Raw genomic sequence first — 55,613 nt, 5'->3', positions numbered from 1 at the left:
GTCGCGAAATTCGGATCGACCGCGACACCTTGCAGACCTTCCTCGTCGTGCGTGTAGACACTCAGCTTCCCGGCCAGCGACGTCGCGCCGTTCACGTCGGTGATCCGCACCGAGCCGTCGCGGGCGGTGTGGATCACCGACCGGTTCGGCAGCACGGCGAGCGACATCGGCTCGCCGAGCTCGTTCGCGCCGCTGGCCAGCGAGATCTGCTGGTAGTCACCGGGCGGGATCGTGGAACCGGCGACCGCCGTGGAGGCGGTCAGGCCGAGTGTCGCGGTCAGCACGGCGGAGATCAGCAAGGAGATCCGCCGGACACCTTTCCTGGTCATATGGCTTGCTCCTTCAGTTGTTGATCAGGTCGAACTGTTCCCAGGGGCCGATCGCCGTTCGGTTGGCGATCAGGGCGGCCGCGCCGGCGTTCTCGGCGCAGACCAGGTTGTTGTTGACTTGTGCGCGGAAGCTGACCGTGCCGTCGCCGTTGCGGATCAGCTGGAAGGTCTCCCAGGAGCCGACGGCCGCGTTCTTCGCGAGCAGCGGAGCTGCCCCGGCGTCGTCGGCGGCGACGTACAGGCCGTTGGCCTTGGCTTTCAGCGAGACGTTGCCGTTGCCGAGGTCGGTCAGCTCGAACTGCTGCGAGGTACCGATCGTGGTGCTGTTCGCGATCAGCGGCGTCCCGGTGCCGGCCGTCACGTACTTGCCGTTGGCGCGGGCGCGCAGGCTGATCGTGCCGTTGCCCGGTGTTGCCTTGGGCAACCCGATCGAGACCCGGTCGTAGCGCCGGGCGACAGTGGCCGGCGTCCCGGTGAGAGCCTCGAACGGCTGGACTGCGGATCCGGTCTTCTCCACCAGGTAGGACCGGCCGGCTTGCGCCGGAATCGTGAACGTAGCGCTGGACTGCGCCGGGACGACGACCGCGCGGGTGCGGCCGTCGAGGACGGTCACGCTCTGCCCGGGCCATGGACTCCGGACGGCGAGCTGTTGGTCGGCCCCGGAGCTGATCGCCACCGTGGTCGGCGCCCCGCCGCTGACTTGGACGTGCACCTTCGACTTGTGGCCGATGGCAACCGTCCCTTCACCGGTCCAGTCGCTCGGCCAGGCGGGTGCGATCCGCAACAGGCCGTCGTAGTCCTGCGCCAGTGCCTCCGGTACGGCGATCGCGAGGACGCCGGAGTGTTCGATGTACGGCTCCGATGCCTGTTGGGCGGTGAAGCTCGCCATCCCGGACGGGTAGACCTGGAACTGCCGGATCGCGGCCAGTAGCGCGGTCTTCACGTCGTTTGCCAGCCCGAGCCGGGCCGCGTGCAGCGCGTCGTAGCTCCAGGTGTGGCTGTTGACGTAGCTGCGTGCGGTGTACGTACGGCGTCCGAGGGCCGAGTTGTCACCGATCAGGTTGAACGGCCAGACCGCTTCCAGACCGATGTTCTCAAAGTTGCGGCGTTGCGCGGCCGGTTGGGTGGACGGGCCGATCATCGTCGTCCCGTTGGCGTCGTCCGCCGGGGTCAGCAGCTGTTGCTGGGTTGCCGTGTCGGTGCGCGGCAACGTCTGCAGCTTCGGGATCGCGGCGTTGAGCTGGTTGACCAGCGCCGCGTCGACGTTGAGCAGTTGCGCGGCCCGGACGGCGACCGGGAAGAACGACTGCATCGCCGCGACATCCGTCGCCGGGTTGGTGACGTCCCACTGGGTCTCGTGGGCGTTCGACCGGGTGTGAAGCTTGCCGTCGGCACCTGTCGTCGCATGCGACAGCAGGAACTGCGCCGCGCCCTTGATCAGCGGGTAGTGCGCCTGCAGGAAGGACCGGTCGTCGGTCATCCGGTAGTGCTCCCAGACCCACAGGCCGACCTCGGCGCCGGTGGTGACGTTCAGGGAGTTCCACATCGGCGGGATGGTCGAGTCGCAGGACGCGTTGTCGTTGCCGCCGTTGTAGGTACCGTTGCCGTTGAAGCGCATCGTCTCCGGGACGCAAAGCCCTTGTTTGCCGGGCATGTGCGCGCTGGTCCAGGCGGCGATCGCGTCCAGGTTGTCGAGGTAGAGCCGGAACATCGGGTCGTTCAGCGCCGGCAGTCCGGCGGCCAGGTTGGCCGCGACCTGCATCCGCAGGTTCCAGAACCAATAGCCGGCCGGGTACCAGTCCCGTTTGTCCTGCGAGAACGTGAACAGATCCGCGACCCCGGCCTGGGAGCCGGGCAGGACGCCGCGACTCTGCGCCGCGCTCGCGTACAGGAAGATCGTCCGCAGGTTCTCGACGTAGTCGCCGGTCCCGTCGGGTGAGCTGATCTTGATCAGCCCCGCCGAGCTCCAGTAGTTGTGCCACCACTGCAGATGGGCAGCGCGGACCTCGCCCTGCGTGGCGCCGTTCAGGACGTTGTTCGTGGTGGCGATCGAGTCGCCGCCGGTCCAGGCCGGCGCCGCGACGACGACCCGGAACGAGCCGTTGGCGTTCGGTTGGAAGCTGACCTGTGCGGTCAGGTTGTTGGGGGTGGAGGCAACGACATTGCGGCCGCCGGCGCTGATGCCGGCGAGCGAGCCGAAGGTACGGCCGGACGCGCCGGCGCCGTTGTTGTCGACCCATATTTCCGCGAGCGCCGCCGTACTGCCGACGGCTCGGGCCTGTGGCGCCCGTCCGGACCAGAGCTTCACCTGAGCGATCTGGGTGCTGTTCGGGTCGGCGCCGGTGACGTCGACGACGAGCTGCTGGGTGTCGGCCCGGATGAACGCGGTCGCGGTCATGCCGCCGCCGGACTGCCGCAGCATCCCGTCGTACAGATCGAGTCTCGCGCTGAAGTCGGCCGCGCCGGTGAGCCGGGACAGGCCCGGAATCACCAAGTGGCCAAGGGATTTGCGGTCCGGGAAGGTGTCGGTGCGGTTGAGTTGGGCGGTGAACCCGTCGGCGGCCCAGACGGCCGCGCCGAGGGCGCCGTTGCCCAGCGGGAGCGAGTCGGCCGGCGCCGGGTTGGGTCGCTGCAGGACGACGTCCGAGCGCCGGACGACGTTCGGGGTGTCGACGGCGAACGCGCCGTCGCGCCAGGCCGTGGTGCCGGGCGCCGCCTGAGCCGACGGTGCGGGCAGGACGGCGGCGATCAGGGCCAGACAGAGCAGGATGCGGAGTTTCGGCCGGATTTTGGGCAGGCGTGAGCGCACTGGGAAGTGCATCGGACCTCACTGATGGTGCGGGGCGGACCCATCGGCCGGGTGCGGGCGAACCCTGGGTGCTATCGGATGTTTCCTGCCCCGGAGCGTCACGTCAAGACTTCGTTGGGCGACCATCCGAAGTAACTTGTTCTAATCTGTGCCCATGGCGACGATCTTTCACCTCGCGCTCCCCGACCAGTGGGCGGCGGCCCAGGCGGCCGGCTGCTACCGCTGGTCGACGCGCGGCAAGTCCCTCGACGACGGCGCGACCTTCATCCACGCCGCCCGGCACGACCAGGTCGCGCTGGTGGCGAATTTCGTCTACGCCGATGTCGAGGGCGCCCTCGACCTGCTGGTGATCGACACCGAGCGCCTCGTCTCGGCCCTGTGCGACGAGGACCTGGACGGGATCGGCATCAGCTTCCCGCACATCTACGGCCCGCTGAACCTGGACGCCGTCGTCGACGTCCGCCGCTACGAGCGCGCCGCCGACGGCCGATGGCCGGACGTCAGCCCGCAAGCCGTATCCTGATCCCGGAACGGGTCGGTCGGGCGATCGCGTCGGTCACGCGAGTGGCCGCCGAGGAAAGTCCGGACTCCACAGGGCAGCGTGGTGGGTAACGCCCACCCGGGGCAACCCGCGGGACAGTGCCACAGAGAACAGACCGCCAGCGGCCTGGATGAACCCCGTGGTTCATCCAGGTGCGGGTAAGGGTGAAACGGTGGTGTAAGAGACCACCAGCTCCCCAGGTGACTGGGGAGGCTCGGTAAACCCCACGTGGAGCAAGGCCAAGAAGGACGCCGGGCAACCGTCGTCCGCGCGAGCGTTCGAGGGCTGCCCGCCCGAGCTCGCGGGTAGGCTGCTGGAGGCGCCTGGCAACAGCCGCCGTAGATGGATGATCGCCGATCACAGAATCCGGCTTACAGACCGACCCGTTCCCAACTCCCGGCTCAGAAGGTGTGCTCGTCTCCCGGGAAGGCGCCCGACGCGACATCGGCGACGTACGCCGTGACGGCCCCGGTGAGGATGCCGCGCAGATCGGCGTACTGCTTGACGAACCGCGGCATCGCGCCGGAGCGCAGGCCGGCCATGTCCTGCCAGACCAGGACCTGGGCGTCGGTGTCGCGGCCGGCGCCGATGCCGATGGTGGGGATGGGGACGCGTTTGGTGATCTCGGCGGCGACGTCGCCGGGGACCATCTCGAGGACGAGGGAGAAGGCGCCGGCTTCGGCGAGGGCGACGGCGTCGTCGATCAGGCCGGCGGCCTGGTCGCCGCGGCCCTGGACGCGGTAGCCGCCGATGCTGTGCTCGCTCTGCGGGGTGAAGCCGATGTGCGCCATCACCGGGATACCGGACTGCGTCAGCTTCTCGACCATTGGGACGACGGTCCGCCCGCCTTCGAGTTTGACGGCGTGGACGCCGGCCTCCTTCATGAACCGCACGGCGGTGTGGAAGGCCTGCTCGGGGGAGGCCTGGTAGGAGCCGAACGGGAGGTCGGCGACGACGAGCGCGCGGTCGGCGGCGTTCGCGACGGCGCGCGCCAGCGGGATCAGCTCGTCGACGGTGACCCGGAGCGTGGTGTCGTAGCCGAAGACGTTGTTGGCCGCCGAGTCGCCGACGAGCAGCACCGGGATGCCGGCCTGGTCGAAGATCTCCGCGGTGTACTGGTCGTACGCCGTCAGCATCGCCCACTTCTCGCCGCGGTTCTTCATGTCCCGCAGGTGGTGGACGCGGTACCGGCGCGGGGTCCCGCTGGCCGGGCCGTCACCGGAACCGCCGCCCTCGGCGGGCCGGTTCGCGGCCGGACGGCCCTCGGCGGGCGTGGCCGGTGCGCTCTCGGACGCCGTACTCGCGGCGGGCTGGGCCCGGCGCGCGGCGCGGTGCGAGGCGACGTGGTCGAGCGCGACCTGGCTCGGTGCGTCCTGCTGGACGTCGGCACGGCGGCGGGCGCCGACGCGCCGCTCACTCGTGGGCTCGCTGACCGGAGTGTCGCTCTCGTACTCCGCGCTAGGGTCGGACAGATAGCTGTTGTCCGAACCCGCCGGAGCCGGAGCCGGGTTCTGCGCAGGCTGCGGTGCCGGCTGAGCCGTGGGCGGCTGCGGACTCGGCTGCGCCACCTGCGGCTGGACCAACTGCTGGGGCTGCGCCGGCGGCTGCGGCGGTCGCTGCTGGACCGGCTGCTGCGGCGGCTCAATCGGCTGCTGGGACGGCGGCTGCGGCGGAATGATCGGCTGCACACCCGTCAGCGCGCTCGGCTGATGCGCCGGCGGGTGAGTGGCCGGCTGGGCCGGCGGCTGGCCGTAGCTCGTCGGCGGCTGCTGGCTCAGGCCGTTCGTCTGGGCCGAGCCGTTCTGCATCGGGGTCGGAGCCGGGCTGCTCCAATTGGCCGACCCGTTGGACGCCGGTGGCGCGGGCGGGCGCGGTGCCGACTGCTGCTGCGGCGGCGGACCGCTCGGCGCCTGCCGGTTCGGCGGGACGCCGTTGCTCCCGTTCGTCGGGGCGAACGGGCTGGCCTGCCGGTTCTGCGGCGGCTGTTGCGGCTGGGCCGGCGGCTGCTGCGGCCGGAACGGGTTCTGCTCCTGCTGCTGGTACGGCGGCTGGCCGTAGCCCTGCGGCTCCTCGGCGTACCGCTGCTGCTGCGGCGGCTGGGCCGGGGGAGAGCCGGGCAGGTACGGCGGCTTCGGCACGTACGGCTGCTGCGGCACCGGGCCGCGCTCGAACTGGCGGGGTGCGTTCGGCAGCGACGGCGACGGGTCGAGACCCAGGCCACTCGGCCGGTCCCGCCACGGGTCGCTGTCGTAGTCCGAGCGGCGCTGTTCTTCGGTTGTCCGGTTCGACGGTCCGGTCCCGTACGGCGAGGGCATCTCCTCGTCGTCCTGGGTACCGGCCGACAGGAAGTTGTCAACCATGCCCTCATCGTCCCACCGATGCGGAGGGTAAGCGCCACCGCCCGTGGGTGAGTGGTCCGTCACGTCGTCGCCGGACAGGCCGGAATACCCGCGGGAGTCCTCGCTCGGTTCCACGGGCGAGCCCCACGGGGTGTCTTCGGATGGGCGGTACCGCCAGGAGTCGCTCAGTGCTCGGCTGCCTTCCTTGCGTCCTCACGCCATGCATTGGTGATCGGCAACCGGCGGTCCCGGCCGAAGGCCTTGTGGGTGATCTTCGGGCCCGGTGGGAACTGCCGGCGCTTGTACTCCGCGCGGTCGACCAGCTGGATCACCTTGCTCACCAGCTCGGTCTCGAAACCCGCGGCAACCAGCTCGGCGCTGCCGCGGTCCTGCTCGACGTAATCGTCGAGCATGTCGTCCAACAGGTCGTACGGCGGCAGCGAGTCGGTGTCCTGCTGACCGGGCCGCAGTTCCGCGGACGGGGGTTTGGCGATCGAGTTCTCCGGAATGGGCGGCTGCTGGCCGCGTTCCTTGGCGTCGGCGTTCCGCCACTTGGCCAGCCGCCAGACGACGGTCTTCGGCACGTCCTTCAGCGGGGCGTACCCGCCGACCGCGTCACCGTAGATCGTCGAGTAGCCGACGGACAGCTCGGATTTGTTGCCGCAGGCAAGTACCAGGTGGCCGTCGGCGTTCGACAGACCCATCCAGACCACGGCCCGGACCCGGGCCTGCAGGTTCTCCTCGGCCAGGCCGGTCAGGCCGAGCGTGTCCAGGAACGGCTGCACCATCGGCTGGATCGGGATCACCCGGTAGTTCAGCCCGGTGCGCGCGGCGAGCTCGGCGGCGTCGTCCTTGGAGTGCTCGCTGGAGTAGACGCTCGGGTTCGAGACGCCGAAGACGTGCTCGGCGCCGATCGCGTCACAGGCGATCGCCGCGACCAGTGACGAGTCGATCCCGCCGGACAGGCCGAGCAGGACGGACTTGAAGCCGTTCTTCTGGACGTAGTCGCGCAGGCCGGTCACGATCGCGCCGTACATCTCGGCCTCGTCGGACAGCCGCGGCGCGACGGCGGCGGCGATCGGCTCGTACGCCGGCAGCGGCTCGTCGTGGATGACGCTGTGCACGATGTCGATACCTTCGTGCGACCCGGACGGCGTACCGGTCGCGGCGGGCAGCTCGAGGTCGACGACCATGCTGCCCTGCTCGAACTGCGGCGCCCGGGCGAAGATGTTGCCCTCGGCGTCGGCGATCAGCGAGTCGCCGTCGAAGACCAGCTCGTCCTGGCCGCCGACCAGGTTCACGTACGCGAGGGCGCAGCCGGCCTCGCGGGCACGGCGTGTGACCAGCTCCCCGCGGACGTCGTCCTTGTTCGCCTCGTACGGCGAGCTGTTGACCACCAGCAGCAGACCGGCGCCGGCCGCCTTCGCCACCGCGACCGGGCCGCCGTCCTGCCAGAGGTCCTCGCAGATGGCGATCGCGACGTCGACGCCGTGGATCCGCACCACCTGCAGCGTGTTCCCCGGGACGAAGTGCCGGAACTCGTCGAAGACGCCGTAGTTCGGCAGGTGGTGCTTGACCGCGCTGGTCAGCACCCGGCCCTGATGGATCACCGCGGCCGCGTTCGTCGGCGAGCCCTTCGGCCGGCCCAGCCGGTCCACGCCCATCGCCGTCCCGCTCGCGCGGTCCAGGTAGCCGCAGACCACCACGATGTCGCCGAGCCCGTCGGCCGCGAGCCGTTCGGCCAGCCGCCGGATCTTCACCTGCGAAGCATCCACGAACGACGCCCGCAGCGCCAGGTCCTCCACCGGATAACCGGTCAGCGCCAGCTCCGGGAACGCGACCACGTGCGCGCCGCGCTCGACCGCGTTCCGCACCCAGGCGACGATCTTCTCGGTGTTCCCGTCCACATCACCGACAGTCACATTCAACTGAGCAAGAGCCACCCGAACCTGAGCCACGAAAGGCACCCTACTGTCTCGATGGGCTGAATCAGTACGAAGGTTCGCCCGGGTGGGAACTTTCGTCGGACGACGGCGGCCGCGGAAAGCGGTTGAGTGAGCGGTATGACTGCAGTGGGCGGACCGACCGGGATCGCGGAACGGGCGCTGGGCCCGGATCTGGCCCGGGGCTTCATGTTGTTGTTCATCGCGCTGGCGAACTCGCACTATTTCGTCGGCGGCACGCGCTGGTTCGGCGGGTTCCCGGCCGATGGGAACGTGGTCGACCGGGGCGTCGGGTTCCTGATCTCGACCTTCGTGGACGGGCGGGCGTTCCCGATGTTCGGCGTGCTGTTCGGGTACGGCGTGGCGCAGATCGTCCGGCGGCAGCGGGAGAGCGGCCGGGCGTGGTGGCCGATCCGCAAGCTGTTGTGGCGGCGCAGCCTGGTGCTCGTCGTCGTGGGCTTCGCACATGCGATGTTGCTGTACGTCGGTGACATCTTGGGCGCGTACGGCGTGCTGCTGTTCCTCGGCGTCTGGGCGCTGCGCTGGAAGGACATCTGGCTGTTCATCGTGGCCGGTCTGGTCTTGGTGCTCACCGCGTTGCCCAGCGGCGACTCGTTCTCGACGATGACCGAAGGCCCGGATCCGGCCATGGTGCCGCCCGAGTTGCTCGGCCAGTTCGCCGATCGGCTGGGCGCGCATGCGTTCATCGCCTTACTGGGCTGGATCGGATTCGTGGCTCCGTTCCTGATCGGCCTCTGGGCCGGCCGGCGCCGCATCCTCGAGCGTCCGGCCGAACACCTGACCCTGTTGCGGACGACGGCGCTGGTCGGCCTGACGATCACGATCCTCGGCGCGCTGCCGGTCTCGCTCGTGGTCGGCGGCGTCATCCAGCAGCCGGGTAACGAAACGCTCAGCTATCTCGGGCCGTTGCACGACGCAACCGGTGTCTTCGGCGGTTTCGGGTACGCCGCGCTGATCGTGCTGATCGCCCGCCGGCTCACCCGCGGCCCCTTCGTCACCGCGATCGCCGCGGTCGGCCAGCGGTCGATGACCTGCTACCTGAGCCAGTCGGTGGTCTGGACGATCGTCTTCACGCCGTATCTGCTGGACCTGTCGAACACACTGACCACGACGACTACGGCCCTGCTCGCGATCGCGACCTGGCTGGCGACGGTCGGCCTGGCCGAATGGATGCGGCGCAAGGGCTATCGAGGGCCGTTCGAGGCGCTCATCCGCCGGTTCACCTACCGGGCGAAAACCGCTGTGGTGGTCTAATACGTCGGGTGACGAACGGTGATCGCCGGCTGGGACGGGCCGGCAAGACAATCCGGGTGGCCGTCGCGGTGATCGGGATCGGGCTGCTGATCAACGGCTCGGCCCGGGCCTCCGACGACGCCTGGCCGTTCGGCCCGATGTCGCAGTACGCCGGCAGTGTCGCGGACGACGCCGAGGTCACGTTCACCCGGATCACGGCGCAGACCGACGCCGGTACGTCGGTCGACGTACCGCTCAACATCGAGGGCGCGGGCGTCGCCCGGGCCGAGATCGAGGCCCGGACCGGCGAGATCGTGAAGAACCCCGCGCTGCTGCAGCAGGTCGCCGACGGCTGGGCGAAGAAACATCCCGACCAGCCGAAGTACCTGAAGCTCGAACTGATCCGCGACACCACCAAGCTGGTCGGCGGCCGGGTCGTCGGCCCGCCCACTCCCGAGGTCCTCGCCACCTGGCAGGTCCGCCGATGAGCCGTGGCGCGCGGATCGCGGGCTGGTTCACCCCGTCGATCGCGCTGGCCCGGATCGCCTGGCTGCGGACGATCCTCTATCTGTTCGTCATCCTCGACATGCACGCGTTCGTCCGCGACACGCGGCTCAAGGGCGAGCATCCCGATCTCTACCAGCCGCTGCTGCTGGCCCGCATCTTCCACCTGCCCGTCCCGTCGGTCGCCAACACGACGGCCCTGTACGTCGTCCTGATCGTGGCCTGCCTGGTCGGCGCGACGAACTTCTTCCCGCGGGTCGCCGGCTGGATCGTCGCACCGGCGTTCACCTGGTGGGTCCTGATCGGCATGAGCGACGGCAAGGTCGACCACGACCACCTCGCCCTGGTCGTCGCGCTGTGGGTGCTCCCGACCGTGTCGGGGGCCCGGCGCGGGGCGGCGGCGTACGGCGATCAGACCCGGTCCGAGGCGGCCGGGTGGGCGGTCCGTTGTGTGCAGATCAGCGTGATCGCGACGTACTTCCTGTCCTGGGTCGCGAAGGTCCGCAGTCCGGGGTGGAAGCTGCTGTCCTGGCCGAACAGCGCGATTCTGACCTGGGCGATCGTCCGGCGGCCGCATCCGGTCGGGGAGTGGCTGCTGCTGCACCCGTGGATGCTGCAGGTGATGCAGTGGGTCGGGTTCGTCGCCGAGTTCCTGTCGCCGGTGATCCTCTGGCTGAAGGGCCGCTGGCAGCTGCTGGGCGCGCTGTTCTTCATCGGCTTCCACGCGGCGAACACGGCGATCCTGCTGATCCACTTCCTGCCGACCGTCGTCTGCTGGCTGGCCTTCGCGCCGCTGGAGCGGATCGTGCCGTTCGTCCGGCGGAAGCTACACCGCGATGCCGGACAGCCCGAAGACCAGGCCGAAGATCGCGGGCAGGCCGAGCAGCAGGCCGGCGCGTAGCCGGAAGCGGCGTCCACCGGGCCCCGGCGTCCGGACGACGCGGGACAACACGGCCCCGGCGTACCCGAAGACGAACGCGGCCAGCAGGATCTGCCGGGTCGGCAGGCCGTCGGCGTCGTGGTGGGTCAGCCCGAGCGCGACCAGCCCCGGGCAGCAGAACGCGCACATCCCGAACCCGATCTCGGGCAGCGGCAGCCAGCGGCGTCCGAGGACGTCCCGCTCGGCCGGCCGGCGCTTGCGCAGTGACTGGACGAAGCGCGCCGTCGCCAGCAGCAGATCGCTCAGGCAGAGGATCCCCGCGACCACGAGAGCGACCCGAAACGTCGTTTGCACGGGGACACGGTATGACCTGACCCGTCAGATGTCTCGGCCAGCACGTAACGTCTGCTTAACAGAGGCGGGGCACACTGTGTGAGGGCCGCACAACCTGACGAGCGAGGTGGACCGGAATGGACAAGCAGCAGGAGTTCGTACTGCGCGCACTCGAGGAGCGCGACGTACGCTTCGTGCGGCTCTGGTTCACCGACGTACTCGGGTTCCTGAAGTCGGTGGCGGTGGCCCCGGCCGAGCTGGAGGGCGCGTTCTCCGAGGGGCTCGGGTTCGACGGGTCGGCGATCGAGGGGTTCGCCCGGGTGACCGAGGCCGACATGCTCGCCAAACCGGACCCGTCGACGTTCCAGATCCTGCCCTGGCGCGGCGAGACGATGGGCACCGCGCGGATGTTCTGCGATATCAACATGCCGGACGGGTCCGCCTCGTTCGCCGACCCGCGGCACGTGCTGAAGCGGACGCTGTCGAAGGCCGCCGATCTCGGCTTCACCTTCTACACCCATCCCGAGATCGAGTTCTACCTGTTCAAGTCGCTGGCCGGCGCCCCCGGGACGACGCCGGAGCCGGTCGACTCGTCGGGCTACTTCGACCACACCCCGCAGGGGATCGGCAACGACTTCCGCCGCGAGGCGATCACGATGCTGGAGTCGATGGGGATCTCGGTCGAGTTCAGCCACCACGAGGGCGGCCCGGGGCAGCAGGAGATCGACCTGCGGTACGCCGACGCCCTGAGCACCGCCGACAACATCATGACGTTCCGCGTCGTGGTCAAGGAGGTCGCGCTCAGCCAGGGCATCTACGCCTCGTTCATGCCGAAGCCGCTGAGCGACCAGCCCGGCTCCGGAATGCACACCCACATGTCGCTGTTCGAGGGCGACCGGAACGCGTTCTTCGAGGGCGGCGCGCAGTACCAGCTGTCCAAGACCGGGCGCGCGTTCATCGCCGGCCTGCTGCACCACGCCGCCGAGATCACCGCCGTCACCAACCAGTGGGTGAACTCCTACAAGCGGCTCGCGGTCGGCGACGAGGCGCCGTCGTTCGTCTCCTGGGGGCACAACAACCGCTCCGCGCTGGTCCGGGTGCCGATGTACAAACCGCACAAGGGCCAGTCGTCGCGGGTCGAGTTCCGCTCGCTGGACTCGGCGGCCAACCCGTACCTCGCGTTCGCGCTGATGCTCGCCGCCGGGCTGAAGGGCATCGAGGAGGGCTACGAGCTGCCGCGCGAGGTCGAGGAGGACGTCTGGTCGCTGACGCCGCGCGAGCGTAAGGCGCTCGGTATCAAGCCGCTGCCGGGCAGCCTGGCCGAGGCCATCCACGCGATGGAGGAGAGCGAGCTGGTCGCCGAGACCCTCGGCGAGCACGTCTTCGACTTCTTCCTGCGGAACAAGCGCGCCGAGTGGCAGGACTACCGCCGCCAGGTGACGCCCTTCGAGCTGAACAAGCTGCTGCCTGTTCTCTAACCGATCCGGACTTCGCTGATCCGGACCGGACGGTCCGGCTCGGCGGCGATCTGGTCGAGCAGGACGAGACCGTTGCTCACGGCGCCGATGATCGTGGAGCCGGCCGGGGCGCCGTGCACGTCGTGCACGACGAAGAAGTCGCCGCCGTTCCTGGCGCCGTCATTGCTGACGGCAACCACACCCCGGCGGTAATGCTCCTCGCCGGTGAGCTCGGTGGCGTAGGTGAAGCCGGCCCGGCCCGTGCCGCACTCGAGGATCGCCCGGGTGCGGCACGGAGTCCCGTGGTAGTAGCGGTTCAGCGCGAGGTGCGTGAAGCTGTGCACCGCGCAGGGCGCGTTCTTCCGGTCGAGGCGGAGCTCCAGCGTGCCCCGATCGGTGACGACCGTGACCTTCACCGTGCCGAGCAGCGGCGCCAGCGAGTACGGCGGCCGGACGTCGCCGCCGTCGGTCCGCGTGTAGGTGCAGTTCTTGAACATCGCCGGCGAGGCGTGCGCGACCCAGCTCTCCAGGACCAGGACAACTGCGGCGACCAGGACGACGGCTACTGCTCGCTTCCAGAGACGCATACGCACGACCGTAACACTCAGTACATGACTCGCAACAGAGTGTGTTCAGAGTGAAGTGGCGGCCTTGAGCAGCTCGTCGGGGGCGGGCTCGGCCGTGAGAGGTTCGGCCGGGACCGTGTCGGAGCCGTGGGTCGACGTCCAGCGCGCGGCGGCCGTCGAGTGCCGGTACGGCGGTTCGACCGGATCGTCGTCGACCGGCACCGCGTCGACCGGCACCGGCTCGACCGGCTCGAGGACCGGTTCGGCGGCCGGCTTCGGCGGGACGACCGGCGTCCCGTCGGGAGCCATCGCGTGCACCTCCTCGACGGTCAGGAAGCCGACCGGCCGGGTGCCTTCGGTGATCACCACCACCGAACCCGGGACGAGCTGCTGGGCCTTGGCCCCCTGGCCGGGCACGAGAATGCCGTCGGCCTGGGTGCGCCAGGCGCTCGGCGCGAAACCGCGTAACGCGATCCCGGCCTGCCCGTCGTCCGCGGTCCGTGGTGGCAGGAACGCGGTGGCTGTGTAGTCGTAGTCGTAGTCCGGCTCGGGCGGCCCGGACACTCGCCCGCCCTGCTGGGGCGTCAGCCAGACCACCATGCCCCGAACGGCGAGCGACCCCGTCATCATGACCATGACGCCTCATCATGCCGATTACTGCCCGAATACGCCAGGCAACTCCGTGTGTTGACCGCAATCCCCTTTAGATGTCCCTGCAACCGGCTCGCGTTACTGCCGAGATTCTGTCACGGGACCCGTCCGGACCCGGATAACCTGACCGTCGTGGCGGAGGCGCAAAGAGGGTCCGGAGAAGGCCGGCTGGTCCGGTTGGGGTTCGGCGACCCGCAGGGCGCGACCGCGCTGCTGCGGCAGCTGGACGCCCTCGATCCGCACGGCCCGATCGCGACCGAGCAGCTGATCACGACGCTGTCGGAGTCCGCCGACCCGGATCTCGCCCTGCACGGCCTGCTCGGGATGGCCGAGGCGCTGCACCGTAACGACTACGACCTCGGCGCGTTCACCCGCATGCTCGAGATGGACGACGACTTCCGCCGCCGGCTCGTCTACGTGCTCGGCGCCAGTGAGGCCTTTGGCCGGCACCTCAGTGTGCACCCGCGGCACTGGTACGACCTGGCCGATCCGTCGCTGACCGGGTCCCGGCCCTCGATCGAGGACGTCGCCGCCAAGCTGGCCACCGCGGTCGACGCGGACAAGCCGGTCGACGCGTTGCGGGTCGAGTACCGGCGGCTGCTGCTGCGGCTGGCCGCTCGGGATCTGGCCGAAGGGCTACTGGTCGACGAGGTCGCCGCCGTCCTGGCCGATCTGGCCGGCGGCGCGTTGGAGACCGCGCTGCGGATCGCGCGCAACGACTACTTCGCCGCTCATCCCGGCGCGGCCGACTGCCGGCTCGCGATCATTGCCATGGGCAAGTGTGGTGGCCGGGAGCTCAACTACGTCAGCGATGTGGACGTGCTGTTCGTCGCGGAGCCGCTGGACGGCGAGCCCGAGCTGCCGGCGCTGAAGACGGCGTCCCAGCTGGCCGCGGCCGCGATGCGGATCTGCTCCGACCACACCGGCGAAGGCACGCTGTGGCCGGTCGATGCCGCGCTCCGGCCGGAGGGGAAGTCGGGCCCGCTGGTCCGCACGCTCGACAGTCATCTCGCGTACTACGGGCGTTGGGCGAAGACCTGGGAGTTCCAGGCGCTGCTCAAGGCGCGCCCGGTGGCCGGCGACGCGGAGCTCGGCCGCGAGTACCTCGAGCGGATCGGCAAGCTGGTCTGGTCGGCGGCCGATCGGGAGGGGTTCGTCACCGACGTCCAGGCGATGCGCCGCCGCGTCGTCGACCACATTCCCGCGGCCGATGTGGATCGTCAGCTCAAGCTCGGCCCCGGCGGACTGCGCGACGTCGAGTTCGCCGTCCAGCTGCTGCAGCTCGTGCACGGGCGCAGTGACGAGGCGGTCCGTAGCGGGACGACGCTGGTCGCGTTGGAGTCGCTGACGACGAGTGGGTACGTCGGCCGGACGGACGGCGCCGTCCTCGCGGACGCGTATCGGTTCCTGCGGTCGATGGAGCATCGCATTCAGCTGTACCGGCTTCGGCGTACGCATCAGGTGCCGGACGACGACGCGGACCTGCGGCGGCTCGGGCGTTCGCTGGGCTTCACGAAGAACCCGGTGGCGGATCTGACGGCCGCGTGGAAGAAGCACGCGCTGGAGGTCCGGCGGCTGCACGAGAAGCTCTTCTACCGGCCGCTGCTCGCGGCCGTCGCACGGATTCCGGGTGGTGAGGTCCGGCTGACGCCGGAGGCGGCGCGCCAGCGGCTGACCGCGCTCGGGTACACCGATCCGGCGTCCGCGCTGCGGCACATCGAGGCGCTGTCGGAGGGAGTGTCCCGGCGGTCCTCGATCCAGAAGGCGTTGCTCCCGGCGATGCTCGGCTGGTTCGCCGAGTCGCCTGATCCGGACGCCGGGTTGCTCGCGTTCCGCACGATCTCGGACAGCCTCGGCTCGACGCCGTGGTACCTGCGCCAGTTGCGCGACGAGGGTGCGTCGGCCGAGCGGCTGGCGCACCTGCTCGCGAGCGGGCGGTACGCCGTCGATCTGCTGCAGCGCGCGCCGGAGGCGACCGCGATGCTCGCCGACGAGCGCGAGCTGGTCCCGCGGACGCCGGAGGGTCTGCTGACCGAGATGTCCGCGGCCGCGGGCCGCCAGGAGCAGCCGGAGGCGGCCGTCGCCGCGATCCGCGCCGTCCGCCGCCGGGAGCTGTTCCGGGTTGCCGCCGCGGATCTGTCCGGGCTGGTCGAGGTCGAGGCGGTCGGCGACGCGCTGACCGGGATCTCGGTCGGGACGCTGACCAGCGCGCTCGAGGTCGCCCGGCGGAAAGTCGCGAAGGGACAGCCGGAGCCGACCCGGATGGCGATCGTCGCGATGGGCCGGTTCGGCGGCCACGAGCTCGGCTACGGCAGCGACGCGGACGTGATGTTCGTCCACGACCCGCTACCCGGTGCGGATGAGAAGGCCGCGACCGACTTCGCGACCCAGGCCGCGACCGAGTTGCGGCGGATGCTCGCGCTGCCGGGTGCGGATCCGGCGGTGGCCATCGATGCGGATCTCCGGCCGGAGGGCCGGCAGGGTCCGCTGGTCCGGACACTGGCGTCGTACGCGTCGTACTACGCGCGCTGGTCCGCGGTCTGGGAGGCGCAGGCGCTGCTGCGCGCCGATCCGCTCTGCGGCGACGCCGACCTCTGTACGGCGTTCCGCGCGCTGATCGATCCGCTGCGCTACCCGCCGAACGGGATCAGCGAGCGGGACGTGATGGAGATCCGCCGGATCAAGGCTCGCGTCGACGCCGAGCGGCTGCCCCGCGGCGCGAACCGCAGTACGCACACCAAGCTCGGGCGCGGCGGGCTCGCCGATATCGAGTGGACCGTCCAGCTGTTGCAGCTCCGCGAGGCCCGAAACATCCCCGGCCTGCGCACGACCCGGACGCTCACGGCGCTCCGGGCCGGGGTCGAGGCCGGCCTGGTCGACGCGACCGAGGCCGAGACGCTGGGCATCGCCTGGGAATTCGCCAGCCGGATCCGGAACGCGATCATGCTCGTCCGGGCCCGCCCCGGCGACTCGCTGCCCACCGACCCCCGCGACCTCGCCGCCGTCGCCCAGATCTGCGGCTACCCGCCCGGCGAATCGAGCCGCTTCTCCGACGACTACCTGCGCATCACCCGCCGTGCCCACAACACCGTCGCCCGCCTCTTCTGGGACGACTAGTGCGGGCGGAGCAACGGGTACTAGTCGGCGACGGGCTGTCGGCGCCTGCGGCGGACGGAGGTCGGGGCGGTCGCCCGGCCGACCTCTACCCGTTCGTCGGTACGGCTGTCTCGTAAACTCTGGTCGGTGGAGACGACGGAACGGGTCAAGCGGCGGGGTGTGCTGAGCACTACGCAGCGTGGTGTGCGGATGACGGCCGGGCAGAAGCGGGCGTGGGATGCGCACTGGTCCGAGCTGGGGACCACGGTGGCGGAGCTGGCCGAGGGGCCGGCGGATCTGGCCGCGTGGTTCGGGCGCGAGGCGCCGACCGTGCTGGAGATCGGGTCCGGGATGGGGGACGCGACCGCGCAGCTGGCGGTGGCCGCGCCGGAGGTGAACCACCTGGCCGCAGAGGTCTACACGGCCGGCCTCGGGCAGCTGATGATGTGGGTCGAGAAGTACAGCCTGGAGAACGTGCGGCTGCTCAAGGGCGACGCGACCGTGTTCCTGGCCGAGCACGTCGAGCCGGGACAGCTGGCAGGCATCCGGATCTACTTCCCGGACCCGTGGCCGAAGAAGAAGCACCACAAGCGGCGGCTGATCGCCCCAGGCTTCGTCGCGCTGGCCGCCTCCCGGTTGCAGCCGGGCGGGACGTTGCACCTGGCAACGGATTGGGCGCACTACGCCGACCAGATGCTCGCGGTCTGCGACGCCGAGCCGTCGTTGCGGAACTCGTACGACGGGTGGGCGCCGCGCCCCGAATGGCGGCCGGTGACCAAGTTCGAGGCGCGCGCGCAGGCCGAGGGCCGCGAGGTCCGCGACCTGATCTACGTCAAGCGGTCCGGCTCGTGAAGTTCCAGATCCCGGCCCCGACGGTATAGATCGTGTAGCCGTCCGCGTACGTCGCTTCGCCCGCGAGTGACTGAGGGACGGCGGCGACGTCCGTGGCCGACTCGGACGGCACATGCACCTCGGCCGTCATCCCGACCGGTACGTGTACCTCCAGCGCGAACACCCGGCTGACCTGCCGCCACGACACGGTCACCCGGCCGCGGATCGTCGTCGTCCGGATACTCGCGGACGTCGTAGCGCCGCGCGCATCCGGGCGGACGACGATGCGCTCCCAACCGGCGCCGACGTTCCGCAGACCGGCGACGTTCTCCAGGATCCACTGCACGACCGTGCCCTGGAAGTAGTGGTTGCGCGAGCGTGAGTCGGCCTCCCACATCTCCCACATCGTGTCCGCGCCCTGATCGAACCAGTAACCCCAGCTGGGATAAGTCCGCTGCAGCGCGACCTTCGTTGCCGCGTCGCCGTACCCGTGCGCGGTCAGTACCGGGAGCAGCAGACCGACGCCGAGGCAGCCGGTGTTCAGGTGGAAATCGCGCTGCTCGACGTCCGCGGCCAGGTTCGCGGCGACGCGGTCGGCCAGGTCTTCCGGAACGATGCCGAAGGCAAGCGGTACGACATTCGACGTCTGCCGGTAGTCGGGGTCGTCGGCGCTGCGATAGATCGCCTGGTCGCGGTCCAGGAACAGGCGATTGATGCCGTCGGCAAGCTCTCCGGCGGCCTTGCGGTAGTCGTGCGGCTGCCCGATCAGGTCGCCGATCTCCGCGGCCGCGAGCAGCGCGCGATACAGGTACGCCGTACCGGTGAGCCGCCGGTCCTCGGGGGCCGGGCCGTCGCTGTACCCGGGCGGGAGCCAGTCGCCGAGCACGCTGACGGACAAGCCGTCCTCGACCCGGTCGAGCTCCCACTTCAGGTAGCGGGTGAGCGCGTCCCAATGCTCGCGGAGCAGTCGCTCGTCGCCGTACGCGCGGTGTAGCTCGTGCAGCAGGATCGGGTAGACGGTCGGCCACTCGGTCGCGGGGGAGAGCTCCTCGAACCCCCAGCCGTTGGTCGGCACGATCACCGGCAGCTGGCCGGAATCGGCCTGGCTGTCGCGGATGTCGCCGAGCCATTTGCTGAAGAAGCGCGCAAGGTCGAGGGTGGCCAGCATCGTCGGCGCGCCGACCTGGGCGTCGCCCGTCCAGCCGTTCTTCTCGTAGAACGGAGTATCGGTCGGGATGCCGTGCAGGTTGCTCAGCACGGTCCGCCGCATCGCCTGCTCGAACTGTTCGTACGCCGGCTCACTCGACGTGAACGCGGTCACCGAGCCGACGTCGGAGTTCACGACCCGGAGCTCGACCTCCGGCCGCGCGCCCTCGATCTGGACGTAGCGGAATCCCTTGTAGGAGAACCGCGGCTCCCACTCCTCGACGTCGGAGCCCGCCGCGAGGTACTCGTCGCGCTGGATCCGGTCCCCGTCGACATGACCGTTCACCGCGACTACGTTGCCGTTGGCAACTGTCTCGCCGTAGGTCAGGCTGATCATGGTCCCGGCCTCGGCGGAGACCCGGAGCCGCACCCAACCGGCGGTGGTGCGGCCGAAATCGGCGATCCACACCCCGGGCCGGACTTCGTCCACCGTCACGGGCGGGACTGTCTCGACCACCCGGATCGGCTCGTGCTCCTGCGCTCGTAGCCGGCCGGACGGCGCCTCGACCAGCGCGGCCGCCGACCAGGTGGAGTCGTCGAAGGCGGCGGTGTCCCAGCCAGGCAGGGCGCGGCGGGCGTCGTACGTCTCGCCGGTGTAGAGGGAGTCGGAGATGGTCGGCCCGCCGGTGACCCGCCAGGCCTCGTCGGTGCCGACCTCGGCGACCCGGCCGTCGGCGTACTCGATCACGAGCCGGGCGAGCAGGCGGGGCTCGCTCGTCCAGGGCGCTTGGTGCCACCGCCAGACGTTGGGGGTGTTCATCGCGAAGAAGCCGCGGCCGAGCTCGGCGCCGACGGCGTTGTCACCTGGCTGGAGGAGCTCGGTGACGTCGTGGGTGACGTAGAGGACGGTACGTCCGTAGTCGGTGAAACCTGGGTCGAGGACGGCGTCGGTCACCGGTTGGCCGTTGAGGCGGAGGTCGGCGTACCCGAGGCCGCTCGCGTACAGGCGGGCGCGCCGGACGTCGCCGTCCACGGTGAAGGAGCGGCGGAGCAGGGGAGCGGTGTCGGTCGCGCCGCCGATCCATTGCGCGCCGGCGAAGCCCTCGCCACGGAGCGCGGTCTCGAACCAGTCCGTCGCGGCCTGGGTCTCGCGGTCGTCGGCGTCCCAGACCTGGACCGACCATTCGTACCGCGTCCGCGGCGTGAGCGGCGGGCCGTCGTACTCGATCCCGAAACTGCGATCGGACGCGACCTTCCCGGAGTCCCACACCTCGGTCTGCCCGGACCGCACCAGCACCCGGTACGCCGTCTGGACGGCGCCGTATCCCGGCGCGGTGACGACCCAGCTGAACCGCGGCCGGTCCGCATCGGTTCCCAACGGGCGGACGGCGTACTCGGTCTTCAGCGCTCCGACCAGCATCGGCGGCGGCTCCTCAGCTTTACAGGGACGATACGTCCGTCTTGATTACCTGCTCGGTGACCCATCAGCAAGTGTGAACAAGGGGAGTGCCCATGCAGCTTGTCCGCAAACTAGGTCTGCTGGCCGTGGCCGGGGCCGTGTTGACCGGATCCGGCCTCGTCCCGGCGTCCGCCGAGGAGCGGTTGATGCCGACGCTCGGGAACGACGGGTACGACGTCCAGTCGTACGCCGTCGCCTACGACTACCGCCCGGAGACGTCGCGGATGACGTCGTCGGTCGACATCGTGGCGCGGGCCTCGGAGGGGCTGGCGGCGTTCAAGCTGGACGCCGTGGCGCGGGAGGTGCGCTCGGTCCGGGTGAACGGGCTGCCTGCGGCGTACACGCTGGACAATACGGCCGAGAAGCTCTCGATCACGCCGAAGCTGCCGTTGCTGAGTGGGCTGCCGTTCACGGTGCAGATCGCGTTCGTCGCGGACCGGTCGCTGGAGCCGAAGTCGCCGGCGTTCGGGGAGCAGGACAAGTTCGACCGCTGGACCGACTGGGAAGGCGGCTTCCAGCTGATGGGCCAGCCGGATCGGTCGCATCTGTTCTTCCCGATGAACGACATCCCGAGTGACAAGGCGAAGGTCAGCTTCCGGGTGACGGTGCCGAAGGGATATCAGGCGGTCGCCAACGGAACGTTGCGTTCGACGCGGACGGCGGGCGATCGGACGACGTACGTCTTCGGCACCCGCGACCCCATCCCCACCCACGTCACCCAGCTCGCCGTCGGGCGCCTGACCGAGTTCAAAGGGACCGGCCCGCACGGTCTGCCGCTGCGCTCCTTCGTCGACAGCACCAAGGCGGACGCCGCCCGCGGCCGGGTGGGGCTCGTCCCCGCGCAGCTGAAGTGGGTCGAGGAGGCGATCGGTGCGCCGTACCCGTTCGAGACGTACGGCGTGCTCGGCGTCGGTGGGGTCAGGGGGTACGCGCTGGAGAGTGCGACGCTGTCGATGTTCAGCGCCGACTACCTCACCGGCCCCGCCGACAAGGGCACCGGGACGATGATCCACGAGCTCGTCCATCAGTACTTCGGTAACGCGGTCTCGGTCCGGAACTGGGACGACATGTGGCTGAGCGAGGGGCACGCGGCGTACTACACCGGCCTGTACCGCGACTCCCAAGGTGATGTGAAGCTGGACGACTTCATGCGCGACGCCTACCAGTTCGAGACCGAGCAGCGCCCGCAGTACGGCCCACCCGGCCGCCAGCAGGACCTCGCCGGCCTGCTCGCCGGCACCAACCCCGGCGGCGCCGTCATGCTCTACGGCCTTCGGCAGCAGCTGGGCGCCGAGACCTTCCGGACCATCGAGCGCACTTTCTTCAACCGCTTCCGCCACAAGTCCGCCTCGACCCAGGACTACATCGACGTCGCCAACGAGGTCTCCGGTAAGGACCTGACGAAGTACGTCAACGACTGGATCTACGGCACGACGACTCCGCCCTTCCCGGGCTGACCCCGGCCTGCCCTCATCGGACCCGATCGAAAATGATCGTTTGTCTCATTTTCTGATTTCTCGTCTCAGATCGTGAAATACGAGGCTGTTGATGGACATTGTCGGGTTTGATGGGGGCATGCAGGTCACCGCCAACCGGCCCGCCGACGCGCTCACGCGCCGTCGGCATGTCGACCTGCTCCGGGTCGCCTCCGCAACCTGTTGACCTTCGGCGTCGCCCTCAGCCCGCTCTGCTGATCACGCCCGCTCGTGGCCGCCGGCCACCCGCATCCTTTGAAGGTCTCCTGTGCGTACTGCCCGTTTTCGTCCCCGCCTGCTCGCCGTCGCCCTGGCGCTCACCGTCGCTGCGGCCGGCTGCAGCCGCGCCGAGCGCGACCCGGAGCCGGTCGCCGCGACCGGTAAGGGCCCGGCCGCCGAGCTGCGGCTCGGCTTCTTCCCGAACGTGACCCACGCGGCGGCTCTGGTCGGGCTCGACCAGGGGCTGTTCACGAAGGACCTCGGCAGCACGAAGCTGGTGCCGACGAAGTTCAACGCCGGGCCGGAGGCTGTCGGCGCGTTGCTCGGCGGTTCGCTGGACGCGTCGTTCATCGGTTCGGGCCCGGCGATCAACGCGTACGCGAAGTCGAACGGCGAAGCGGTCCGGCTGATCGCCGGCGCGACGTCCGGCGGCGCGCAGCTGGTCGTGAAGCCGACGATCACCAAGCCGGAGGACCTGGTCGGCAAGACCGTGGTGACTCCGCAGCTCGGCAACACGCAGGACGTGTCGCTGAAGAAGTGGCTGGAGGAGAAGGGCCTGACCGGCAAGGTCAAGGTCACCAACCTCGAGAACGCGCAGACCCTGGACGCCTTCAAACAAGGGCAGGTGGACGCCGCCTGGCTGCCCGAGCCCTGGTCGTCGCGGCTGGTGCTGGACGCCGGCGCCAAGGTGCTGCTCGACGAGAAGAGCCTGTGGCCGGACGGCAAGTTCCCGACGACGGTGCTGATCGTCCGAACGCAGTTCCTGCAGGAGCACCCGGAGTCGGTCAAGGCGCTGCTGAGCGGTCTGGTCGCGTCGATCGACTTCGCGAACAAGGACCAGGCGCAGACCAAGACCGTGGTGAACAAGCAGCTCAAGGAGCTCACCGGCAAGGACCTGAAGCCGGCCGTGATCGATCGCGCGTTCGGCAACATCCAGATCACCGCCGACCCGGTCGCCGCGACCTTCGAGCAGCTCGCCAAGGACCAGGTCACCGCCAAGATCGCCAAGGACGCGCCCAAGGTGGCCGGCTTCGCCGACTTCGCCCTGCTGAACGAGGTCCTCGGCAAGGCCGGTCAGCCGACCGTCGCCGCCGCCGGTCTCGACGCCAAGTAGTCCCCGCCGAACAAGGAGACAGCCATGACCGCGACCGTCGAGGCAGCGCGCGCAGTGACCGAGGACGTCGTCCGCCCGGTGCGTTTTCATCAGGTGGGTAAGGCGTTCGGGACCGGCAAGAAGTCGGTCGTCGCGCTGGACGGCGTCGACCTCGACGTCGCGGCCGGGGAGTTCGTCTGCCTGCTCGGCGCGTCCGGGTGCGGTAAGACCACCTTGCTGAACCTGGTCGCCGGGCTGGACCAGCCGACCACCGGCCGGATCGAGGTGGGCTCTTCGCGGCCGGCTGTGGTCTTCCAGGAGGCCGCGCTGATGCCGTGGCTGACCGCCGCCGGGAACGTCGAGCTGCCGTTGCGGATGGCCGGCGTCCCGAAGGCGCAGCGCCGGGCGAAGGCGGCCGAGCTGCTCGAGCTGGTCCGGCTGGCTGGGCTGGGCGACAAGCGTCCGCACGAGCTGTCCGGCGGGATGCGGCAGCGCGTCGCGCTGGCCCGCGCGCTCGCGTCGACCACCGACAACACCGGCGCCGACGCGGGAAAGCCGTCGCTGCTCCTGATGGACGAGCCGTTCTCCGCGCTCGACGCGATCACCCGCGACGTGTTGCAGGGTGAGCTGCTGCGCATCTGGCAGGCGACCGGGACGGCGATCCTCTTCGTCACACACGACGTCCGCGAGGCCGTCCGGCTCGGCCAGCGCGTGGTGCTGCTCTCGTCGCGCCCGGGCCGCGTCGTCCGGGAGTGGCAGGTCGCCGAGCTGACCGACGAGGCCGCGACGGTCGAGGAGATCAACACCGAACTGCGTCAGGTGATCAGCAGCCATGCCGCCGCTTGATCTGAAGGACGGCTCGGTCGAGGCCGGGCTGGACGCGCTCGACACCCCGGTCAACGCGCCGGAGGGCAACCTGCTGCGCCGGATCGCGGCCCGGGCGCTGCCGCCGATCGGCGCGATCGTGCTGGGGATCGTCATCTGGCAGGTGCTCTGGGCCGCGGCCTTCTGGCCCGAGTTCAAGCTGCCGGCGCCGATCGCGGTCTGGAACCTGATCTGGGAGCTGATCACCTCCGGCAAGATCTTCGAGCTGTTCTGGACGTCGGTGCACCGGGCCGTGATCGGCTTCGCGATCTCGCTGCTGATCGCCGTCCCGCTCGGGCTCGCGATCGCGAACATCCAGGTCGTCCGCCGGGGGATCGGGCCGCTGGTCTCCGGGCTGCAGAGTCTGCCGTCGGTGGCCTGGGTGCCGGCCGCGATCCTCTGGTTCGGGCTGAACGACTCCGCGATCTACTGGGTCGTGCTGCTCGGCGCCGTCCCCTCGATCGCGAACGGCCTGGTCTCCGGTCTGGATCAGGTGCCGCCGATCCTGCCCCGGGTCGGCAAGGCGCTCGGCGCCGGCCGCCTCGGCGGCATCCGGTACATCTTGCTGCCGGCCGCGCTGCCCGGGTTCCTGGGCGGGCTCAAACAGGGCTGGGCGTTCTCCTGGCGGTCGCTGATGGCCGCCGAGCTGATCGCGACCTCACCCGATCTGGGCGAGGGACTCGGCCAGTACCTGCACAACGGGATGTCGCTGTCGGACATCTCGATGGTGTTCGCGGGCATCCTGCTGATCTTCGTGGTCGGCGTCGGGATCGAGCTGCTGGTCTTCCGCCCGCTGGAGAACTCGGTGCTGAAAGCCCGCGGACTGACCGGCTCGGCGCGCTGAATCCGGTTACGGCTCCGCAACTGCGGGGCCGTGTCCCGGCGTCGGTTCGGTCCCGCGCCGTACTGTGGGGGGCGTGGGTCGATATCTGCCGTTCCTGATCAGCCTGGCGCTCACCATCTACGCGCTGTTCCACTGCATCCAGACGCCCGATGACGAGGTGCCGCACCTGCCGAAGCTGGTGTGGATCGTGATCATCGTGTTCGTCCCGTTCGCCGGGCCGATCGTCTGGCTGCTCCTGGCGCGCCGTAGCGGCGCGGCCAAGCGTGAGCGTGCGGTCAAGCCGCAGCGACCGCCGGGTCGCCCCACGGCGCCCGACGACGACCCGGACTTCCTCAAGTCCCTGGATCGCTACCGGGATCCGCGCACGACCGGCACACCGCCGGCCGCGCCGCGGCCCGAGGATGCGACGGATCAGACCGGTGAGACGCCCAAGGACGAGTCACCGACCGAATCCGACGACGGCAAGAAGTAGACCGCGCACCTCACGCGGACTTGCGGTGCTCCAGTGGGGCGTTGTCACGCTCGGACTCCGTGGTACCGCCCCAGACGCCGTACGGCTCTCCGACCGACAAGGCGTGCTGGCGGCACTCGGGCTGGACCGGGCAGGTCCCGCACAGCGACTTGGCCACCATCTCGCGAGCGCGTTTGCGAACGCCACGCTCCGATTCGGGGGAGAAGAACAGCTCCGGGTTGACGTCGCGGCACGCAGACTGCGACTGCCAGTCCCACAAATCCATGAGCGGGCGGGGTAGGCGAGGCATCCCTCTCGACATGGCAACCTCCTATGACTCACCGTGAGCGCGGACGGGCGCTCGGTGAAAACTATGCTCAACTCATGCCGAGTTCAACCCTTGTCGTCTCGAACTTCGGTCCATTCGTTATCAGCGCGTGCCGTTGCAGGCTGTGATCACGGTGTTTCACGCGGAGAGTGTGTTCACCGGCTCACCGACTGTGACATGGATCACGCTGAGATTACGGCCCCGATCAGGGCCGCAATCAGTCCGATTCCGAGGTTCAGGATCACGTTCAGCAAGGCTTTTGCGCGCTGCCCGGATCCGGCCAGCGCGACGGTCTCGGCCGCGAACGTGCTGTACGTCGTGAACGCCCCGCAGAACCCGACGCCGATCAGCAGGCTCCAGCTCCCGGTGACTCCGCTCAGCAGCCCGAGGACGAAACTGCCGGCGACGTTCACGGTGAAGGTTCCCCAGGGCAACGGGTGCTGACTGCCCCGCAACACCCGCCCCACAAGGTGTTTGTCGACCAGGAACCGCAGTGGCGCGCCGATCGCGGCGCCGAGCGCGACGAGCAGGACGCTCATCGCCGCCGCCCCAGCCACGCGCCCAAGGATGCCGCCAGCAACGCAGTAACGATCGTGCCGAAGAAGTAGGCGAAGGCAACGAACAAATGCGCGTGCGTTTGCACGTGCAGCAGCTTCTCGGTATCGACGGCGTACGTCGAGAAGGTCGTGAATCCGCCGAGGATGCCGGTGCCGAGAAAGGGCCGCAGCAGCGGATGGGATTGCGGGGTCAATCGCGCGAACAGCACGCCGATCGCCAGACAGCCCGCCACGTTCGTCAGGAAGGTCGCCCAGGGAAATCCGCCCGGGGAATGCGGAATCGCCGCCGCGAGCCCGTAGCGGGCCAGCGAGCCGGCGACTCCGCCGAGGGCGATCACACCGAGTACCCGCGGTAACCCCGGTGGTCGCAGTACCTGCGCTTCGCTCACTCCGCCGGATCGTAGCGGTAGTACTCGTGCCCGCCGTGCGCCGTCCCGGCCTCGCCGGTCAGGGCCTCGATGACGGTCGAGTGGGTGATGGCGAGCACCGGGCCGCTGGTCAGCGCGGTGTGCCGGGCCAGCGCCGCCAGCGCCCGCTCCCGGACCCGGGACCGCGGCTCCCAGCGCCGCTCGATCCCCTCCGGCCACTCGCCGCCGTACGCCGCGAACTCGGCCTGCGCGGCCCGGACGTCGGAGACGCCGCGCCAGCCGGTGTTGTCGGGCACCCAGTCCCGCAGGTCGTAGTCGACGCGGACGCCGAGCGCGAGCCGGTGCCCGACGACGGCCGCGGTCTGCAGCGCGCGGGTGTACGGCGAGCTGACCAGGTACGTCGCGCCGATCCCGCTGAGCAGGTCCGCGAGCGCTTCGGCCTGCCGGACGCCGTCGGCGGTCAGCGGCGCGCTGTCGGCCGCGGCGCCGGGCAGGCCGTGGTCGTCCACGCGGCCGTAGTCGGGCTCGCCGTGCCGGACGAGGTAGATCTGGGTGACGGACGCCGGGCTACCGAAGATGTCGAGCCCCAGCCCAGCCCTGGGGAGCGGACGGAGGTCGGGTGCGGTGAAGATCGTCGAAGAGTTGATCGATGCCTCCGGGCGGTTGGGGGCGATTCGAGGGAGGTGGTTCGGATCGGGTGTCCAGCCAGCGCACCTCGGTGGCGCCCTGGTGCCCGTGCACGGCGAGCACGGCCTCCAGACCCGGCCAGACAGCTGTCGCGGGGTTGTCGCCGCGCCAGCGCAGTGCCACCGATCCGTCGCTGAACTCGCAGCCCTCCGCGACCACGCCGGTCCCGGAGACGCCACTCGGATCGCGGTACCGCACCAGCTCGAAGACCCGCGGCCTCACTCTGCCTGGCACCCCTCACGTCTCGACCCGTTGTTGCAGCGCTCAACGAGCCCGGGGACGGGTTGGTTACTGCACGGGTGCTATCGTCGGTCCCGTGAAGCGCAGCTATTGGCGATTTTTTGAGTGGCCGGCTCCGGTGCCGGGCAGCTCAGCCGATCGCTGACGCCTCCCCGCATTCGCCAAGCCGGCCCCAAGGCAAGGACACCCGTCCTTGCCTTTTCTCGTTTCAGCCGGCTGACTGCGACCTTCCGCGGTGCTCCGGCGGAAAGGTCCCACCACCATGAACACCTTGCCCCGACGATCCGATCAGGCCGCCGTGGTCGATCGGCGGATCGAGAAGACCGTCCCGCTGATCACGCCGCTCGCCCTGCACGACGAGCTGCCGATGACCGACGAGCTCGCCCGGACCGTGGTCGCCGGCCGCCAGGCCGTCGCCGACGTGCTGAACGGCGTCGACGACCGGCTGCTGGTCGTTGTCGGCCCCTGCTCGGTACACGACGCCGAGGCCGCCCTGGAGTACGCCGAGCGGCTGCGCCCGGTCGCGGAGCGGCTCTCCGACGGCCTGCTCGTGGTGATGCGGGTGTACTTCGAGAAGCCGCGCTCGACCCTGGGCTGGAAGGGCCTGATCAACGACCCGGGTCTGGACGGCTCCGGCGACGTCAACCGCGGCCTGCGGATCGCCCGGCAGCTGCTGCTCCAGGTGACCGAGCTGGGCCTCCCGGTCGGCTGCGAGTTCCTCGACCCGATCACCCCGCAGTACATCGCCGACACCGTCGGCTGGGGCGCGATCGGCGCGCGGACGGTCGAGAGCCAGGTGCACCGGCAGCTCTCGTCCGGTCTGTCGATGCCGATCGGGATGAAGAACCGGCCCGACGGGAGCATCGCGACCGCGGCCGACGCGATCAAGGCCGCCGCCGTCCCGCACGTGTTCACCGGTATCGCGCACGACGGCGCCCCGGCGATCCTGCACACCCGCGGGAACCCGGACTGCCACCTCGTCCTCCGCGGCTCCGACACCGGCCCGAACTACGACGCCGAGTCGATCGCGGCCGCGACCGAGCTGCTCCGGACGGCGGGCCTGCCGGAGCGGGTGGTCGTCGACGCCAGCCACGGCAACAGCCGCAAGGACCACCGCCGGCAGCCGGTCGTGGCGGCCGAGATCGGCGCGCAGGTCGCCGCGGGGGACCGGTCGATCGTCGGCGTCATGCTCGAATCTTTCCTCGCCGAAGGTCGGCAAGACCTCGACCCGACCCGCGAGCTGGTCTACGGCCAGTCCGTCACCGACGCCTGCATGGGCTGGGAGACGACTGAGGCGGTCCTGACCGAGCTGCGTGATTCTGCTCTCAAGCGACGCGGCTGAACAGCTATGAACTGACCTGGGAATTCATCTGGGGGTCTTGCGGCGGCAACTGGCCGCTCATAAGGTCCGGACCATGACGGATATCTCCCGGCGCCTGGTGCTCGGTTCGGCGGCCGGCGGGGCAGCGTTGTCGCTGCTCCCGCCGTCGCTGCACGCCGCGATGGCGCAACCTGTGAGGCGTGGCGGTCTGCGAGCGATCGAGCACGTGATCGTGCTGATGCAGGAGAACCGATCGTTCGACCACTACTACGGCACGCTGCGCGGCGTCCGCGGGTACGGCGACCGCCAGCCGCTGCGGCTGCGGAACGGCCGCAGCGTCTTCCATCAGCCGAAGACCGGCGGCGGCGAGGTCCTGCCGTTCTCGATCCGCGCCGCGGCCGCCGCGGCCGGCCGCAAACCCGACGACATCCAGTACCTCGGCGCCCTCCCGCACGGCTACAGCGACGCGACCCAGGCCTGGAGCAACGGCTGGAACGACAACTGGGTCCAGGCCAAGACAGCCGCCTCGATGACCCACTACGACCGCCGCGACATCCCGCTGCAGTACGAGCTCGCCGAGACCTTCACGATCTGCGACGCCTACCACTGCTCGGTGAACGGCTCCACCAACCCGAACCGCAACTACCTCTGGTCGGGCACCGTCGGCTACGAGCCCGGGACGACGCAGCGCGCGGTCACCAACGCTGCCTACGACTACGACCACCAGGGCTACGACTGGACGGCGTACCCCGAACGGCTGGAGAAGGCCGGCGTCTCCTGGCAGATCTACCAGGAGTGGGACAACTTCACCGACAACGCGGTCGAGTACTTCAAGACCTTCAAGGAGCTCGGACGTCGCATCCTCGCGTCGGTACCCGGTGGGTACCGGACCACCGAGGAGTTCTACGACAAGCTGTTCGCGAAGACGCCTGCCGAGCAGCAGCAGGCGCTCAAGGACCTGGCGGCTGCCGTGGCCAAGCAGCCGAAGGCCGATCAGAAGCTCTTCCACCAGGCGATGTACCGCTCCGAGCCGGAGTCGCTGATCACGCGCGTCAAGGCCGACATCAAGGCCGGCAAGTTGCCGCGGGTCAGCTGGCTGGTGCCGTCCGCGGTGGACTCCGAGCACCCGGGCTCGTCCACGCCGGTCGCCAGCGCGAACCTCGTCTACGAGCTGCTGGACGCGATCGCGGCCGACCCGGAGGTCTGGTCCAAGACCGCGCTGTTCATCAACTTCGACGAGAACGACGGGTACTTCGACCACGTCCCGCCGCCGGTGGCGCCGCGGCCGGAGTCCGGTGAAGGCGACGACTGGTACGCCGGGCAGCCGATCGGCCTCGGTCCGCGCGTGCCGATGACCGTGGTGTCGCCGTGGACCGTCGGCGGGCATGTGAACTCGCAGGTGTTCGACCACACGTCGGTCCTGCGGTTCCTCGAGCGATGGACCGGCGTCCGCGAGCCGAACATCAGCAGCTGGCGGCGGACGGCGTGCGGCGACCTCACCTCGGCCTTCGACTTCGACCGCTCGTACCGGCAGCCCAAGGTGGACGCGCCCGGCCCGATCCCGGCGCCGATCGCCCGCTGGAAGCCGACCCCGCCGGTCGACCAGGCCGTGCCGCAGCAGGAGACTGGACGCCGTCCGGCCCGCCCGTTGCCTTACCGGCCGGCGGTTTCCGGCTTCGTTGCCAACGGCAAGCTCAAGGTGGCGCTCGGCAACGAAGGAGCCGAGCCTGCGCATTTCGCGATCTACTCCTACGGCGGTGAGCTGCCGCTGCCGGTCCACCTCGACGTCCGCCGGGAGCACGCCGAGGCGATCGCCGTCGACGGGCCGTACGAGTTCGCCGTCCAGGGGCCGAACCGGTTCTGGGTCGAGCTGGCCGGGTCGACCGACGGGCTCGCCGCGGGGCTCGACGTCCAGACTTGCCAGCGCGGCAACAGTCTCGAGCTCGGTCTGGTCAACACGTCCCGCAAGCCGTTGACGCTGAAGCTGAAGGCGCGTGGTTACGGCAGCAAGGCGGTCACGGTCACGCTGCGCGGCAAGCAGAGTCGTGAGGTGCCCTGGCCGACCGACACCGGCTGGTACGACGTCGAGGTCACCGTGGTCGAGGACACGACGTACCGGCGCCGGCTGAGCGGCCACCTGGAGACGGGCCGCGCGAGCGTCACCGGCTGATCGGAGTCCGCGGGCAGCCGCACGACTGCCGGTGCATGATCTCGGCCGGCAGGCGGATGGTTTGTGCGGGAGCGCCGGGGTCGTTCATCCGGCGGAGCAGTAGCTGAACGGCCCGGGCGCCGATCGCCGTGGATGGTTGCGCCACGGTGGTCAGCCCTGGGCTGAACAGGTCGGCCCAGGTGAAGTCGTCGAAACAGGCCAGCGCCATGTCTTTCGGGACGTCGACGCCGGCGGCGTGGAAGGCGGCCAGCGCGCCGATCGTCATGCTGCTGTTGCCGGTGAACAGCGCGGTCGGGCGGTTGTCGAGCTCCAGCAGCTCCCAGGTCGCCTTCCGGCCGCCTTCGCTGGACGACGAGCCGACGCGGATCAGCTCGGGGTCGACCGGGACGTTCGCGTGCTGATGGGCGAGCCGGTAGCCGCGGACGCGTTCGGCGCTCGTCGACAGGCCGGGGATGCCGCTGAGCATCCCGATCCGGGTGTGGCCGAGGGACAGCAGGTGGTCGACGATCGCCGTACTGGCGGTCTCGTTCTCGACGCCGACCTGGTCGATCCGCAGCTCGGGGTCGATCCGGTCGACGACGACGTACGGGATCGCGTGGTCGCGCAGCATCGGCAGGGTGAGGTCGCGCCAGTGGTCGGCGGGGGCGATCACCAGGCCCTCGATCCGGTGCGCGAGCAGGTTCGCGACGGCGGCGGACTCGTAGCGCGCGTCGTCGCGGGTGTCGACGATGATCAGGTTCAGGCCGGCGCGGGTGGCCTCGCCGTCGATGCCCTGGATCAGCTCGACCCAGTAGGGATTGCTGGCCACGGTGATCGCGAGACCGATCGTCCGGTTCGAGCCGGCCGCCAGGGAGCGCGCCGTCGGCTGGTGCCGGTAACCGAGCCGCTCCATCGCGCGCTGCACCCGCTCGCGGGTCGCGGGGGCGACCAGACGGGTGCCGTTGACCACGTGCGAGACGGTGCTGACCGACACTCCAGCGGCGCGAGCGACCTCGGTCATGGTGACCATCCGTCGTATGGTCGTTGCTCAGGGTGCTTTGCGCAAGGTTTTGCGCAAAGCCGGAAACCAGTGGGCGGACCGGTCTAGCTTCGCGACTCACAACCGACCCCGCTCGGGAGGGCAGACCCGTGAGAAGAACCGTCCCCGCCGTCCTGCTGACCGTCACCCTGCTGGGGACGGCGGCCTGCACCCAGACCAAGAGCGGGAGTGACAGCGGCTCGAGCGACGGGCCGGTGAAGATCGGCCTGGTCACCAAGACCGACACCAACCCGTACTTCGTGAAACTGCGCGAGTCGGCCAAGGCGCACGCGCAGTCCAAGGGCGCCGAGGTGATCGCGGTCGCCGGTAAATTCGACGGCGACAACGAGGGTCAGGTGGCCGCGATCGAGAACCTCGTCCAGCAAGGCGTGAAAGGGATCCTGATCACGCCGAGCAACTCGACCGGCATCCTCGGGGCGCTCAAACAGGCCAAGGAGAAGGGCGTTCTGGTGATCGCCCTGGACACCGAGACCGATCCGAAGGACGCCGTCGACGCGACGTACGCGACCAACAACGTGACCGCCGGCGAGCTCGAGGGCAAGTACATCAAGGCCACCCTCGGGGCGACGCCGCCCAAGGTCCTGATGATGGACGGCACCCCCGGCGGCACCGTCGACGAACAACGCCACCGCGGCTTCCTCCAAGGCATGGGCCTCAAGGACGGAGACCCCGCGATCATCGGCGCCGCCCCCACCAACGGCGACCAGAACAAGGCCCAGGCCGCCATGGAGAACCTCCTCCAGCGCGACGCCTCCGTCAACGCCGTCTACACCCTCAACGAACCCGCCGCCCGCGGCGCCGTCGCCGCCCTCACCGCCAAAGGCCTGGCCGGCAAGGTCGCCGTCGGTTCCATCGACGGCGGCTGCCAAGGCGTCGCCGACGTCAAAGCCGGCAAGTACCTCGCCACCGTCATGCAGTTCCCCAAGAAGATGGCCGAACAAGGCGTCGACGCCGTCGTAACCTTCGCCAAAGACGGCACCAAACCCACCGGCTTCCAAGACACCGGCGCCCAACTCATCACCGACAAACCCCTCCCCAACCTCGACTCCAAAGACACCACCTGGGGCGCCCAGAACTGCTGGGGCTGACCATGAGTGACGCAAACAAGCCGACGCGCGACTCCGCCTCCGGCGGAGCTGGTAGGTCTGGTGGGGATGGGGTTCCTGGCACCCCCGAGGGTGAACCACGCTCCGGCGGCGCTGCCGCACAGGCCCCGCGCGGCGCCTCCGGCGCGTCCTTCTCCGGCGTGGCCGGGAGCGGGTTGCGGGGGAGGGCTGACGGATGAGCGCGACTGAGAAGGCGGCGCCTTCACTCCGGGGCCGTTCGGCGGAGGCGTTTCTGCATAACCCGGCGCTTGGGCCGCTTGCGGCTTTGGTGGTTGTGGTTGTGGTGTTTTCGGTGAGTACGAGCACGTTTTTGACTGTGGACAACTTGAGTTTGGTGGTTCAGCAGTCGTTGGTGGTGGCTACGTTGGCGCTGGGGCAGACGCTGATCGTGCTGACGGGCGGGATCGATCTGGCGAACGCGGCGATCATGGTGCTCGGGACGATGGTGCTGGCGAAGCTGGTGATCGGGGGGAGCTCGTCCGGGGTTGCGCTGGTGATCGGGTTCTTGGTGTGTGCGGGGTTGGGGGCGGTGTCGGGCGGGTTGGTGACGTGGCTGAACCTGCCGCCGTTCATCGTGACGCTGGGCATGCTGACGGTGGTGCTGGCGGCGGGGCGGTTGTACTCCGAGGGGAACTCGTTCCCGGTGACCGACAACCTGCTCGGCGTCCTCGGCCAGGGCGGGTACCTGTTCGGCCAGATCCGGGTCACCCACGGGATGACGCTGGCCGTGGTGATGTTCGCCGTCACCTGGTACGCGTTGACCCGGACGGCGTGGGGCCGCCATGTGTATGCCTTGGGCAACGACCCGGAGGCGGCCCGGCTGACCGGTATCCACGTCGGCCGGACCCGGTTCAGCGTCTACCTGATCGCCGGCGTGATCTACGCGTTCGCCGCCTGGCAAGCCCTCGGCCGGATCCCGAACGCGGACCCGAACGCCTTCCAGACCGGCAACCTGGACAGCATCACCGCCGTCGTGATCGGCGGCACCAGCCTGTTCGGCGGCCGCGGCAGCGTGCTCGGCACCATCGTCGGCGCACTGATCGTCGCCGTCCTGCGCAGCGGCCTCACCCAGGCCGGCATCGACAGCCTCTACCAGGACGTCGCCACCGGCGTCCTCGTGATCGCCGCCGTCGCCTTCGATCAGATCGTCCGCAGGAGGTCGCGATGACCACCCCCGCGCTCCAGGCCCGCGGCCTGGTGAAACGGTACGGCCGTGTCACCGCGATCGACGGCGCCGACTTCGACCTGCTCCCCGGCGAGGTGCTCGCGGTCGTCGGCGACAACGGCGCCGGCAAATCGAGCCTGATCAAAGCGCTCTCCGGCGCGCTGATCCCCGACGAGGGCACCGTCCTGCTGGACGGCGTCCAGACGCATTTCCACTCACCCCTCGACGCCCGCCAGGCCGGGATCGAGACCGTCCACCAAACCCTCGCCCTCGCCCCCGCGATGGATATCGCGACGAACCTGTTCCTCGGCCGCGAAGTACGCCGTACCGGCCCGCTCGGCAGCGTCTTCCGGCTGCTCGATCGCGCCGCGATGCGGCAGCAGGCCCAGCAACAACTAGATGCCCTCGGCATTGAAACCGTCCAGCACATCGGCCAGCTGGTCGAGACGCTGTCCGGTGGTCAGCGCCAAGCTGTCGCCGTCGCCCGGGCCGCGATGTTCGGCAGCCGGCTCGTCATCATGGACGAGCCGACCGCCGCGCTCGGGGTCAAGGAGTCCGGCCAGGTCCTCGACCTGATCCGGCGGATCCGCGACCGCGGGCTGCCGGTGGTGCTGATCAGTCACGACATGCCGCAGGTTTTCGAGATCGCCGACCGTATCCACGTCCACCGGCTCGGACGCCGCGCCGCCGTCGTACGCCCGGCGGACGCGACGATGAGTCAGGTGGTCTCCCTGATGACCGGGGCCCTGCGCCCCGGCGACCCGGACGCCCCGCCCAACCTGGTGGACACATGACGAACTTTCCCTATCCCGCCACGAACTACCAAGAGGACAACCGCGGCCAGTTCCACTTCAGCACCCGCAGCGGTTGGATGAACGACGTGAACGCTCCGCTGTACTACCGCGGCGTCTACCACCTCTACTACCAGCACGCCCCGAACAGCCTGGTCTGGAACACCATGCACTGGGGACACGCGACCAGCACCGACCTCGTGCACTGGCAGCAACGGCCGATCGCCCTCGACCCGGCGATCCACCCAGGCGATCTCTGGTCCGGCGGCGGCGTCGTCGACTGCGGGAACGAGAGCGGCCTGAAGGACGGCGACCACGACCCGATCCTCGTCTACTCCGGGACGAACGGCGTCACGATCTTCTACAGCCTCGACGGCGGCGACACGTTCACGGCGTACGACGGCGGCCGCAAGGTCGTCACCCCGGCCGGGACGAGCCGCGATCCCAAGGTGTTCTGGGATCCGGCCTCGCAGCGCTGGGGGATGGTCGTCTGGTCCGATGCCGGCGGCAACGGCGTCGACTTCTTCAGCTCGACCGACCTCTTACGCTGGACCTTCACCTCCCGCTACCGAGCCGACTGGCTGTTCGAATGCCCGAACGTGATCCGGATGCCGCTGGACGGCGCCTACCACTGGGTTCTGCACGACGGCGGCGGTCGCTATCTCATCGGCGACTGGGACGGGACGTCGTTCCGCACCGACTGGACGACGCCGCAGAAACTCAACCAGACCGAGACCTTCGCCGGCGCCGGCTACTACGCGGGCCTGAACTTCTCCAACCTGAAAGGCGATCGGGTCGTCTCGATGGCCTGGCAGGGCGAGAACTACGGCTCGATCTGGACCGGTAACGCCTCCTTCCCGGTCGACCTGAAACTGCGCCGGACGACGGACGGCGTCCGCGTCGTCAGTACACCGATCCCCGAGATCTCGTCGCTGCGGGCGAACACCCGCACCTGGCGGGACGTCGTCCTCGACGACCGATCGGCGCGCAGGCTGCTGACCGGCGTCCGCGTGCGTACCTATGAGCTCGAAGCGACGATCGACGTCCGGAGCGCGCGGCGGTTCGGGTTCCGGCTGCAGACCGGGCCGGGAGAGTGGTACGACCGGGAGGTGGCGTACGACGTCCGCGCGCAGCAGCTCGGCGGCGCGACGTTGCGGCCGCAGGCGGGCAAGGTCAAGCTGCGGATCCTGGTGGATCGCGGGCAACTCGATGTCTTCGGCAACGACGGCGAGGTCTACCAGAGCTACAACGTGAACTTCGACAGTCTGCCCGGTGGCGACAGTCTGGAGTTGTTCACCGAGGGCGCGATCCGGCTGGAGTCGTTGACGATCCACGAGCTGGCGTCGATCTGGCGGCCGCCGGGGGAGTCGACCCTGGAGACCAGCCTGCAGGGTCCGTGGTACGCGGCGCGTGGTCAATGGAGTGATGTTGCCGCAGGCAAACAAGGGAAGTCGCCCGGCGACGGCTTCTATCTGAGTACGGCGACCGGGTCGGACTTCACGCTGAACGGCGACGTCCGGCTGGTCGAGGGCGTCGCGGCGGCGCTCACCTTCCGGGCCACGAAGGACGCCTCGCAGCACTACACGGTCAATGTCGACGCGGCCGCGAACGTGGTGAAGTTGTGGCGGCCGGGGCGCGATATCGCGACCGTCCCGCTGCAGGTCGAGCGAGGCCGTACCTACCACTTCACGGTGGAGGCGACCGGGCCGCGGATCAAGGTCGCGCTGGACGGCCGGCAGCTCATCGACGCGGACGACGCGACCACGGCGTCCGGGCAGTTCGGGATGAACGTCTACAACGGGACCGCCGTCGTCCAGGACGTGACGGTCAGCGCGCGATAGCCGCCGTCCGCGCGTTGGTGATCGTGATCAGGTCGGTGGGGGTCAGGCCGAGGTCGAGCCCCCGCCGGCCGCCCGACACGTAGACGGTGTCGTGTGTGGTCGCGGTCTCGTCGACCACGGTCGGCAGCGCGCGCTTCTGGCCGATCGGGCTGATCCCGCCGACGACGTACCCCGTCGTCCGCTCGGCGGCGGCCGGGTCGGCCATCACGGCCTTCTTGCCGCCCACCGCGGCCGCGATCGCCTTCAGGTCGAGCTGTTTGTCCACCGGCACCACCCCGACCGCCAGCTTCCCGTCGACCTCGACCAGCAGCGTCTTGAACACCCGCTCCGGCGCCAGCCCCAGCACCTCGGCCGCCTCCAGCCCGAACGACTTCGCCGCCGGATCGTGCTCATAAGCATGCGTGCTGAAGCCGATCTTCGCCTTGGTCAACGCCACCGTCGCCGGCGTCCCCGCCGCCTGCTTGCTCTTAGCCACTGGCCGAGCTTACGAGACGAACGCAGCAGTGTCCGGGGCTTGGCACGAGCTGGGCCGCCAGCGGGCTGTTCTTCGCCTCGGCCAGGCCGGCTACCAGGTTGAGGTTCATGTGGCAGACGAGCTGGGTGAAGTCGGCGGCCAGGCGCCGGAACGGGCAGTTGACCAGCGCGATGTCGGCGCCGTCTTCGCGGGGTTCGAAGCCGTTCGCTTGGAGGGTCTCGACGAGCGAGTGGTCGGGGCGCGCGAGGGCGGCGCCGTAGGCGCGGGCGTGGCGGTTGACGGCTTCGCGGGGCGAGCCGCCGGTGGTTTCGGCTTCTTGAATGGCGGCGGCGAGGAGGTGGCCGGCGACGGCGTACTGGCGTTCGGGGAGAGTGATCTCGATCTCGGTGTCGGAGCGGTGGTAGAGCTTGGCGGGGCGGCCGGCGCCGGGGCCGGTACGGCCGGTGCGGCGCTCGAAACAGGTGGCGAGCAGGCCTTCGTCGACCAGGCGATCCAGGTGGAAGGCCGCCGTCGTGCGGGGGAGCGCGAGCGCGGCGGCCGCGTCGTCACGGCTGACGGCGGCGGGCTGGGCGACGACGTACTCGTACAGCCGGCGCCGGGTCGGCTCCTCGAGTACGGCCACGGCCTGGAGGCCGGCGTCCCAGCTGCTGTCCACGGGATGATTCTATCGACAACATCGGTTGGTGAAACAGTATGATGTCCGTTCGTTGAAATCTCAGGGAGTGTGGCAGATGGCGATCTCCGCCGATCTCGAACCCGTTCCCCCGCTGCGCATCGTCGCCGGCCGGGAGCAGATCGACCTGCCGGCCGCCGAGCGCGCGGTCGCGGACCTGCTGACGGCGCTCGGGCGCGATCCCGGCAGCGCGCACCTGGCCGACACCCCGCGCCGGGTGGCGAACGCGTACGCCGAGATGCTGACGCCGCGGGAGTTCGCGCTGACGACCTTCCCGAACGACGAGGGGTACGACGAGCTCGTCCTGGCCAAGGACATCCCGGTGCAGTCGCTGTGCGAGCACCACCTGCTGCCGTTCCAGGGCGTCGCGCATGTCGGCTACCTACCGGGCGACCGGATCCTCGGGCTGTCGAAGCTGGCTCGGGTGGTCGAGTTGTTCGCGCGCGACTTCCAGGTCCAGGAGCGGCTGACCAAACAGGTCGCCGACTGGCTGCAGAGTCATCTCGCGCCGAAGGGCGTCGGCGTCGTGATCGAGGCCGAGCACCAGTGCATGTCGCTGCGCGGCGTGCGCGCGGCCGGCTCGCGAACGGTGACGTCGTCCCTGCACGGCATTCTGCGCGACAGCGATCGCTCCCGGCAGGAGTTCTTCGCGCTGACCGGCCTCACCCCGTAGCGGCGGCGGTCAGCCGAAGCCGAGCGGGTCAGGCAGAGGCGACTGCCGGCGGGTGGCGATGGGTGTACCGGCCGGTGGCGAGGATGTGCGCCACCTCGCCGGGCAGCAGGTCGGTCCCCGGGACGGGCTCCATCTCGGAGACGTCCAGCCAGCGGACGACGGTCGCGCCGTGGTGGCCGTGGACGGCGAGGATCGAGTCGAGATCCGGCCAGACGGCCGTGGACGGGTTCGCTCCGTGCCAGCGCAGGGCGACCGAGCCGTCGGTGAAGACACAGCCTTCCGCGACGACCCCCGTCCCGGATACCCCGCTGATGTCGGTGTAGCGCAGTAATTCGAAGGTCTGGGGTTTCATAGTCCTTTCCCCGTGGATCGGCCCGGATCGGGCGCGGTTGGGCGCTCGCCACAAACCGGGGACAAGAACCGAGTGTCAGCGGGGAAGAACGATCTGTAGCGACTCTTCTTCTGCCAACAAGCTAGGGGCAAATCCCCCGACACGCCAGACGTTCTGCCGCGTGTCTCAGGAACGAGCGAAAGCTGCCTTGGGGTTGGGACCGAAGCGGTTGTCGCCGGGCGTTCCCTCCTGCACCGTGAAGACGAGCATGACGATGCTGCCCACGACCGGGATCAGCAGGATCAGCACCCACCAGCCGCTGCGATCCGTGTCGTGCAACCGGCGCATCGTCACGCCCAGCGCCGGCAGCAGGATCGCCAGCGCGTACAGCGGCACGAACACCCCGGTCGCGGGCATGCTCAGCACGTAGTCCAGCACCCGCATCACGATCAGCAGCAGGACCGTGAACAGTGTGAACATCCAGTACTCGCGCCGCCGCGAGCGCCCGGTGAACACGGCGTACTTCTTCAGGGCGGTCAGATACCAGCTCATGAGTTGACGGTAGCGGCGTAGGGGATCACTCACGGGCGGTAATTCACTCCGGTAATTCACTCGGGGGATGAACGCGGCGCGTGATCGAATGGAGCGGTGCTGCTGACGATGACCACCGACCTGGCCGGATTCGACCTTCCCGCGAGCGATTTCGGGTTCTTGTTGCACAAGAATCCGGCGCGACCTCAGCGGACCGAGATCGTCGGCGGGACAGCGCACGTCTTCTACCCCGAGGCGACGGCCGCGCGCTGCTCGGCGGCCCTGCTGCTGGAGATCGATCCGATCGCGCTGGTACGGGCCGGCCGCGGCAAGGCGCCGGAGGGGTTCACCCTCGGCCAGTACGTCAACGACCGTCCGTACGCCGCGTCCAGCCTGCTCGCGGTCGCGTTGAGCAAGCTGTTCCGGACGGCGATGATCGGGCGCTGTGACGCCCGGCCCGACCTCGCGGCCCAGCCGATCCCGCTCGAGCTCCACATCCCGGCGCTGCCGTGCCGCGGTGGTAGCGAGCTGGCCGAGCGGATGTTCGGGCCGCTCGGCTGGACGGTCGACGCCCGGCCGGTCCCGCTCGACCCCGACATCCCGGCGTGGGGTGACTCCCGGTACGTCGACCTGCGGCTGACCGGCGTCCTCCGGCTGGCCGACGCGCTCAACCACCTCTATGTGCTGCTTCCGGTGCTGGACGACGCCAAGCACTACTGGGTCGGCTCCGACGAGGTCGACAAGTTGGTGAAGGCCGGGTCCGGCTGGCTCGGCACGCATCCGGAGAAGGAGCTGATCTCGCACCGGTACCTCGCCCACCGCCGCTACCTGGCCGACTCGGCTCTGGAGCGGCTCGCCGAGGCGGACGGCGTCATGCTCGCCGAGCCGGACGACGACGCCGAGGGTCCGGTCTCGCTCGCGGTGGAGCGGCGGACGACGGTTGCCGCCGTCCTGCGGGAGCTCGGCGCGCGGCGGATCGTGGACGTCGGCTGCGGGGAGGGCGCGCTGGTCGGCGAGCTGCTGAAGGACCCGATGCTCGGCGAGCTGATCGCGACCGACGTATCGGCCCGCGCGCTCATCTCGGCCAAGCGCCGACTGCACTACGACGACCTTCCGGATCGGCAGCGGGATCGGCTGCGGTTCCTGCAGTCGTCGGTCACGTACGCCGACGAGCGGCTGGCCGGCCTGGACGCCGCCGTCCTGATGGAGGTCGTGGAGCATGTCGACCCGCCGCGGCTGCCCGCCCTGGCGCACTCCGTCTTCCAGGCGGCCCGCCCGGCCGCCGTCGTGATGACCACCCCGAACAGCGAGTACAACGTGCGTTTCGAGTCCCTCCCGGCCGGCGCCTTCCGGCACCCTGACCACCGCTTCGAGTGGACGCGGGCCGAGTTCCACACCTGGGCGACCGACGTCGCGGGCCGGTACGGGTACGCCGTCGAGTTCCGGCCCGTCGGCCCGGACGACCCCGAGGTCGGTCCGCCGACGCAGCTCGCGCTCTTCCGGCGGGCGGAGGTGGCCGCATGATCGACATCCCGGCGCTCTCCCTCGTCGTCCTGGTCGGTGCCAGCGGCTCCGGCAAGTCGACGTTCGCACGGACGCACTTCAAGGGCACCGAGGTCATCTCCAGCGACTTCTGCCGCGGGCTGGTCTCGGACGACGAGAACGACCAGGCGGCCACCAAGGACGCCTTCGAGGTGCTGCACTTCATCGCGGGCAAGCGGCTCGCGGCCGGCCGGCTGACCGTGATCGACGCGACCAACGTGCAGCCCGAGGCGCGCAAGGAGCTGGTCGCGCTGGCGCGTGAGCACGACGTCCTTCCGGTGGCGATCGTGCTTGACCCGCCGGAGCGGGTCTGCATCGAGCGGAACGAGCTGCGTGGCGATCGGCAGTTCGGCGCGAAGGTGATCACGCGCCAGCGCGGTCAGCTGAAGCGCGGGCTGCGCAGCCTCAAACGCGAGGGGTTCCGCAAGGTCCACGTACTGAACAGCGTCGAGGAGATCGATGCCGTCAGCATCGAGCGGACGCGGCTGTTCAACGACCTGACCGATCAGACCGGCCCGTTCGACATCATCGGCGACATCCACGGCTGCCGCCCGGAGCTCGAGCGGCTGCTCACCGAGCTGGGGTACACGCTGGTCCGGGACGACGCCGGCCGGCCGATCGACGCCGTCCAGGAGGGGCGGCGGGCGATCTTCGTCGGCGACCTGGTCGACCGCGGGCCGGACAGCCCCGGCGTCCTGCGGCTCGTCATGGGCATGGTTGCCGCAGGCAACGCCTACTGCGTGCCGGGTAACCACGAGGACAAGCTGCTGCGGGCGCTGCAGGGCCGCAACGTCAAGGTCAGCCACGGTCTCGAGACCACCCTCGAACAGCTGGAGCGCGAGTCGCCGGAGTTCAAGGAGCAGGTCGCGACGTTCATCGACGGCCTGATCTCGCACTACGTCTTCGACGACGGCAAGCTGGTCGTGTCCCATGCCGGGCTCGTCGAGCGGATGCACGGCCGCGCGTCCGGCCGGGTCCGTTCGTTCTGTCTGTACGGCGAAACGACGGGGGAGACCGACGAGTTCGGGCTGCCCGTCCGTTACCCCTGGGCGAACGAGTACCGCGGTCGCGCGATGGTTGTCTACGGCCACACTCCGACCCCGGAGCCGGAGTGGATCAACAACACGATCTGTCTGGACACCGGCGCGGTCTTCGGCGGTTCGCTGACCGCGCTCCGCTACCCCGAGCGCGAGCTGGTCGCGGTGCAGGCCGCCGAGGAGTACTACGCGCCGGCGAAGCCGTTGCATGTGGCCTCGGCGCCGACTCGCGAGCCGGACGTGCTGGAGCTGACCGATGTCACCGGTCGCCGGGTGATCGAGACGTCGTCGCACGGCCGGCTGAGCGTCCGCGCCGAGCAGGCGGGCGCGGCGCTGGAGGTGATGAGCCGGTTCGCGATCGATCCGCGGTTCCTGCTCTACCTGCCGCCGACGATGAGCCCGGTCGCGACGTCACCGCTGCCTGGGCTGCTCGAACACCCGCTGCAGGCCTTCGAGACGTTCCGCGGCCAGGGCGTAAGCGAGCTCGTCTGCGAAGAGAAGCACATGGGCTCGCGGGCCGTCGTGCTGCTCACGCGGGACGACGACGTCGCCGAGAAGCGGTTCGGCCTGGCCGGGCGCGGCGCCGTACACACGCGCACCGGGCGGTCGTTCTTCGCGCCCGCGTTGACCGATGAGCTGCTGTCGCGTCTGCGCGTCGTCGCGGAAAAGGCCGGCCTGTTTGCCGAGCTGGACACCTCCTGGCTGCTCCTCGACGCCGAGCTGCTGCCTTGGAGCGCCAAGGCCGAGGACCTGCTCCGCGACCAGTACGCCGCTGTCGGCGCTGCTGCTCGGACGTCGTTGCCCGCGGCAACCGCTGCCCTGGAGTCGGCGGTGGCGGCCGGGCTGGATGTCGGTGCGCTGCTGGCGACCATGCAGAGTCGAGCGACCAACGCGGATCGGTTCACCGAAGCGTATCGCCGGTACTGCTGGCCGACCGACGGGCTCGACGGCGTGCGCATCGCGCCGTTCCAGGTGCTCGCGACCGAAGGGACGACGTACCAGGATCGTCCACATGCTTGGCATCTGGGCGTCGCGGACCAGCTCGTTGCCGCGGGCCCCGATCTGATCACGGCGACCCGGCGGCTCTTCGTCGACGAGTCGACATGGGACGACGGCGTCGCGTGGTGGGAGGAGCTGACCGGCGCCGGCGGTGAGGGCATGGTGGTCAAACCCGCGGCGAACCTGACCCGGACGGCGAAGGGCCTGGCCCAGCCAGGGCTGAAGGTCCGCGGCCCGGAGTACCTGCGGCTCATCTACGGCCCGGACTACACCGAGCCGGCCAACTTCGACCGGCTGCGCGACCGCAACCTCGGGCACAAACGCTCGCTGGCGCTGCGTGAGTACGCACTCGGCCTGGAGGCGCTGGAGCGGGTCGCCCGCGGTGAGCCGCTGTGGCGGATCCACGAATGCGTCTTCGCCGTCCTCGCCCTCGAATCGGAACCGGTGGACCCAAGACTATGACTGCGTCGAATGGGGACCCCATGACCGGCTACACCATCCCAGGCATGCACGTCCGCGAGCATGTCGTACCGGTCCCGCTGGACTGGTCGAACCCGGCGGAGCGGATCGACGTGTTCGCGCGGGAGCTCGTCGATCCGACCCGGAAGGACGACGACCTGCCGGTGCTGCTCTACCTGGCCGGAGGGCCGGGCGGGAAGTCGCCGCGGCCGTTGGGCCCGAGTGGCTGGGTCGGGAAGGCCCTGGAGACGCATCGGGTCCTCCTGCTCGACCAGCGCGGGACCGGGCGCAGTACGCCGGTGACCGCGCGGCGGATCGCGGCGTTCCCGGACGGGCCGGCGGGGGCGGAGTACCTCGCGCACTTCCGGGCCGACTCGATCGTGGCGGACGCCGAGCACCTGCGGAAGACGCTGTTCGGTGGGGAGCGCTGGTCGACGCTCGGGCAGAGCTACGGCGGGTTCACCACCCTCGTCTACCTGTCGCAGGCGCCCGAGGGACTGGCCGCGTGTTACATCACCGGCGGCCTGGCCCCGATCGCGGACGACGCGACCGAGGTGTACCGGCGGACGTACCCGCGGGTCGCGCTGAAGAACGCCGAGTTCCACCGCCGGTACCCGCAGATGGCCGAGCGGCTCGCCGCGATCGCGGACCGGATCGCGGCCGGCGACGTCCACCTGCCGGGCGGCGACCTGCTCACGGTCCGCCGCCTGCAGCTGCTCGGGATCGACTTCGGGATGAAGCCCGGTTACGAGCGGGTGCACTGGATGCTCGACGAGGCCTTCGACGGCGACGAGCTGGCCGACGGCTTCCTCGGTGAGGTGGAGGCGGCGACGTCGTACCGGGGCAACCCGCTGTACGCCGTCCTCCAGGAGGCCATCTACGCGGCCGGGAGCGGGGTCCGCGGGTGGGCCGCTGAGGCTGAGCGGCCGGCCGAGTTCGCCGAGGACGCGCGTCCGCTGCTGCTCACCGGCGAGATGATGTACCCCTGGATGTTCGAGGAGATCGCTGGGCTGCGGCCGTTCCGCGCGGCGACCGAGGCGCTGCACGCGCGGACCGAGTGGCCCGCGCTCTACGACCTCGACCGGCTGGCCGCGAACGACGTCCCGGTCGCGGCCGCCGTGTACTTCGACGACATGTACGTCGACTCCGGCCTGCAGCTCGACACCGCGCGCCGGGTCGGGAACCTGCAGGCCTGGGTGACGAACGAGTTCGAGCACGACGGTCTCGGATCGGACCGGGTGCTCACCCACCTGACCGAGCTGATCCGCTCGGTCGGTGGGCCCCGTTAGCTCAGCGCAGGTTGAGCGCCGTGGCGGCGGTGTCGGCCGCCGCGGCGCCGTACGCCTCGGTCAGTCGGTCGAGGAAGGCGGCACGGTCCAGGGTGTACTCCTGGGTGCCGACCTTCTCCAGGACGGTGGTGGCCAGCGTGCAGCCGACCTGCGCGGCGACCTCGTGCTCCAGGCCGGCGGCGCGGCCGGTCAGGTAGCCGGCCCGGAAGGCGTCGCCGCCGCCGGTCGGGTCGACCAGGCCCGGCGCGGGCACGGCCGGGACCTTGGTGATGATGCCGTCGGCGTTCTCGATGACGACGCCGTCGCCGCCGTGGGTGGTGACGCGGACGCCGACCTTGCCGAGGATCTCCTCGTGGCTCCAGCCGGTCTTCTGGACCATCAGGCCGGCCTCGTACTCGTTGCTGAACAGGTACGTCGCGCCGTCGATCAGCGTGCGGATCGCGTCGCCGTCCATCCGGGCGAGCTGCTGCGACGGGTCGGCCGCGACGGCGATGCCGTGCTGGTGGGCCAGCTGGGTGTGCTTGAGCATGCCGTCCGGGTCGTCGGCGCCGACCAGGACCAGGTCGATCCCGCCGGTCGCGGCGTGGATCGCGCCCAGGTCGAGCTCGCGGGCCTCGGCCATCGCGCCGGTGTAGAACGAGGCGATCTGGTTCGCGTCCAGGTCCGTCGTACAGGTGAAGCGGGCGGTGTGCACGTTCTCGCAGACGCGGACGTGGGACACGTCGACCCCGGCCGCCGTCAGCGCGGCGCCGTACTCGGCGAAGTCCGAGCCGACCGAGCCGACCAGGATCGAGGAGCGGCCGAGCTGGGCCATCCCGTAACAGATGTTCGCGCCGACGCCGCCGCGGTGCACGACCAGCTCGTCGACCAGGAACGACAGCGAGACCTTGTGCATCTGCTCTTCGAGGAACTGGTCCTTGAAGCGGCCCGGGAACGTCATCAGGATGTCGGTCGCGATCGATCCGGCGACGGCGATGCGCATACGGTGTGCTCCTCGATGGGGGTGGTGGTGCGGCTTTCGGACAACCCATAGAGACTACAGCCGACCGTTCTAATACATGGAGGGGTACATCTCACATGGGCTCACAGGTTCAGGTGACCGACGAACTGCACGACTACATGGTGGCCCACGGCATGCCGCTGGACCCGATCGCGGCCGAGCTGGTCGCCGAGACGCAGGCGCTCGGTGACGAGGCCGAGATGCTGACCACACCCGACCAGGCCGGGCTGCTGACCACGCTGACCCGGCTGACGTCGGCCCGGCGCGCGGTCGAGATCGGGACCTTCACCGGGTTCTCCGCGCTGGCGATCGCCCGCGGGCTGCCGGCCGACGGGCAGCTGATCTGCCTGGACGCCAGCGACGAATGGACGTCGATCGGCCGCCGGTACTGGGAGCGGGCCGGCGTCGCGGACCGGATCGAGCTGCGGATCGGCGACGGGCACGAGCTGGCCGCCGAGCTGGACGGCTCGTTCGATCTCGCGTTCGTGGACGCCGACAAGCCGGGCTACATCGACTACTTCGAGAAGCTGGTGCCGCTGGTCCGGCCGAACGGCGTCCTGCTGTTCGACAACACGCTGGCCGGCGGCCGCGTGGTGAACGCCGATGGCCCGGAGGACCGCAAGGAGTTCAACGCGCACCTCGCCAAGGACGACCGGGTCGACGTCACGATCCTGGGCATCGGCGACGGCCTGACCCTGGTCCGCAAGAAGTGAGCAAGGCGACGGCGCGGCTGACGGTCACGGAGCTGCAGCACAAGTACGGCGATCGGCCGGTGATCGAAGGGCTGACCTTCACGCTGGCCGCGGGGCAGGCGATCGCGCTGGTCGGGCCGAACGGCGCCGGCAAGACGACCGTCCTGAAGTGCATCGTGGGCGCGGCCGAACCGGCCGCCGGCACGATCCTCCTCGACGGCCTGCCGATCGACGAACGCTCCGACACCGTCCGCCGCGACGTCGCCACACTCCTCGACGATCTCGACTTCTTCCCCGACCTCACCGCCGCCGAGCACCTCGACCTGCTCGCCCGCGCTCACGGCAACCCGACCCCCGAGGACCTCGTCGACACCGTCCTGGACGACATCGGCCTGCTGAACGCTGCCGACCAGCTCCCCGGCTCACTCTCCTCCGGCCAGCGCCGCCGCCTGGCCCTGGCCACGACGCTCGTCCGTCCGCGCAAGCTCCTCGTCCTCGACGAGCCCGAAGCCCGCCTCGACACCGCAGGTGTGGCCTGGCTCGCCGAACGCCTGGCCGCCGAGAAGGCCACCGGCACCGCCATCCTGTTCGCCAGCCACGAGCCCTCCCTGGTCGAGGCAGTCGCCGACACCACCGTCACCCTCACCCCGCTCCCATGAGCTCAGCCGACGGACCGGTGGTCTACGACCCCGCCGACTTCGGAGCCATCCCCACCGCCCGCAGCATCCGCCGCTGGATGCGCACCACCCGCCGCAAACACGCCGACCGCACCTTCGGCCAGCTCTTCGAAGACATCTACCTGGTCGTCTTCACCCTCGCCATGCTCGGCGCAACCGGCGGCAGCGTCGTCAAACACCTGAACGCAAACATGGTGTCGTGCCAGTCGGCGCACTGCTTTCGCCTGTGGGAGCTGTTGCCGTGGATCCTCGTCCCGTTGCTGGTAGCAACCACCCTGCGGGTGCTGCTGAGTGTGGGCCCGGTGGCGGCTTCGCGGGCTACTGGGTTCTGGCTGCTGGCGACGCCGGTCGACCGCGCGCCGCTGCTGCGGCCGACGTACTGGCTGGCGATTGCCGGGACGACGGTGCTCGGTGGGGTCGTGACGGTGGTTGCCTGGGCGGTGCTGGGCGCACCGCTCACAGCGGTGTGGGAGGCGTCGATCCTGACAACCACGCTGCTGGTTGCTGCGGCCTGCGTGACGGTATGGGCGCAGCAGACCGGGCGGCGTACCTCGTGGACGCTGCGCGCTGCGGACCTCCTGCTGGTCGCGGCGGCGCTCCCAGCGATCTGGCTGGCCGTCCAGCGCTTCGCCGACCGACCGGGCAGCGCCGCGGGCGGGCTGAGCTGGACTGCGCTTGAGGACTCCTACGGCACCGCGTCCTACCTGACTCCGATGTACTCCTCGGAAGCGTCCGGGCCGAGCCTTTCGGATTTCCGGGTGCTGATCGTCGGCGGTATCGCACTGGTCGTCGCGCTCATGCTGGCGGTGATCACCGCTTCCACGCTCGACAAGCTGACGCGGGCGAGTGTGATTGCGGGGGGTGAGTTGTTGGTGGGGGTTGCGGGGGCGGCGAGCAGTCTTGACCTGAGCATGCTGGCTGATGTGGTGGCGGGGCGGCACTGGCGGCTGATGGGGCGGGTGCGGAGCCGGCGGGGGAGAGGGGCGCACGGCGGGGCGCTGGTGCATCGGGAGTTCTTGCGGATCCTGCGCTGGCCGCGGCGGCTGGTGATCGCGTTTGCGTTGCTGGTGGTGCCGTATGCGATGGCGGGCGCTGGGTTCGATCCGTTGGTTCCGATCGCGGCTGGGCTTGCGGGGTTCGCTGCGATCCGGCCGTTGCTGGACGGACTGCGGTCGGTCTGCCGGTCGCGTGGTCTGGTGCGGGCGCTCGGGTATGACCTGCGCGAGCTGCGGGTGCTGATGGCCGTCGCGCCTGGTGTGGTCACAGCTGTCTGGGCGCTGGCGGCGTACCCGGTGATCGGGAGTGGCGCGGGTGCGTTCGCGGTCGGGGCCGGGGTGATCGCGGGCGCCGTCCGGCAGGCGTCGGCGCGGCCGCCGTCGTACGCCGGGCCGTTGGTCGCGTCGCCGATGGGCGCAATCCCGCCGGGGCTGTTCTCGCAGCCGATCCGCGGGTTCGACGTACTGCTGATCTGCCTGCTGCCCGTCCTGCTCGGGTTCGGGCCGACCTGGGTGCTCGCGATTCCGGCGTTCGTGCTGGCCGTGATGTTCGCGATCCGGCCGAAGGTCGACTGAGCGGTAACGGCTTGCCGTATGTTGGCGTGAACAGGTACCTTGTTTCGCATGGTAGCTGAGAAGGTCTTCACGCAGCTGCGGCGCGGGACGCTGGAGTACTGCGTGCTGGCGTTGCTGCAGGGGGAGGAGCGGTACGGCTTCGACCTGGTGAAGGCGCTCGGGGAGATCGACGGGATGGTCACCACCGAGGGCACGATCTACCCGCTGCTGGCGCGGTTGCGCCGCGAGGGACTGGTCGAGACGAGCTGGCGGGAGTCGGAGTCCGGGCCGCCCCGGCGGTACTACCGGTCGACCAAGCAGGGGAGCCGGGCGCTGGCCGACTTCACCGCGGACTGGGAGCGATTCCGGACGTCGGTCGACGAGATTCTGCGACGGGGTAACGAAGGGAGCCGGGGATGAGCGCGGATCAGCTGGTCGACGCGTACATGGAACACCTGACGAAGGCGGCCGAGCCGCTCCCGGCGGAGCGGCGGACCGACCTGATCGCCGATGTCACCTCGCATATCGCCGAGGCGCGGGCCGCGGGGGCGACGACGGAGTCCGACGTCCGGCAGATGCTGCGGCAGCTCGGCGACCCCGACGACATCGTCGCCGCGGCCACCGACGGGCTGGTGCTGGTCGAGCGACCGAAATCGTCGCGGCTCGGTGGCCGCGAGATCCTCACGCTGATCCTGCTGCCGTTCGGGGCCTACATCTTCTTCGTGGGTTGGGTTCTGGGCGTCGTCCTGCTGTGGATGTCGGACCGCTGGACGCGCAACGAGAAGCTGCTCGGCACGCTGGTGACGCCGCTGGGTTACGCGTCCGTCCAGGCGTTCGCGACGGTCGACAGCAGCGTCCTCCACCTACCGCAGGCGATCACGATCTCGATCGCCGTCCTGCTGATCGTCGCGCCGATCTTCACGTTCGTGGTGCTCGTGTCGCGCGGCCGGCCGGGGCGGTCAGCGCAGTAGCGGGAGCAGTTGGTCGCCGATCCGGATCGTCTCCTCGCGGTACGGGGTGTCGGACAGGATGAAGTGCGTGATGCCGAGGTCCTGGTACTTGCGGAGCGACTTCGCCACGTCCTCGGCCGATCCGACGAGCCACGTCGTCCCGGCGCCGCCACCGCCGTACCGGCCGGGGGCCGTGTAGAGGTTGTCGTCGAGGACGTCGCCGCGCGCGGCCAGCTCGAGGAGCCGCTGTTGACCGACCGCCTTGAACCAGCGATGGTCGCGGTCGCCCGCGTTCTCGGCCATGGTCGCGACCTTCGCCTCGGCGTCCGCCCACGCCTGCTCGGTGGTGTCGCGGACGAGCGTGGTGATCCGCAAGCCGAACTCGAGCGGTTTGTGCGCGCGGCCGAGCTCCGCCTCGAGCTCCCGGAGTCGGCTGATCCGCGCGGCGACGCCGTCCAGCGGCTCACCCCAGAACAGCTGGACGTCGGCGTCCGTCGCGGCCACCCGCTGCGCGGCCTCGGATGCGCCACCGAAGTACAGCGTCGGGTGCGGGCGGCCTTCGCGGGCGAGGGGCCGGGTGGCGACGGTCGAGCCGGTGACGCTGAAGTGCTCGCCGGCGTACGTCACGTTCTCTTCGGTCCACAACCGGCGGACGAGCTGGAGGAACTCCTTCGTCCGTGCGTACCGCTGCGCCTGATCGCCCTCAGCGTCGCCGTACGCCGGGAGGTTGTCCTGCCCGGAGACGATGTTGACCAGCAGCCGCCCACCGCTCAACTGATCAAGCGTCCCGGCCGCGGACGCGAACTGCGCCGGCCGCCAGTACCCCGGCCGGATCGCGACCAACGGCTGGAACGTCGTCGTCCGCGCCGCCAGACTCGCCGCCACCGTGAACGTGTCCGGCCGCCCCCACCCCGTCCCCAGCAGCGCCCCACCCCACCCGTGCTCCTCCGTCAACCGAGCCAGCCCGGTCAACCGCTCCAAACTGTTGTGCCCGCCCGTCGCATCATCCCCACGATGCCCGGGCTCGACCTGATTCGGGATGTACCACAGGAATTCCGCCATACCCTCAGATTAAGTCGACCAAATGACTCGACTTACACCGTCTCGCTCTGTGGCCCACGACGGTCCTAGGGTTGGGGAATGGCATCGGTCAAGCAGTTCCAGGTCACCTTCGACTGCGCGGAGCCCGAGCGGGTGGCGCGGTTCTGGTGCGAGGTGCTCGGGTACGTCGTCCCGCCGCCGCCTCCGGGGTTCGACTCCTGGGACGCCTTCAGCGCGGCCCTCCCGCCGGAGCAGCAGGGCTCGGCCTTCGCCGCCGTCGACCCGGACGGCGTCGGCCCGCGACTCTTCTTCCAGCGCGTCCCCGAGGGCAAGGTCGTCAAGAACCGCGTCCACCTGGACGTACGGGTGGGCACCGGCCTGGTCGGCGCCGAGCGGCTCGCCGCTCTCGAAGCCGAGTGCGCCCGCCTCCTCCCGCTCGGCGCCACCCGCGGTCAGCTCCTGGTCGCTGACGGCGTCAACGAGTCCTGCCTCAACATGCAGGACCCCGAAGGCAACGAGTTCTGCCTCGACTGAGGCTCACCCCTCCTTCGGCCACGGCTTGAACTTCCGCACCTCCTGCGGCCACCCACAAGCCTCCGCCACCTTCGCGGCCCACATCTTCGCGGTCGCGTCGTCCGGCACGTCCACAATCGCGAACCCGCCCAGAAACTCCTTCGTCTCCACATACGGCCCATCCGTCACCAGCACCTCCCCACCGGTCGGATCAGCGCTGTAAACCGGCCCGTCCTCCTCCTCGAGCCCCCCGGCAAACACATAAACCCCCGCCGCCTGCATCTCCCGCGTCACCGCCATCGCCAACGGCCCCCGCCCCGCATACCACTCCTCCGGGTGATCGCCGACCCACTGCTGGTTGAAGTAAATGAGGTACTCAGCCATTCCAACTCCTCCACTCGAGCAGGCCCATCACCCGCACTACCCACGCTACGAACCCCCACCCCCATTTTCGACAGACACGACGAAGCCCACCCGGCGGGACACCGGGTGGGCTTCGGGGAGTGCGGCGCTACGACTCAGACGTCGTAGTAGAGCTCGAACTCGTGCGGGTGCGGGCGGAGCTGGATGGGGGCGATTTCCTGGGTGCGCTTGAGGTCGATCCAGGTCTCGATGAGGTCCTTGGTGAAGACGTCGCCTTCGAGGAGGAACTCGTGGTCGGCCTCGAGGGCGTCGATGACGGCCGGGAGGGAGGTGGGGACCTGGGCGATACCGTCGTGCTCCTCCGGGGGGAGCTCGTAGAGGTCCTTGTCGACCGGGTCGGCCGGCTCGATCTTGTTGCGGATGCCGTCGAGGCCGGCCAGCAGCTGGGCGGCGAAGGCCAGGTACGGGTTGGCCGACGGGTCGGGGCAGCGGAACTCGATGCGCTTGGCCTTCGGGTTCGAGCCGGTGATCGGGATCCGGATGCAGGCCGAGCGGTTGCGGCTGGAGTAGACCAGGTTGACCGGGGCCTCGAAGCCGGGGACCAGGCGGTGGTAGGAGTTCACCGTCGGGTTGGTGAAGGCGAGCAGGGACGGCGCGTGCTTCAGCAGACCGCCGATGTACCAGCGGGCCATGTCGGACAGGCCGCCGTAGCCGGACTCGTCGTAGAACAGCGGGTCGCCGTTGGACCACAGCGACTGGTGGCAGTGCATCCCCGAGCCGTTGTCGCCGAAGATCGGCTTCGGCATGAAGGTCGCGGTCTTGCCGGCCTGCCAGGCGGTGTTCTTGACGATGTACTTGAACTTCATCACGTCGTCGGCGGCCTTGAGCAGCTCGTCGAAGCGGAAGTTGATCTCGGCCTGGCCGGCGGTGCCGACCTCGTGGTGGGCGCGCTCGACGATCAGGCCGGCCCGCTCCAGCGCCAGCGTGATGTCGTCGCGCAGCTCGCCGAAGTGGTCGGTCGGCGCGACCGGGAAGTAGCCGCCCTTGTAGCGGACCTTGTACCCGCGGTTACCGCCGTCCTCGACGCGGCCGGTGTTCCAGGCGCCGGCGACGGAGTCGATCGAGTAGTGCGCGGAGTTCGCCTTGGTCTCGAACCGGACGTCGTCGAAGACGTAGAACTCGGCCTCCGGCGCGAAGAACGCGGTGTCGGCGATCCCGGTCGACTTCAGGTATTCCTGCGCCTTGCGGGCGATGTTGCGCGGGTCACGCGAGTACGCCTCGCCGGTCAGCGGGTCGTGGACGAAGAAGTTGACCACCAGCGTCTTCGCGCTGCGGAACTCGTCGATGTACGCGCTGGTCGGGTCCGGCAGCAGCTTCATGTCGGACTCGTGGATCTGCTGGAAACCGCGGACGGACGAACCGTCGAACGCGAGGCCCTCTTCGAAGACCTCCGGTCCGAACGACGACACCGGCACGGTGAAGTGCTGCATGATGCCCGGCAGGTCACAGAACCGGATGTCGACGATCTCGACGCCCTCGTCCTTGACGTAGGCGAGCAGCTCCTCAGCGCTGGAAAACATACGAACTCCTCGGGGTGGCTCAGAGATTGACTCGAACCTAGGGCCTGCCGATTACTCGGCCGTGACCCCAGTGTTTCGCTGGTGTTACGCCCAGCGTGTCCGCGCTGACCCACTGGTGTGCTGCCGTCACGCCCTGAGAACTTCCGGACCACCGTCAGGCGGTCCCAGGACGTGTCCGTAGGCTAGCCATCATGGCATCATCGGCCCAGCCGGGCACAGGACCCTCCGGTGAGTACCGTTTTCCGGGCAATCGGCTCGGACTGCCCGAACAGGGCCCGGGCTCGGCGGCCGGCTGGGGCCGGCGGATCGCCGCCCTGCTGCTGGACTGGCTGCTCGCGGGCCTGATCGCGTCCGCGATCACGTCCAAACCGATCTGGGCCGGTGGCAACGACTATTCGGTCGCCCAGCTGGTCACGTTCTTCGCGATGAGCGCCATCCTGAGCGGGCTGGCCGGCGGGACGATCGGTCACCGCCTGCTCGGACTCCGCGTGATCCGCGTCAACCCGACCGGCACCGGGTACGCCGCTCAGGTCGGCCTGCTCGGCGGCGTCGTCCGCACGCTGCTCATCTGCCTGGTCATCCCCGCGGCCGTCTACGACCGCGATCGCCGCGGCCTCCACGACCGCGCCGCCGGGACGGTCGTCGTCCGCCGCTGACCTGGCAGTTCCCTGCCATTCCCGCCCGGACGCCGCTCGCCGCCGCCAATCTGGTCGGGTGAACACGTCGCGCGTCGTCCCGATCGCAGTGGCTCTGCTGGCCCTGACCGCCTGCGGCGCGCCGGCCGCCCAGGACGCCCCCACGCCGAGCACGCCGAGTACGCCGACGCCCAGCGTCAGCTCACCGACGCCGACCCCCACCCTCAGCACGCCACCGCCGAGCCCGACGGCCAAACCCACACCGACCGTCAAACCCAAGCCGGTCCCGACGGCCAAGGACGGCTCCGACTACTCGGCCTGCCGGGACGGCCGCTGCGAGGTCCTGCTTCGCCCCTCGACCACGCTGAGATTCCGCGGCGGCGCCCTGAAAATCGGCAAGATCGGCAAGTTCGTCGACTTCAGCATCTCCGGCCGGTCCGGCGGCGGCAGCGGCCGCCTCGCCCCCGGCTGCGTGGTCAACTTCCGCCCCGGCGGCACCGCCGTCAGCTGTGGCAGCAAACTCCCTGGCCCGGCCAAGGACCGCCCCGGCATCAACCTCCGCGTCCCGTACGTCGGCGGCGGCCGCGCAATCCTGAACCTCAACCAGGTCTAACGCCGGGTGAAGCGCATCTGGACGTCGTCCAGGTAGCCCGTCCGGAAGCCGGCCTCGGAGTACGCGAGGTAGAACTCCCACATCCGCCGGAAGGTCGGGTCGAAACCGAGCTCCTCGATCGCGGGCCAGCGCTCGATGAAGCGGTTGCGCCAGATCCGCAGCGTCCGCGCGTAGTCGGCGCCCAGCTCCAGCAGGACCTCGGACCGCAGGCCGGTGTGCTGGGCGGTGACCTCCTCGATCACCTTCACCGAGGGGATCAGGCCGCCCGGGAAGATGTACTTCTGCACCCAGGTGAAGGTGTTCCGGGTCGCGAGCATCCGCTCGTGCGGCATGACGATCGCCTGGACGACGGCGACGCCGCCCGGCGCGAGCCGCCGCTCGATCGCGTCGAAGTAGACCGGCCAATACTTCTCGCCGACCGCCTCGATCATCTCCACGCTCAGGACGGCGTCGAACTCGCCGATCTGGTCCCGGTAGTCCCGCAGCGCGACCTGCACCCGGTCGCCGACCCCCGCGTCGGCGATCCGCCGCTGCGCGAGCAGCGCCTGCTGCGAAGCGATCGTGATCGCGGTCACCCATGCGCCGCGCTGCGCGGCCCGGATCGCCAGGCTCGCCCAGCCGCACCCGATGTCGAGCACACGAGAACCGGACTGGACGCCGGCCGCGTCGAGAATCGCATCCAGTTTGTTCAGCTGCGCCTGGGACAGCTCGTCGTACGACGCCGTCGCGAGATCGGCCGTGGGGTCGGGCGTCCCGAAGTACGCCGCGGAGTACGTCAGGGTCGGATCGAGGAACTCCGAGAACATCGGGTTGCTGAGGTCGTAGTGCCGGCTGATGTTCTCCCGGGCGCCGGCGCGGTCGTTCTCCTGCTCGCCGGGCTGGGAGCGCGTCACCAGCCAGCGCAGCGACTGCGCCCACTTCGGCAGCAGATGCCGGGTCTCCTCGTTGCTGAACCGCTCGGCGAACGGCAGCAGCAGGTCGGCCAGATCCGTCCCCGGCTCGGGATCCCAGTCACCGGCCAGGTAGGCCTCGCCGAAACCGGAGCCGGCGTCCTGGCCGAGCCGGTCCAGGAAGGCGGCGCCGCGGTGCACCCGCATCGCCGGGCCGCCGAGGCCGTACGACTTGCCGTCGAGGTGGATCGTGGCCGGCAGGTCCTTGGCGATCATCCGGATCGCGGCCAGCGCGCCGACCCGGCGGAGCGGGTTCGAGCGCGGGGGAGCGAGGGTGGGCCACTGCTCGGCCACCGGCTGGTGCGCCGCCGGCATCAGATCCGTCATCGTTCCTACCTCACCC

General features: G+C 69.9%; 53 protein-coding genes and 1 other RNA gene (1 of these 54 only partly in view). 32 read left to right on the top strand and 22 right to left on the bottom strand.

Annotated elements, in window-relative coordinates; genetic code table 11:
• A protein-coding gene (locus ACZ6ZD_RS18660; protein WP_465673654.1) for a carbohydrate-binding protein crosses the window boundary here: on the bottom strand, positions 1-329 show its start. 2,485 nt of this gene lie to the left of the window's left edge; the window shows 329 of its 2,814 coding nt (coding positions 1-329); it begins with the start codon at positions 327-329; the stop codon falls past the left edge of the window.
• Positions 330-342: 13 nt separating this feature from the next.
• Positions 343-3,150 (bottom strand): fascin domain-containing protein, encoded by a 2,808-nt coding sequence (locus ACZ6ZD_RS18655; RefSeq protein ID WP_465673652.1) that lies wholly within the window; start codon positions 3,148-3,150, stop codon positions 343-345.
• 142 nt (positions 3,151-3,292) lie between these two features.
• On the opposite strand from ACZ6ZD_RS18655, the gene ACZ6ZD_RS18650 reads away from it, so the two are divergent.
• Positions 3,293-3,661 (top strand): DUF952 domain-containing protein, encoded by a 369-nt coding sequence (locus tag ACZ6ZD_RS18650; protein WP_465673650.1) that lies wholly within the window; start codon positions 3,293-3,295, stop codon positions 3,659-3,661.
• 8 nt (positions 3,662-3,669) lie between these two features.
• Positions 3,670-4,069: RNase P RNA component class A (gene rnpB / locus ACZ6ZD_RS18645), an RNA gene on the top strand.
• An 11-nt stretch (positions 4,070-4,080) separates the two neighbouring features.
• Here rnpB and panB read toward each other — a convergent pair.
• Both panB and ACZ6ZD_RS18635 read right to left on the bottom strand, forming a co-directional pair.
• Positions 4,081-6,039: a 3-methyl-2-oxobutanoate hydroxymethyltransferase gene (gene panB, locus ACZ6ZD_RS18640; RefSeq protein ID WP_465673648.1), complete on the bottom strand. Its 1,959-nt coding sequence runs from the start codon at positions 6,037-6,039 to the stop codon at positions 4,081-4,083.
• Positions 6,040-6,203: 164 nt separating this feature from the next.
• The gene (locus tag ACZ6ZD_RS18635; RefSeq protein ID WP_465673646.1) at positions 6,204-7,976 is read right to left on the bottom strand and encodes an NAD+ synthase; all 1,773 of its coding nucleotides are present in this window, start codon (positions 7,974-7,976) and stop codon (positions 6,204-6,206) included.
• A gap of 105 nt (positions 7,977-8,081) precedes the next feature.
• Between ACZ6ZD_RS18635 and ACZ6ZD_RS18630 the strand changes: the two genes are divergently transcribed.
• From ACZ6ZD_RS18630 to ACZ6ZD_RS18620, 3 genes are read left to right on the top strand one after another with little or no spacing between them, the layout of a single operon-like run.
• Complete coding sequence (locus ACZ6ZD_RS18630) at positions 8,082-9,236, top strand: DUF418 domain-containing protein (RefSeq protein WP_465673644.1); 1,155 nt, start codon at positions 8,082-8,084, stop codon at positions 9,234-9,236.
• 8 nt (positions 9,237-9,244) lie between these two features.
• Positions 9,245-9,703 carry a hypothetical protein gene (locus ACZ6ZD_RS18625; protein WP_465673642.1) on the top strand — a complete coding sequence of 153 codons (459 nt, stop codon included), beginning with the start codon at positions 9,245-9,247 and terminating at the stop codon, positions 9,701-9,703.
• Entirely contained in the window at positions 9,700-10,620 is a 921-nt protein-coding gene (locus ACZ6ZD_RS18620; RefSeq protein WP_465673640.1) for a hypothetical protein, read from the top strand. The genes ACZ6ZD_RS18625 and ACZ6ZD_RS18620 overlap by 4 nt, the downstream gene beginning before the upstream one ends.
• On the opposite strand, the gene ACZ6ZD_RS18615 is transcribed toward ACZ6ZD_RS18620, so the two are convergent.
• Positions 10,546-10,953, bottom strand: coding sequence for a hypothetical protein (locus ACZ6ZD_RS18615; protein ID WP_465673638.1), 408 nt, complete (start codon positions 10,951-10,953; stop codon positions 10,546-10,548). The two genes, ACZ6ZD_RS18620 and ACZ6ZD_RS18615, sit on opposite strands and share 75 nt — an antisense overlap.
• Before the next feature lie 116 nt (positions 10,954-11,069).
• On the opposite strand from ACZ6ZD_RS18615, the gene glnA (ACZ6ZD_RS18610) reads away from it, so the two are divergent.
• The gene (glnA, locus tag ACZ6ZD_RS18610; RefSeq protein ID WP_171670618.1) at positions 11,070-12,410 is read left to right on the top strand and encodes a type I glutamate--ammonia ligase; all 1,341 of its coding nucleotides are present in this window, start codon (positions 11,070-11,072) and stop codon (positions 12,408-12,410) included.
• Here the strand turns inward: glnA (ACZ6ZD_RS18610) and ACZ6ZD_RS18605 are convergent.
• Positions 12,407-12,976: a peptidylprolyl isomerase gene (locus tag ACZ6ZD_RS18605; RefSeq protein ID WP_465673635.1), complete on the bottom strand. Its 570-nt coding sequence runs from the start codon at positions 12,974-12,976 to the stop codon at positions 12,407-12,409. The two genes, glnA (ACZ6ZD_RS18610) and ACZ6ZD_RS18605, sit on opposite strands and share 4 nt — an antisense overlap.
• Positions 12,977-13,021: 45 nt before the next feature.
• Entirely contained in the window at positions 13,022-13,591 is a 570-nt protein-coding gene (locus ACZ6ZD_RS18600) for a hypothetical protein (protein ID WP_465673633.1), read from the bottom strand.
• A gap of 147 nt (positions 13,592-13,738) precedes the next feature.
• On the opposite strand from ACZ6ZD_RS18600, the gene ACZ6ZD_RS18595 reads away from it, so the two are divergent.
• On the top strand, positions 13,739-16,723 hold the full coding sequence (locus ACZ6ZD_RS18595; protein WP_465673631.1) for a bifunctional [glutamine synthetase] adenylyltransferase/[glutamine synthetase]-adenylyl-L-tyrosine phosphorylase: 2,985 nt from the start codon (positions 13,739-13,741) through the stop codon (positions 16,721-16,723).
• A gap of 126 nt (positions 16,724-16,849) precedes the next feature.
• Positions 16,850-17,554 carry a tRNA (guanosine(46)-N7)-methyltransferase TrmB gene (trmB, locus tag ACZ6ZD_RS18590; protein ID WP_465673629.1) on the top strand — a complete coding sequence of 235 codons (705 nt, stop codon included), beginning with the start codon at positions 16,850-16,852 and terminating at the stop codon, positions 17,552-17,554.
• Here trmB and ACZ6ZD_RS18585 read toward each other — a convergent pair.
• On the bottom strand, positions 17,535-20,099 hold the full coding sequence (locus ACZ6ZD_RS18585; RefSeq protein WP_465673627.1) for a family 78 glycoside hydrolase catalytic domain: 2,565 nt from the start codon (positions 20,097-20,099) through the stop codon (positions 17,535-17,537). The two genes, trmB and ACZ6ZD_RS18585, sit on opposite strands and share 20 nt — an antisense overlap.
• A 92-nt stretch (positions 20,100-20,191) precedes the next feature.
• On the opposite strand from ACZ6ZD_RS18585, the gene ACZ6ZD_RS18580 reads away from it, so the two are divergent.
• The 6 genes from ACZ6ZD_RS18580 (at position 20,192) to ACZ6ZD_RS18555 (ending at position 25,105) form a co-directional block, all read left to right on the top strand.
• Positions 20,192-21,595 (top strand): M1 family metallopeptidase, encoded by a 1,404-nt coding sequence (locus ACZ6ZD_RS18580; RefSeq protein ID WP_465673625.1) that lies wholly within the window; start codon positions 20,192-20,194, stop codon positions 21,593-21,595.
• 91 nt (positions 21,596-21,686) lie between these two features.
• Entirely contained in the window at positions 21,687-21,800 is a 114-nt protein-coding gene (locus ACZ6ZD_RS18575) for a putative leader peptide (protein ID WP_465673623.1), read from the top strand.
• 81 nt (positions 21,801-21,881) lie between these two features.
• Positions 21,882-22,946 (top strand): ABC transporter substrate-binding protein, encoded by a 1,065-nt coding sequence (locus tag ACZ6ZD_RS18570; protein WP_465673621.1) that lies wholly within the window; start codon positions 21,882-21,884, stop codon positions 22,944-22,946.
• Positions 22,947-22,970: 24 nt separating this feature from the next.
• Positions 22,971-23,771, top strand: a complete 801-nt coding sequence (locus ACZ6ZD_RS18565) for an ABC transporter ATP-binding protein (RefSeq protein WP_465673619.1) — start codon at positions 22,971-22,973, stop codon at positions 23,769-23,771.
• Positions 23,758-24,633, top strand: a complete 876-nt coding sequence (locus ACZ6ZD_RS18560; RefSeq protein WP_465673617.1) for an ABC transporter permease — start codon at positions 23,758-23,760, stop codon at positions 24,631-24,633. Before ACZ6ZD_RS18565 ends, ACZ6ZD_RS18560 begins: the two co-directional genes overlap by 14 nt.
• 73 nt (positions 24,634-24,706) lie before the next feature.
• Positions 24,707-25,105, top strand: coding sequence for a PLD nuclease N-terminal domain-containing protein (locus tag ACZ6ZD_RS18555; protein WP_465673615.1), 399 nt, complete (start codon positions 24,707-24,709; stop codon positions 25,103-25,105).
• 10 nt (positions 25,106-25,115) lie between these two features.
• On the opposite strand, the gene ACZ6ZD_RS18550 is transcribed toward ACZ6ZD_RS18555, so the two are convergent.
• The 4 genes from ACZ6ZD_RS18550 to ACZ6ZD_RS18535 form a co-directional block, all read right to left on the bottom strand.
• A complete protein-coding gene (locus tag ACZ6ZD_RS18550; protein WP_465673613.1) occupies positions 25,116-25,370 on the bottom strand; it encodes a WhiB family transcriptional regulator in 255 nt (84 codons plus the stop codon).
• A gap of 224 nt (positions 25,371-25,594) precedes the next feature.
• A complete protein-coding gene (crcB, locus tag ACZ6ZD_RS18545) occupies positions 25,595-25,969 on the bottom strand; it encodes a fluoride efflux transporter CrcB (protein ID WP_465673611.1) in 375 nt (124 codons plus the stop codon).
• Positions 25,948-26,358, bottom strand: a complete 411-nt coding sequence (locus ACZ6ZD_RS18540) for a fluoride efflux transporter FluC (RefSeq protein ID WP_465673609.1) — start codon at positions 26,356-26,358, stop codon at positions 25,948-25,950. Before ACZ6ZD_RS18540 ends, crcB begins: the two co-directional genes overlap by 22 nt.
• Positions 26,355-26,885 (bottom strand): histidine phosphatase family protein, encoded by a 531-nt coding sequence (locus ACZ6ZD_RS18535; RefSeq protein ID WP_465676066.1) that lies wholly within the window; start codon positions 26,883-26,885, stop codon positions 26,355-26,357. Before ACZ6ZD_RS18535 ends, ACZ6ZD_RS18540 begins: the two co-directional genes overlap by 4 nt.
• A gap of 641 nt (positions 26,886-27,526) precedes the next feature.
• On the opposite strand from ACZ6ZD_RS18535, the gene ACZ6ZD_RS18530 reads away from it, so the two are divergent.
• The gene (locus ACZ6ZD_RS18530; RefSeq protein ID WP_465673607.1) at positions 27,527-28,606 is read left to right on the top strand and encodes a 3-deoxy-7-phosphoheptulonate synthase; all 1,080 of its coding nucleotides are present in this window, start codon (positions 27,527-27,529) and stop codon (positions 28,604-28,606) included.
• Between the two features lie 73 nt (positions 28,607-28,679).
• Entirely contained in the window at positions 28,680-30,755 is a 2,076-nt protein-coding gene (locus tag ACZ6ZD_RS18525; protein WP_465673605.1) for a phosphocholine-specific phospholipase C, read from the top strand.
• Here ACZ6ZD_RS18525 and ACZ6ZD_RS18520 read toward each other — a convergent pair.
• The gene (locus ACZ6ZD_RS18520; RefSeq protein WP_465673603.1) at positions 30,745-31,755 is read right to left on the bottom strand and encodes a LacI family DNA-binding transcriptional regulator; all 1,011 of its coding nucleotides are present in this window, start codon (positions 31,753-31,755) and stop codon (positions 30,745-30,747) included. The genes ACZ6ZD_RS18525 and ACZ6ZD_RS18520 overlap by 11 nt on opposite strands.
• A gap of 128 nt (positions 31,756-31,883) precedes the next feature.
• Here ACZ6ZD_RS18520 and ACZ6ZD_RS18515 point away from each other — a divergent pair, with 128 nt between their 5' ends.
• The 4 genes from ACZ6ZD_RS18515 to ACZ6ZD_RS18500 all read left to right on the top strand — a co-directional run bounded on the left by ACZ6ZD_RS18515 (position 31,884) and on the right by ACZ6ZD_RS18500 (position 36,697).
• Complete coding sequence (locus ACZ6ZD_RS18515) at positions 31,884-32,882, top strand: substrate-binding domain-containing protein (RefSeq protein WP_465673601.1); 999 nt, start codon at positions 31,884-31,886, stop codon at positions 32,880-32,882.
• Between the two features lie 352 nt (positions 32,883-33,234).
• On the top strand, positions 33,235-34,068 hold the full coding sequence (locus ACZ6ZD_RS18510; protein ID WP_465676064.1) for an ABC transporter permease: 834 nt from the start codon (positions 33,235-33,237) through the stop codon (positions 34,066-34,068).
• Entirely contained in the window at positions 34,065-34,859 is a 795-nt protein-coding gene (locus ACZ6ZD_RS18505) for an ATP-binding cassette domain-containing protein (protein WP_465673599.1), read from the top strand. The genes ACZ6ZD_RS18510 and ACZ6ZD_RS18505 overlap by 4 nt, the downstream gene beginning before the upstream one ends.
• Entirely contained in the window at positions 34,856-36,697 is a 1,842-nt protein-coding gene (locus tag ACZ6ZD_RS18500) for a glycoside hydrolase family 32 protein (RefSeq protein WP_465673597.1), read from the top strand. Before ACZ6ZD_RS18505 ends, ACZ6ZD_RS18500 begins: the two co-directional genes overlap by 4 nt.
• Here ACZ6ZD_RS18500 and ybaK read toward each other — a convergent pair.
• Together ybaK and ACZ6ZD_RS18490 are read right to left on the bottom strand one after the other, a co-directional pair.
• Positions 36,684-37,172: a Cys-tRNA(Pro) deacylase gene (gene ybaK / locus ACZ6ZD_RS18495; RefSeq protein WP_465673595.1), complete on the bottom strand. Its 489-nt coding sequence runs from the start codon at positions 37,170-37,172 to the stop codon at positions 36,684-36,686. The two genes, ACZ6ZD_RS18500 and ybaK, sit on opposite strands and share 14 nt — an antisense overlap.
• Positions 37,165-37,827 carry a helix-turn-helix transcriptional regulator gene (locus ACZ6ZD_RS18490; RefSeq protein WP_465673594.1) on the bottom strand — a complete coding sequence of 221 codons (663 nt, stop codon included), beginning with the start codon at positions 37,825-37,827 and terminating at the stop codon, positions 37,165-37,167. Before ACZ6ZD_RS18490 ends, ybaK begins: the two co-directional genes overlap by 8 nt.
• A gap of 76 nt (positions 37,828-37,903) precedes the next feature.
• Between ACZ6ZD_RS18490 and folE the strand changes: the two genes are divergently transcribed.
• Complete coding sequence (gene folE / locus ACZ6ZD_RS18485) at positions 37,904-38,518, top strand: GTP cyclohydrolase I FolE (RefSeq protein WP_465673592.1); 615 nt, start codon at positions 37,904-37,906, stop codon at positions 38,516-38,518.
• Positions 38,519-38,546: 28 nt separating this feature from the next.
• Here the strand turns inward: folE and ACZ6ZD_RS18480 are convergent, their stop codons facing one another.
• The gene (locus ACZ6ZD_RS18480) at positions 38,547-38,870 is read right to left on the bottom strand and encodes a hypothetical protein (protein WP_465673590.1); all 324 of its coding nucleotides are present in this window, start codon (positions 38,868-38,870) and stop codon (positions 38,547-38,549) included.
• Between the two features lie 165 nt (positions 38,871-39,035).
• Positions 39,036-39,401, bottom strand: coding sequence for a DUF805 domain-containing protein (locus tag ACZ6ZD_RS18475; RefSeq protein ID WP_465673588.1), 366 nt, complete (start codon positions 39,399-39,401; stop codon positions 39,036-39,038).
• A 96-nt stretch (positions 39,402-39,497) separates the two neighbouring features.
• Between ACZ6ZD_RS18475 and ACZ6ZD_RS18470 the strand changes: the two genes are divergently transcribed.
• From ACZ6ZD_RS18470 to ACZ6ZD_RS18460, 3 genes are read left to right on the top strand one after another with little or no spacing between them, the layout of a single operon-like run.
• The gene (locus tag ACZ6ZD_RS18470; protein ID WP_465673586.1) at positions 39,498-40,904 is read left to right on the top strand and encodes a 3' terminal RNA ribose 2'-O-methyltransferase Hen1; all 1,407 of its coding nucleotides are present in this window, start codon (positions 39,498-39,500) and stop codon (positions 40,902-40,904) included.
• Positions 40,901-43,420: a polynucleotide kinase-phosphatase gene (locus tag ACZ6ZD_RS18465; protein ID WP_465673584.1), complete on the top strand. Its 2,520-nt coding sequence runs from the start codon at positions 40,901-40,903 to the stop codon at positions 43,418-43,420. The genes ACZ6ZD_RS18470 and ACZ6ZD_RS18465 overlap by 4 nt, the downstream gene beginning before the upstream one ends.
• A 20-nt stretch (positions 43,421-43,440) precedes the next feature.
• The gene (locus ACZ6ZD_RS18460) at positions 43,441-44,706 is read left to right on the top strand and encodes an alpha/beta fold hydrolase (RefSeq protein ID WP_465673582.1); all 1,266 of its coding nucleotides are present in this window, start codon (positions 43,441-43,443) and stop codon (positions 44,704-44,706) included.
• A 1-nt stretch (position 44,707) separates the two neighbouring features.
• Here ACZ6ZD_RS18460 and ACZ6ZD_RS18455 read toward each other — a convergent pair whose 3' ends face one another.
• Positions 44,708-45,688 (bottom strand): carbohydrate kinase family protein, encoded by a 981-nt coding sequence (locus ACZ6ZD_RS18455; RefSeq protein WP_465673580.1) that lies wholly within the window; start codon positions 45,686-45,688, stop codon positions 44,708-44,710.
• A 95-nt stretch (positions 45,689-45,783) separates the two neighbouring features.
• On the opposite strand from ACZ6ZD_RS18455, the gene ACZ6ZD_RS18450 reads away from it, so the two are divergent.
• The 5 genes from ACZ6ZD_RS18450 to ACZ6ZD_RS18430 are packed head-to-tail and all read left to right on the top strand — an operon-like array spanning position 45,784 to position 49,596.
• Complete coding sequence (locus ACZ6ZD_RS18450; protein ID WP_465673578.1) at positions 45,784-46,419, top strand: O-methyltransferase; 636 nt, start codon at positions 45,784-45,786, stop codon at positions 46,417-46,419.
• Positions 46,416-47,057 (top strand): heme ABC exporter ATP-binding protein CcmA, encoded by a 642-nt coding sequence (ccmA, locus tag ACZ6ZD_RS18445; RefSeq protein WP_465673576.1) that lies wholly within the window; start codon positions 46,416-46,418, stop codon positions 47,055-47,057. Before ACZ6ZD_RS18450 ends, ccmA begins: the two co-directional genes overlap by 4 nt.
• A complete protein-coding gene (locus ACZ6ZD_RS18440; protein WP_465673574.1) occupies positions 47,054-48,646 on the top strand; it encodes a DUF6297 family protein in 1,593 nt (530 codons plus the stop codon). Before ccmA ends, ACZ6ZD_RS18440 begins: the two co-directional genes overlap by 4 nt.
• A 48-nt stretch (positions 48,647-48,694) precedes the next feature.
• On the top strand, positions 48,695-49,045 hold the full coding sequence (locus ACZ6ZD_RS18435) for a PadR family transcriptional regulator (RefSeq protein ID WP_465673572.1): 351 nt from the start codon (positions 48,695-48,697) through the stop codon (positions 49,043-49,045).
• Positions 49,042-49,596 (top strand): HAAS signaling domain-containing protein, encoded by a 555-nt coding sequence (locus ACZ6ZD_RS18430; protein ID WP_465673570.1) that lies wholly within the window; start codon positions 49,042-49,044, stop codon positions 49,594-49,596. Before ACZ6ZD_RS18435 ends, ACZ6ZD_RS18430 begins: the two co-directional genes overlap by 4 nt.
• On the opposite strand, the gene ACZ6ZD_RS18425 is transcribed toward ACZ6ZD_RS18430, so the two are convergent.
• Positions 49,585-50,637 (bottom strand): LLM class flavin-dependent oxidoreductase, encoded by a 1,053-nt coding sequence (locus ACZ6ZD_RS18425; protein ID WP_465673568.1) that lies wholly within the window; start codon positions 50,635-50,637, stop codon positions 49,585-49,587. The genes ACZ6ZD_RS18430 and ACZ6ZD_RS18425 overlap by 12 nt on opposite strands.
• Before the next feature lie 78 nt (positions 50,638-50,715).
• On the opposite strand from ACZ6ZD_RS18425, the gene ACZ6ZD_RS18420 reads away from it, so the two are divergent.
• A complete protein-coding gene (locus ACZ6ZD_RS18420; RefSeq protein ID WP_465673566.1) occupies positions 50,716-51,150 on the top strand; it encodes a VOC family protein in 435 nt (144 codons plus the stop codon).
• A 3-nt stretch (positions 51,151-51,153) separates the two neighbouring features.
• Here the strand turns inward: ACZ6ZD_RS18420 and ACZ6ZD_RS18415 are convergent, their stop codons facing one another.
• Together ACZ6ZD_RS18415 and glnA (ACZ6ZD_RS18410) are read right to left on the bottom strand one after the other, a co-directional pair.
• A complete protein-coding gene (locus ACZ6ZD_RS18415) occupies positions 51,154-51,513 on the bottom strand; it encodes a YciI family protein (protein WP_465673564.1) in 360 nt (119 codons plus the stop codon).
• A 134-nt stretch (positions 51,514-51,647) separates the two neighbouring features.
• Positions 51,648-53,072 carry a type I glutamate--ammonia ligase gene (gene glnA, locus ACZ6ZD_RS18410; RefSeq protein WP_465673562.1) on the bottom strand — a complete coding sequence of 475 codons (1,425 nt, stop codon included), beginning with the start codon at positions 53,070-53,072 and terminating at the stop codon, positions 51,648-51,650.
• A gap of 191 nt (positions 53,073-53,263) precedes the next feature.
• Here glnA (ACZ6ZD_RS18410) and ACZ6ZD_RS18405 point away from each other — a divergent pair, with 191 nt between their 5' ends.
• Together ACZ6ZD_RS18405 and ACZ6ZD_RS18400 are read left to right on the top strand one after the other, a co-directional pair.
• Positions 53,264-53,728: an RDD family protein gene (locus tag ACZ6ZD_RS18405; RefSeq protein ID WP_465673560.1), complete on the top strand. Its 465-nt coding sequence runs from the start codon at positions 53,264-53,266 to the stop codon at positions 53,726-53,728.
• A 58-nt stretch (positions 53,729-53,786) separates the two neighbouring features.
• Entirely contained in the window at positions 53,787-54,320 is a 534-nt protein-coding gene (locus ACZ6ZD_RS18400) for a hypothetical protein (RefSeq protein WP_465673558.1), read from the top strand.
• Here the strand turns inward: ACZ6ZD_RS18400 and ACZ6ZD_RS18395 are convergent.
• Complete coding sequence (locus ACZ6ZD_RS18395) at positions 54,317-55,597, bottom strand: class I SAM-dependent methyltransferase (RefSeq protein ID WP_465673556.1); 1,281 nt, start codon at positions 55,595-55,597, stop codon at positions 54,317-54,319. The two genes, ACZ6ZD_RS18400 and ACZ6ZD_RS18395, sit on opposite strands and share 4 nt — an antisense overlap.
• Between the last annotated feature and the right edge of the window lie 16 nt (positions 55,598-55,613).

It is taken from the genome of Kribbella sp. NPDC104218, assembly GCF_055584105.1.
The sequence above is the reverse complement of the archived record's forward strand: the minus strand, read 5'-3'. Positions and strand labels throughout refer to the sequence as shown.

Excerpts from the sequence above, each read along its gene's own strand:
- ACZ6ZD_RS18655 (WP_465673652.1), bottom strand. The coding sequence starts at position 3,150 with ATGCACTTCCCAGTGCGCTCACGCCTGCCCAAAATCCGGCCGAAACTC.
- ACZ6ZD_RS18650 (WP_465673650.1), top strand. The coding sequence starts at position 3,293 with ATGGCGACGATCTTTCACCTCGCGCTCCCCGACCAGTGGGCGGCGGCC.
- panB (WP_465673648.1), bottom strand. The coding sequence starts at position 6,039 with ATGGTTGACAACTTCCTGTCGGCCGGTACCCAGGACGACGAGGAGATG.
- ACZ6ZD_RS18630 (WP_465673644.1), top strand. The coding sequence starts at position 8,082 with ATGACTGCAGTGGGCGGACCGACCGGGATCGCGGAACGGGCGCTGGGC.
- ACZ6ZD_RS18620 (WP_465673640.1), top strand. The coding sequence starts at position 9,700 with ATGAGCCGTGGCGCGCGGATCGCGGGCTGGTTCACCCCGTCGATCGCG.
- glnA (WP_171670618.1), top strand. The coding sequence starts at position 11,070 with ATGGACAAGCAGCAGGAGTTCGTACTGCGCGCACTCGAGGAGCGCGAC.
- ACZ6ZD_RS18605 (WP_465673635.1), bottom strand. The coding sequence starts at position 12,976 with ATGCGTCTCTGGAAGCGAGCAGTAGCCGTCGTCCTGGTCGCCGCAGTT.
- ACZ6ZD_RS18600 (WP_465673633.1), bottom strand. The coding sequence starts at position 13,591 with ATGGTCATGATGACGGGGTCGCTCGCCGTTCGGGGCATGGTGGTCTGG.
- ACZ6ZD_RS18585 (WP_465673627.1), bottom strand. The coding sequence starts at position 20,099 with ATGCTGGTCGGAGCGCTGAAGACCGAGTACGCCGTCCGCCCGTTGGGA.
- ACZ6ZD_RS18580 (WP_465673625.1), top strand. The coding sequence starts at position 20,192 with ATGCAGCTTGTCCGCAAACTAGGTCTGCTGGCCGTGGCCGGGGCCGTG.
- ACZ6ZD_RS18575 (WP_465673623.1), top strand. The coding sequence starts at position 21,687 with ATGGACATTGTCGGGTTTGATGGGGGCATGCAGGTCACCGCCAACCGG.
- ACZ6ZD_RS18565 (WP_465673619.1), top strand. The coding sequence starts at position 22,971 with ATGACCGCGACCGTCGAGGCAGCGCGCGCAGTGACCGAGGACGTCGTC.
- ACZ6ZD_RS18560 (WP_465673617.1), top strand. The coding sequence starts at position 23,758 with ATGCCGCCGCTTGATCTGAAGGACGGCTCGGTCGAGGCCGGGCTGGAC.
- ACZ6ZD_RS18550 (WP_465673613.1), bottom strand. The coding sequence starts at position 25,370 with ATGGATTTGTGGGACTGGCAGTCGCAGTCTGCGTGCCGCGACGTCAAC.
- ACZ6ZD_RS18530 (WP_465673607.1), top strand. The coding sequence starts at position 27,527 with ATGAACACCTTGCCCCGACGATCCGATCAGGCCGCCGTGGTCGATCGG.
- ACZ6ZD_RS18525 (WP_465673605.1), top strand. The coding sequence starts at position 28,680 with ATGACGGATATCTCCCGGCGCCTGGTGCTCGGTTCGGCGGCCGGCGGG.
- ACZ6ZD_RS18520 (WP_465673603.1), bottom strand. The coding sequence starts at position 31,755 with ATGACCGAGGTCGCTCGCGCCGCTGGAGTGTCGGTCAGCACCGTCTCG.
- ACZ6ZD_RS18505 (WP_465673599.1), top strand. The coding sequence starts at position 34,065 with ATGACCACCCCCGCGCTCCAGGCCCGCGGCCTGGTGAAACGGTACGGC.
- ACZ6ZD_RS18500 (WP_465673597.1), top strand. The coding sequence starts at position 34,856 with ATGACGAACTTTCCCTATCCCGCCACGAACTACCAAGAGGACAACCGC.
- folE (WP_465673592.1), top strand. The coding sequence starts at position 37,904 with ATGGCGATCTCCGCCGATCTCGAACCCGTTCCCCCGCTGCGCATCGTC.
- ACZ6ZD_RS18480 (WP_465673590.1), bottom strand. The coding sequence starts at position 38,870 with ATGAAACCCCAGACCTTCGAATTACTGCGCTACACCGACATCAGCGGG.
- ACZ6ZD_RS18475 (WP_465673588.1), bottom strand. The coding sequence starts at position 39,401 with ATGAGCTGGTATCTGACCGCCCTGAAGAAGTACGCCGTGTTCACCGGG.
- ACZ6ZD_RS18465 (WP_465673584.1), top strand. The coding sequence starts at position 40,901 with ATGATCGACATCCCGGCGCTCTCCCTCGTCGTCCTGGTCGGTGCCAGC.
- ACZ6ZD_RS18460 (WP_465673582.1), top strand. The coding sequence starts at position 43,441 with ATGACCGGCTACACCATCCCAGGCATGCACGTCCGCGAGCATGTCGTA.
- ACZ6ZD_RS18455 (WP_465673580.1), bottom strand. The coding sequence starts at position 45,688 with ATGCGCATCGCCGTCGCCGGATCGATCGCGACCGACATCCTGATGACG.
- ACZ6ZD_RS18450 (WP_465673578.1), top strand. The coding sequence starts at position 45,784 with ATGGGCTCACAGGTTCAGGTGACCGACGAACTGCACGACTACATGGTG.
- ACZ6ZD_RS18440 (WP_465673574.1), top strand. The coding sequence starts at position 47,054 with ATGAGCTCAGCCGACGGACCGGTGGTCTACGACCCCGCCGACTTCGGA.
- ACZ6ZD_RS18435 (WP_465673572.1), top strand. The coding sequence starts at position 48,695 with ATGGTAGCTGAGAAGGTCTTCACGCAGCTGCGGCGCGGGACGCTGGAG.
- ACZ6ZD_RS18430 (WP_465673570.1), top strand. The coding sequence starts at position 49,042 with ATGAGCGCGGATCAGCTGGTCGACGCGTACATGGAACACCTGACGAAG.
- ACZ6ZD_RS18425 (WP_465673568.1), bottom strand. The coding sequence starts at position 50,637 with ATGGCGGAATTCCTGTGGTACATCCCGAATCAGGTCGAGCCCGGGCAT.
- ACZ6ZD_RS18420 (WP_465673566.1), top strand. The coding sequence starts at position 50,716 with ATGGCATCGGTCAAGCAGTTCCAGGTCACCTTCGACTGCGCGGAGCCC.
- ACZ6ZD_RS18415 (WP_465673564.1), bottom strand. The coding sequence starts at position 51,513 with ATGGCTGAGTACCTCATTTACTTCAACCAGCAGTGGGTCGGCGATCAC.
- glnA (WP_465673562.1), bottom strand. The coding sequence starts at position 53,072 with ATGTTTTCCAGCGCTGAGGAGCTGCTCGCCTACGTCAAGGACGAGGGC.
- ACZ6ZD_RS18405 (WP_465673560.1), top strand. The coding sequence starts at position 53,264 with ATGGCATCATCGGCCCAGCCGGGCACAGGACCCTCCGGTGAGTACCGT.
- ACZ6ZD_RS18395 (WP_465673556.1), bottom strand. The coding sequence starts at position 55,597 with ATGACGGATCTGATGCCGGCGGCGCACCAGCCGGTGGCCGAGCAGTGG.